The 57,272-nt window shown below is 60.7% G+C and carries 54 protein-coding genes, 1 tRNA gene and 1 pseudogene (1 of these 56 running past the window's edge); 20 read left to right on the plus strand and 36 right to left on the minus strand.

What is annotated here, in order from left to right:
• Positions 1-156 precede the first annotated feature (156 nt).
• Positions 157-630, plus strand: a complete 474-nt coding sequence (locus ACFWAD_RS23320) for an NUDIX domain-containing protein (protein WP_378535693.1) — start codon at positions 157-159, stop codon at positions 628-630.
• Positions 631-647: 17 nt separating this feature from the next.
• Here ACFWAD_RS23320 and ACFWAD_RS23325 read toward each other — a convergent pair whose 3' ends face one another.
• Together ACFWAD_RS23325 and ctaD are read right to left on the minus strand one after the other, a co-directional pair.
• The gene (locus ACFWAD_RS23325; RefSeq protein ID WP_378535695.1) at positions 648-1,469 is read right to left on the minus strand and encodes a universal stress protein; all 822 of its coding nucleotides are present in this window, start codon (positions 1,467-1,469) and stop codon (positions 648-650) included.
• Between the two features lie 221 nt (positions 1,470-1,690).
• On the minus strand, positions 1,691-3,433 hold the full coding sequence (ctaD, locus tag ACFWAD_RS23330; RefSeq protein WP_378535697.1) for a cytochrome c oxidase subunit I: 1,743 nt from the start codon (positions 3,431-3,433) through the stop codon (positions 1,691-1,693).
• 199 nt (positions 3,434-3,632) lie between these two features.
• Here ctaD and ACFWAD_RS23335 point away from each other — a divergent pair, with 199 nt between their 5' ends.
• On the plus strand, positions 3,633-4,013 hold the full coding sequence (locus ACFWAD_RS23335) for a VOC family protein (RefSeq protein WP_378535699.1): 381 nt from the start codon (positions 3,633-3,635) through the stop codon (positions 4,011-4,013).
• A 3-nt stretch (positions 4,014-4,016) separates the two neighbouring features.
• Here ACFWAD_RS23335 and ACFWAD_RS23340 read toward each other — a convergent pair whose 3' ends face one another.
• The 3 genes from ACFWAD_RS23340 to ACFWAD_RS23350 form a co-directional block, all read right to left on the minus strand.
• On the minus strand, positions 4,017-5,693 hold the full coding sequence (locus tag ACFWAD_RS23340) for a GAF domain-containing protein (protein WP_378535701.1): 1,677 nt from the start codon (positions 5,691-5,693) through the stop codon (positions 4,017-4,019).
• Positions 5,694-5,706: 13 nt separating this feature from the next.
• A complete protein-coding gene (locus ACFWAD_RS23345) occupies positions 5,707-6,438 on the minus strand; it encodes a response regulator (RefSeq protein WP_378535703.1) in 732 nt (243 codons plus the stop codon).
• A 234-nt stretch (positions 6,439-6,672) separates the two neighbouring features.
• Positions 6,673-7,017, minus strand: a complete 345-nt coding sequence (locus tag ACFWAD_RS23350) for a hypothetical protein (protein ID WP_378535705.1) — start codon at positions 7,015-7,017, stop codon at positions 6,673-6,675.
• A gap of 238 nt (positions 7,018-7,255) precedes the next feature.
• Between ACFWAD_RS23350 and ACFWAD_RS23355 the strand changes: the two genes are divergently transcribed.
• Positions 7,256-7,477, plus strand: coding sequence for an RGCVC family protein (locus ACFWAD_RS23355; protein WP_378535707.1), 222 nt, complete (start codon positions 7,256-7,258; stop codon positions 7,475-7,477).
• 254 nt (positions 7,478-7,731) lie between these two features.
• Here ACFWAD_RS23355 and ACFWAD_RS23360 read toward each other — a convergent pair whose 3' ends face one another.
• From ACFWAD_RS23360 to ACFWAD_RS23410, 11 genes and pseudogenes are all read right to left on the minus strand, one after another.
• A complete protein-coding gene (locus tag ACFWAD_RS23360) occupies positions 7,732-8,199 on the minus strand; it encodes a DIP1984 family protein (protein WP_378535709.1) in 468 nt (155 codons plus the stop codon).
• Positions 8,200-8,548: 349 nt separating this feature from the next.
• Positions 8,549-9,526: an ABC transporter substrate-binding protein gene (locus ACFWAD_RS23365; protein ID WP_378535711.1), complete on the minus strand. Its 978-nt coding sequence runs from the start codon at positions 9,524-9,526 to the stop codon at positions 8,549-8,551.
• A 59-nt stretch (positions 9,527-9,585) separates the two neighbouring features.
• Entirely contained in the window at positions 9,586-11,196 is a 1,611-nt protein-coding gene (locus ACFWAD_RS23370) for an ABC transporter substrate-binding protein (RefSeq protein ID WP_378535713.1), read from the minus strand.
• 14 nt (positions 11,197-11,210) lie between these two features.
• Positions 11,211-12,515, minus strand: a complete 1,305-nt coding sequence (locus tag ACFWAD_RS23375) for an NtaA/DmoA family FMN-dependent monooxygenase (protein ID WP_378548185.1) — start codon at positions 12,513-12,515, stop codon at positions 11,211-11,213.
• The gene (locus ACFWAD_RS23380; RefSeq protein ID WP_378535717.1) at positions 12,512-13,351 is read right to left on the minus strand and encodes a sulfurtransferase; all 840 of its coding nucleotides are present in this window, start codon (positions 13,349-13,351) and stop codon (positions 12,512-12,514) included. Before ACFWAD_RS23380 ends, ACFWAD_RS23375 begins: the two co-directional genes overlap by 4 nt.
• Before the next feature lie 61 nt (positions 13,352-13,412).
• The gene (locus ACFWAD_RS23385) at positions 13,413-15,380 is read right to left on the minus strand and encodes an acetyl/propionyl/methylcrotonyl-CoA carboxylase subunit alpha (protein ID WP_378548188.1); all 1,968 of its coding nucleotides are present in this window, start codon (positions 15,378-15,380) and stop codon (positions 13,413-13,415) included.
• 5 nt (positions 15,381-15,385) lie between these two features.
• A complete protein-coding gene (locus tag ACFWAD_RS23390; RefSeq protein WP_378548191.1) occupies positions 15,386-16,987 on the minus strand; it encodes a carboxyl transferase domain-containing protein in 1,602 nt (533 codons plus the stop codon).
• A complete protein-coding gene (locus ACFWAD_RS23395) occupies positions 16,974-18,173 on the minus strand; it encodes an MFS transporter (RefSeq protein ID WP_378548194.1) in 1,200 nt (399 codons plus the stop codon). Before ACFWAD_RS23395 ends, ACFWAD_RS23390 begins: the two co-directional genes overlap by 14 nt.
• Positions 18,170-19,333: an aminotransferase class I/II-fold pyridoxal phosphate-dependent enzyme gene (locus ACFWAD_RS23400; RefSeq protein ID WP_378548198.1), complete on the minus strand. Its 1,164-nt coding sequence runs from the start codon at positions 19,331-19,333 to the stop codon at positions 18,170-18,172. The genes ACFWAD_RS23395 and ACFWAD_RS23400 overlap by 4 nt, the downstream gene beginning before the upstream one ends.
• Positions 19,334-20,155: 822 nt before the next feature.
• Positions 20,156-21,406, minus strand: a complete 1,251-nt coding sequence (locus tag ACFWAD_RS23405; RefSeq protein ID WP_378535725.1) for an amidohydrolase — start codon at positions 21,404-21,406, stop codon at positions 20,156-20,158.
• Between the two features lie 97 nt (positions 21,407-21,503).
• Positions 21,504-21,924: pseudogene (locus ACFWAD_RS23410) on the minus strand (hypothetical protein).
• Positions 21,925-22,263: 339 nt separating this feature from the next.
• Here ACFWAD_RS23410 and ACFWAD_RS23415 point away from each other — a divergent pair.
• Complete coding sequence (locus ACFWAD_RS23415; RefSeq protein ID WP_378548201.1) at positions 22,264-23,961, plus strand: 3-ketosteroid-delta-1-dehydrogenase; 1,698 nt, start codon at positions 22,264-22,266, stop codon at positions 23,959-23,961.
• 778 nt (positions 23,962-24,739) lie between these two features.
• Positions 24,740-25,513 carry a peptidoglycan DD-metalloendopeptidase family protein gene (locus ACFWAD_RS23420; RefSeq protein WP_378548204.1) on the plus strand — a complete coding sequence of 258 codons (774 nt, stop codon included), beginning with the start codon at positions 24,740-24,742 and terminating at the stop codon, positions 25,511-25,513.
• Between the two features lie 52 nt (positions 25,514-25,565).
• On the opposite strand, the gene ACFWAD_RS23425 is transcribed toward ACFWAD_RS23420, so the two are convergent.
• On the minus strand, positions 25,566-26,855 hold the full coding sequence (locus ACFWAD_RS23425) for an MFS transporter (RefSeq protein ID WP_378548207.1): 1,290 nt from the start codon (positions 26,853-26,855) through the stop codon (positions 25,566-25,568).
• An 81-nt stretch (positions 26,856-26,936) separates the two neighbouring features.
• Here ACFWAD_RS23425 and ACFWAD_RS23430 point away from each other — a divergent pair, with 81 nt between their 5' ends.
• The 3 genes from ACFWAD_RS23430 (at position 26,937) to ACFWAD_RS23440 (ending at position 28,671) form a co-directional block, all read left to right on the plus strand.
• Entirely contained in the window at positions 26,937-27,386 is a 450-nt protein-coding gene (locus ACFWAD_RS23430; protein WP_378548210.1) for a winged helix-turn-helix transcriptional regulator, read from the plus strand.
• Between the two features lie 22 nt (positions 27,387-27,408).
• Entirely contained in the window at positions 27,409-28,170 is a 762-nt protein-coding gene (locus ACFWAD_RS23435; RefSeq protein WP_378548213.1) for a pentapeptide repeat-containing protein, read from the plus strand.
• 90 nt (positions 28,171-28,260) lie between these two features.
• Positions 28,261-28,671 (plus strand): hypothetical protein, encoded by a 411-nt coding sequence (locus tag ACFWAD_RS23440; protein WP_378548216.1) that lies wholly within the window; start codon positions 28,261-28,263, stop codon positions 28,669-28,671.
• A gap of 14 nt (positions 28,672-28,685) precedes the next feature.
• Here the strand turns inward: ACFWAD_RS23440 and ACFWAD_RS23445 are convergent, their stop codons facing one another.
• From ACFWAD_RS23445 to ACFWAD_RS23475, 7 genes are all read right to left on the minus strand, one after another.
• A complete protein-coding gene (locus ACFWAD_RS23445) occupies positions 28,686-29,150 on the minus strand; it encodes an HtaA domain-containing protein (protein ID WP_378548219.1) in 465 nt (154 codons plus the stop codon).
• Between the two features lie 130 nt (positions 29,151-29,280).
• On the minus strand, positions 29,281-29,913 hold the full coding sequence (locus ACFWAD_RS23450; protein ID WP_378548221.1) for a TetR/AcrR family transcriptional regulator: 633 nt from the start codon (positions 29,911-29,913) through the stop codon (positions 29,281-29,283).
• A 106-nt stretch (positions 29,914-30,019) separates the two neighbouring features.
• Positions 30,020-31,492 (minus strand): MFS transporter, encoded by a 1,473-nt coding sequence (locus ACFWAD_RS23455; protein ID WP_378548224.1) that lies wholly within the window; start codon positions 31,490-31,492, stop codon positions 30,020-30,022.
• A gap of 898 nt (positions 31,493-32,390) precedes the next feature.
• Entirely contained in the window at positions 32,391-32,939 is a 549-nt protein-coding gene (locus tag ACFWAD_RS23460; RefSeq protein ID WP_378548227.1) for a hypothetical protein, read from the minus strand.
• A gap of 53 nt (positions 32,940-32,992) precedes the next feature.
• Entirely contained in the window at positions 32,993-33,877 is an 885-nt protein-coding gene (locus ACFWAD_RS23465; RefSeq protein WP_378548230.1) for an MBL fold metallo-hydrolase, read from the minus strand.
• A 167-nt stretch (positions 33,878-34,044) separates the two neighbouring features.
• Positions 34,045-35,325: a wax ester/triacylglycerol synthase domain-containing protein gene (locus ACFWAD_RS23470; protein WP_378548233.1), complete on the minus strand. Its 1,281-nt coding sequence runs from the start codon at positions 35,323-35,325 to the stop codon at positions 34,045-34,047.
• Between the two features lie 46 nt (positions 35,326-35,371).
• Positions 35,372-37,036 (minus strand): hypothetical protein, encoded by a 1,665-nt coding sequence (locus ACFWAD_RS23475; RefSeq protein ID WP_378548236.1) that lies wholly within the window; start codon positions 37,034-37,036, stop codon positions 35,372-35,374.
• 208 nt (positions 37,037-37,244) lie between these two features.
• Here ACFWAD_RS23475 and ACFWAD_RS23480 point away from each other — a divergent pair, with 208 nt between their 5' ends.
• Together ACFWAD_RS23480 and ACFWAD_RS23485 are read left to right on the plus strand one after the other, a co-directional pair.
• Positions 37,245-37,415 carry a hypothetical protein gene (locus ACFWAD_RS23480; protein ID WP_378548239.1) on the plus strand — a complete coding sequence of 57 codons (171 nt, stop codon included), beginning with the start codon at positions 37,245-37,247 and terminating at the stop codon, positions 37,413-37,415.
• Between the two features lie 269 nt (positions 37,416-37,684).
• Complete coding sequence (locus ACFWAD_RS23485; RefSeq protein ID WP_378548242.1) at positions 37,685-38,176, plus strand: FBP domain-containing protein; 492 nt, start codon at positions 37,685-37,687, stop codon at positions 38,174-38,176.
• A gap of 147 nt (positions 38,177-38,323) precedes the next feature.
• Here the strand turns inward: ACFWAD_RS23485 and ACFWAD_RS23490 are convergent, their stop codons facing one another.
• From ACFWAD_RS23490 to ACFWAD_RS23505, 4 genes are all read right to left on the minus strand, one after another.
• Positions 38,324-39,064 (minus strand): ABC transporter permease, encoded by a 741-nt coding sequence (locus ACFWAD_RS23490; RefSeq protein ID WP_378548245.1) that lies wholly within the window; start codon positions 39,062-39,064, stop codon positions 38,324-38,326.
• Positions 39,061-39,996 carry an ABC transporter ATP-binding protein gene (locus ACFWAD_RS23495; protein ID WP_378548248.1) on the minus strand — a complete coding sequence of 312 codons (936 nt, stop codon included), beginning with the start codon at positions 39,994-39,996 and terminating at the stop codon, positions 39,061-39,063. The genes ACFWAD_RS23490 and ACFWAD_RS23495 overlap by 4 nt, the downstream gene beginning before the upstream one ends.
• On the minus strand, positions 39,996-40,355 hold the full coding sequence (locus ACFWAD_RS23500) for a GntR family transcriptional regulator (protein ID WP_378548251.1): 360 nt from the start codon (positions 40,353-40,355) through the stop codon (positions 39,996-39,998). The genes ACFWAD_RS23495 and ACFWAD_RS23500 overlap by 1 nt, the downstream gene beginning before the upstream one ends.
• Positions 40,356-41,263: 908 nt before the next feature.
• Positions 41,264-42,868: an MFS transporter gene (locus ACFWAD_RS23505; RefSeq protein WP_378548254.1), complete on the minus strand. Its 1,605-nt coding sequence runs from the start codon at positions 42,866-42,868 to the stop codon at positions 41,264-41,266.
• Positions 42,869-43,139: 271 nt separating this feature from the next.
• Between ACFWAD_RS23505 and ACFWAD_RS23510 the strand changes: the two genes are divergently transcribed.
• Positions 43,140-43,538: a hypothetical protein gene (locus ACFWAD_RS23510; protein ID WP_378548257.1), complete on the plus strand. Its 399-nt coding sequence runs from the start codon at positions 43,140-43,142 to the stop codon at positions 43,536-43,538.
• A 174-nt stretch (positions 43,539-43,712) separates the two neighbouring features.
• Here ACFWAD_RS23510 and ACFWAD_RS23515 read toward each other — a convergent pair.
• Positions 43,713-43,786, minus strand: a tRNA-Gly gene (locus tag ACFWAD_RS23515).
• A gap of 304 nt (positions 43,787-44,090) precedes the next feature.
• On the opposite strand from ACFWAD_RS23515, the gene dcd reads away from it, so the two are divergent.
• The 4 genes from dcd to ACFWAD_RS23535 all read left to right on the plus strand — a co-directional run bounded on the left by dcd (position 44,091) and on the right by ACFWAD_RS23535 (position 46,823).
• Complete coding sequence (gene dcd / locus ACFWAD_RS23520) at positions 44,091-44,660, plus strand: dCTP deaminase (protein ID WP_019747488.1); 570 nt, start codon at positions 44,091-44,093, stop codon at positions 44,658-44,660.
• A 26-nt stretch (positions 44,661-44,686) separates the two neighbouring features.
• Complete coding sequence (locus ACFWAD_RS23525) at positions 44,687-44,971, plus strand: hypothetical protein (RefSeq protein WP_378548260.1); 285 nt, start codon at positions 44,687-44,689, stop codon at positions 44,969-44,971.
• Between the two features lie 91 nt (positions 44,972-45,062).
• Positions 45,063-45,269 carry a hypothetical protein gene (locus ACFWAD_RS23530; RefSeq protein ID WP_007726530.1) on the plus strand — a complete coding sequence of 69 codons (207 nt, stop codon included), beginning with the start codon at positions 45,063-45,065 and terminating at the stop codon, positions 45,267-45,269.
• Between the two features lie 30 nt (positions 45,270-45,299).
• Positions 45,300-46,823 carry a hypothetical protein gene (locus ACFWAD_RS23535; RefSeq protein ID WP_378548263.1) on the plus strand — a complete coding sequence of 508 codons (1,524 nt, stop codon included), beginning with the start codon at positions 45,300-45,302 and terminating at the stop codon, positions 46,821-46,823.
• 2 nt (positions 46,824-46,825) lie between these two features.
• Here ACFWAD_RS23535 and ACFWAD_RS23540 read toward each other — a convergent pair whose 3' ends face one another.
• Both ACFWAD_RS23540 and ACFWAD_RS23545 read right to left on the minus strand, forming a co-directional pair.
• Positions 46,826-47,578, minus strand: a complete 753-nt coding sequence (locus ACFWAD_RS23540; RefSeq protein ID WP_378548266.1) for an IclR family transcriptional regulator — start codon at positions 47,576-47,578, stop codon at positions 46,826-46,828.
• Entirely contained in the window at positions 47,578-49,089 is a 1,512-nt protein-coding gene (locus tag ACFWAD_RS23545; protein WP_378548269.1) for an APC family permease, read from the minus strand. The genes ACFWAD_RS23540 and ACFWAD_RS23545 overlap by 1 nt, the downstream gene beginning before the upstream one ends.
• 238 nt (positions 49,090-49,327) lie before the next feature.
• On the opposite strand from ACFWAD_RS23545, the gene ACFWAD_RS23550 reads away from it, so the two are divergent.
• From ACFWAD_RS23550 to ACFWAD_RS23565, 4 genes are all read left to right on the plus strand, one after another.
• Positions 49,328-50,908 carry a flavin monoamine oxidase family protein gene (locus tag ACFWAD_RS23550; protein ID WP_378535861.1) on the plus strand — a complete coding sequence of 527 codons (1,581 nt, stop codon included), beginning with the start codon at positions 49,328-49,330 and terminating at the stop codon, positions 50,906-50,908.
• A gap of 39 nt (positions 50,909-50,947) precedes the next feature.
• Positions 50,948-51,619 carry a Rid family hydrolase gene (locus ACFWAD_RS23555; RefSeq protein WP_378548273.1) on the plus strand — a complete coding sequence of 224 codons (672 nt, stop codon included), beginning with the start codon at positions 50,948-50,950 and terminating at the stop codon, positions 51,617-51,619.
• Entirely contained in the window at positions 51,619-51,789 is a 171-nt protein-coding gene (gene tatA / locus ACFWAD_RS23560) for a Sec-independent protein translocase subunit TatA (RefSeq protein WP_378548276.1), read from the plus strand. The genes ACFWAD_RS23555 and tatA overlap by 1 nt, the downstream gene beginning before the upstream one ends.
• Before the next feature lie 80 nt (positions 51,790-51,869).
• Complete coding sequence (locus ACFWAD_RS23565; protein ID WP_378548279.1) at positions 51,870-52,754, plus strand: DMT family transporter; 885 nt, start codon at positions 51,870-51,872, stop codon at positions 52,752-52,754.
• Here ACFWAD_RS23565 and ACFWAD_RS23570 read toward each other — a convergent pair.
• The 5 genes from ACFWAD_RS23570 to ACFWAD_RS23590 all read right to left on the minus strand — a co-directional run bounded on the left by ACFWAD_RS23570 (position 52,751) and on the right by ACFWAD_RS23590 (position 56,788).
• On the minus strand, positions 52,751-53,365 hold the full coding sequence (locus ACFWAD_RS23570; protein WP_378548282.1) for a class I SAM-dependent DNA methyltransferase: 615 nt from the start codon (positions 53,363-53,365) through the stop codon (positions 52,751-52,753). The two genes, ACFWAD_RS23565 and ACFWAD_RS23570, sit on opposite strands and share 4 nt — an antisense overlap.
• On the minus strand, positions 53,362-54,120 hold the full coding sequence (locus ACFWAD_RS23575; protein ID WP_378548285.1) for a PIG-L deacetylase family protein: 759 nt from the start codon (positions 54,118-54,120) through the stop codon (positions 53,362-53,364). Before ACFWAD_RS23575 ends, ACFWAD_RS23570 begins: the two co-directional genes overlap by 4 nt.
• The gene (locus ACFWAD_RS23580) at positions 54,114-55,052 is read right to left on the minus strand and encodes an acyl-CoA dehydrogenase (RefSeq protein ID WP_378535872.1); all 939 of its coding nucleotides are present in this window, start codon (positions 55,050-55,052) and stop codon (positions 54,114-54,116) included. Before ACFWAD_RS23580 ends, ACFWAD_RS23575 begins: the two co-directional genes overlap by 7 nt.
• Positions 55,049-55,753, minus strand: coding sequence for a glycosyltransferase (locus ACFWAD_RS23585; protein ID WP_378535874.1), 705 nt, complete (start codon positions 55,751-55,753; stop codon positions 55,049-55,051). Before ACFWAD_RS23585 ends, ACFWAD_RS23580 begins: the two co-directional genes overlap by 4 nt.
• A 267-nt stretch (positions 55,754-56,020) precedes the next feature.
• Positions 56,021-56,788 carry an ANTAR domain-containing protein gene (locus ACFWAD_RS23590; RefSeq protein WP_378548288.1) on the minus strand — a complete coding sequence of 256 codons (768 nt, stop codon included), beginning with the start codon at positions 56,786-56,788 and terminating at the stop codon, positions 56,021-56,023.
• A 136-nt stretch (positions 56,789-56,924) separates the two neighbouring features.
• Between ACFWAD_RS23590 and ACFWAD_RS23595 the strand changes: the two genes are divergently transcribed.
• On the plus strand, positions 56,925-57,272 hold the 5' portion of the coding sequence (locus ACFWAD_RS23595; protein ID WP_378548572.1) for a HemK2/MTQ2 family protein methyltransferase. 324 nt of this gene lie beyond the right edge of the window; only the first 348 of its 672 coding nucleotides appear in the window; the start codon lies at positions 56,925-56,927; its stop codon lies off the right edge, out of view.

Genomic DNA, 57,272 nt, shown 5'->3' on the forward strand with positions numbered 1-57,272 from the left:
CTAAGCATCTGTCCGCGGTGGACTCCCCCGCCCCCTGCCCAATGTTTATTACCCTCCCCGGTTTCCACTACACCTTACCCCGACGACGGACCCGGGCCCCCGGCTTGTTTTTCCGGGGGGGGCGCCGTCATTTCACGCGCACGATAGCGTGGTCGTGTGGCCGATCAATTTGCGCTGGTACCAGCGGTGTACGTGATGTTCTGTCGAAGCAACCTGGCACAACGCCCGGAGGTGCTGTTGCAATTGCGCGAGGGCACGGGATTCATGGACGGATACTGGGCTCACGCGGCTGCGGGACACGTCGAACTGGGGGAGTCGGCACTCGACGCTGCCATTCGGGAGGCTGCGGAAGAAATTGGCGTTGAGTTGCTTTCCTCGGAACTGAAACCGCTGACCGTGTTGCATCGCCGTCACGCGGCAGGGATTGAACCAGTGGATCATCGAGTGGACTTCTTCTACGAATGCCGTACGTGGTCGGGTGAACCACGCCGGATGGAGCCGTTGAAATCTGCAGATCTGCGGTGGTGGCCGGTTGACGAACTCCCGGAGAAGCTGGTCGACCACGAGCGTTTCGTGATCGAAGCCCATCACGCCGGTCAGCTCGCACCCATCCAAAGTTACGGTTTCTGACCGAGCGAGGAACAAATTCAGGCTTCGCTCGCAACGATGACCGGGCACTGAGCTTTTCGAATCATCGCACTGCTCGTCGTGCCGAGACCGGCGTCGTCGAACGAGCCTCGACCACGCCGGCCTACGACGAGAAGCCTTGCCTCGGTGGAGAGTTGTTCCAGAATGGCTACCGAAGGGCCGTCGAATTCGATCTGACGGATGGTGACGCCAGGGTAGAGCGAGGCCCAACCTGACAGTTGCCACGTCAGCGGCGTCGGGTGCTGGGGCGCGTGCCCGGATGCGAAGTCTCGACGCAGCTCGGCTTCGGGCGAGGCAGCATGTACGACGATAAGTTCGGTGTTCACTGCGTCGGCTTCCTTGAATGCGATTGCCAAAGCGCTTTCGCTGTAGGCGCTTCCGTCCAAACCGACGACAACCGGCAAGGCTGCCGCAGCGCTGCTTTCACGCGGTGTTCCGACTCTTGCGAACGAACATGTCGGTCCAGGTGCGGCGGGATCGTCCTGTGGTGCGACGATCAAGGCGGCCTCGGACGTCAACGCGGTGAGGATTGCGGTGTTCTCCCCGGAGATCAGATCGGTCCGGATCCGAAGATCTGGCGACACCGACTCGGTGATCTGAATGGCTTCCATGAACAGGCCGGTCGGTGACGCCGAGGTGTTCGGATCGGCGGTGAACGGGGCTACGAAAACTATTCGCATCCAGAGACTGTGGCGATGCGCGAACTCGGCCGCCCACGTGATCACGTCGGGGCGCAGCGGGGATCCGTCGATGCACACGACCACCGCCCCGTCCGCGGACCACTCCGAGGTGATGAGGTCAGTCGATAGTTCGGGCTTCATCGTGAACTCCTCGAGCTGTGTCTTTTGAATGCGAACTAGCTTGCAGGACAGTGCCGAACAGCAATCCTGCGACGACTATCGAGCACGCGGCAGTCGTCAGGGGCAACCACACGAGCGTCGTGACAGCGAACATGAGCACAAGCAACGGGGCGAGAAGATGGCCGGGTTTCGCTCGGCGTTCGTGTTGCTGCTTTTCTGCCCAGGCTCGGTACTTCGTGCCGTCATTCATATTGTTTCACCTTGGTGTTTACCTCGGAAACCGACTTGTGGCCAAGCAGTCCGACGTGCGCCTCGTCGCGCATTCTCTCGACCATGTGGGGGTAGTGCAGTTCGAATGCGGGCCGCTCACTGCGGATTCGGGGGAGTTCGGTGAAGTTGTGTCGCGGTGGCGGGCAGGACGTCGCCCATTCGAGCGAGTTTCCGAACCCCCAGGGATCGTCGACGGTCACAATTCGGCCGTAGCGGTAGCTCTTGAAAACGTTCCAGATGAACGGAATCGTCGAGGCTCCGAGCACAAACGCGCCGATGGTCGAGATCGTGTTGAGAAGAGTGAAATTGTCCGACGGCAGGTAGTCCGCGTACCGCCGAGGCATACCCTGAGCGCCGAGCCAATGCTGGACGAGAAATGTTGCGTGAAAGCCGATCAGGGTCAACCAAAAGTGAATCTTGGCGAGCTTCTCGTCCAACATCCGGCCGGTCATTTTCGGGAACCAGAAATAGATTCCGGCGTATGTCGCGAAGGCGATCGTTCCGAAGAGGACGTAATGGAAGTGTGCGACGACGAAGTACGAGTCGGTGACATGAAAGTCCAAGGGCGGGCTGGCAAGAATCACGCCGGAGAGTCCGCCGAACAAGAATGTGACCAGGAAGCCGACGGAGAACAGCATGGGCGATTCGAAGGTCAACTGCCCCTTCCACATCGTTCCGATCCAGTTGAAGAACTTGACTCCGGTGGGAACTGCGATCAGGAAGGTCATGAACGAGAAGTACGGGAGGAGAACGGCGCCGGTTGCGTACATGTGGTGTGCCCACACCGCGATCGACAGTGCCGCAATTCCCAGCGTTGCGTAGACCAACCCGGTATATCCGAAGATCGGCTTGCGGCTGAAGACGGGGAAGATCTCCGAGACTATGCCGAAGAAGGGCAGCGCCAGAATGTAGACCTCGGGATGGCCGAAGAACCAGAACAGGTGCTGCCACAACATGACTCCACCGGTGGCGGGGTCGAACAGGTGCGCACCCAGATGACGATCCACCCACAGCCCGATCAAGGCGGCAGCGAGCAGCGGAAAAACGAGGAGAATCAGCATGCTGGCGACCAGCGCATTCCACGTGAAGATCGGCATGCGGAACATCGTCATCCCAGGGGCACGCAGGCAGACGATCGTCGACACGATGTTGACTGCGCCGAGAATGGTGCCGACGCCGCCGAGCGTGAGACCGATGATCCACAGGTCGGCGCCCATGCCGGGGGAGTGGAGTTCGCTGGTGAGCGGCACGTAAGCGGTCCAGCCGAAATCTGCCGCACCGCCAGGTGTTACGAATCCGGCGGAGGCGATCAGGCCGCCGAAGAGATAGAGCCAGTAGCTGAATGCGTTGAGTCGCGGGAAACACACATCCGGCGACCCGATCTGCAGTGGCATGAGGTAGTTGGCGAATCCGAAGAAGACCGGGGTCGCGTACAGCAGGAGCATGATCGTTCCGTGCATGGTGAACAACTGGTTGTACTGCTCGTTGGACAGGAATTGCATTCCCGGAACGGTCAATTCCATGCGCATGAGTAGCGCCATCAGTCCGCCGATCAAGAAGAAGGCAAACGATGTCACGATGTACATCAGGCCGATCATCTTGTGATCGGTGGTCCTGAGGATCTCGACCAGTTTCGAACCCTTCGGAGCGGTTCGGGGAATCGCATCGGCGTGCGTATCGACCTCACCTACCGGCCGGGGTGCTAGATCAACCACGACGGCCGCCTACGAGAATCGACGTGACGAAATACCGAGAATGCCTGGGACTGTGGAACATAACGCAATGATCGTGGCGACCGGGAACTCGGACGAGGGGAAAAGGTCCCTAGGATCGGAACAGAGGCATGGCGTAGATCACGTGGTCCGGTACGGTCGAGAGAGTTGTCTTCACAGGCGGAAAGAAAGCGAGATCGTCATGGCGTGTCGCATCAGTGAACTGGTGCTCGGTTGCCGGGAACCCGAGGTGCTGGGCCGGTTCTGGTGCGAGGTCCTGGACTTCGTCGTGCTCGATCGAATGGACGACGGTTCGTTGGAGATCGGCCCACGCGAAGGCTTTGGCGGTCCACAGCCGACGATCATCCTCAGTCGCAGAGACGAACCGGAGAAGGGTAAGCCTCGCCTGCATATTGACGTCAACGCTACCGATCGCGATCAGGAGGCCGAACTCGAACGACTACTGGGTCTCGGTGCGCGCCCGGCTGACATCGGCCAGACAGGGCAGGAGCAGTGGCATGTCCTAGCGGACCCAGAAGGTAATGAGTTTTGTCTGCTGAAGGCTCGACTATCTCCGCTCTGACGCTCAACGATCGTGACTCGGTAACAGGCTCGGCCTTCGGCTCAGCGGAACGCGCCACACCAACTCGGTGACACCGTTCTCGCTGGTGATGTTGCTCGAGCCTCCGCACTGACGAGCGCGGGTCGCAAGGTTGTCGAGACCGTGGATTCTGGTTGCCTGGTCGATACCCACACCGTCGTCGACGATGCTGATGACAAGCTCCTCGGTGGCACGGATGGTGACGTCGATGGCATCGGCATGGGCATGTCGCAGAGCATTGCTCAAGCCTTCGCGCACAACGGCTTCGGCGTGCGGGGCTAGTCGAGCCGGGACGGAACTGTCGATGGTTCCCTCGAAAGTGACGCTGGGAGTGATCGGCGAGTGGCCGGACAGGCCGTTGACGGCGTCGAGGAGTCGCCGCCGTAGGCTTGTGGGAGTGGACATCTCGCTCGTGTGGAGGTCGAAGACTGCGGTGCGAATTTCGCGGACCGTCCGGTCGAGTTGATCGACAGAGGTGTCCAAAACGGTTCGAACGGTGGCCTCGTCGCCTGGACGTTGAAGTACTCCCTGCAAACTCAATCCGGTGGCGAACAACTGTTGAATGACGTGGTCGTGGAGGTCACGCGCGATGCGGTCACGATCTTCGAGCACGTCGATCAGTCTTTCCTTTCGTTGCTGTTCAGCGAATTCGACAGTGACAGAGGCGATGTCTGCCATTGCCGTCAATTGCTCGATCTCCTCTGTTCCCCACGGGCGGTCGCTGCGGCGTGACGCGAAGAGAACGCCGCCGCCGAACGAGGTTCCGGAGAGGGGGAGTGCGATCACAGATTCGTCACCGGAAACATTCAGTGCCGGAACGGGACTGCCCTGTGGTGCAGAGATCGGTCGCCGGCTGCGCGCTGCGTCGTCGATCACGGTCCCGGACAGATTGACGGCAGAGCCGGTCGCGGCGAAAGGCTGGGAATCGGCAATATCTGCGACGTGGACTACTGGCTCTCTGCCCAGGTCGTAGCGAACGACGCACACCAGATTTCCATCCGTGAGATGCCTTGTCGTCCGAACCAGTTCGGCCAGCGTCTCGTCGCGCGATCCGCCACTGAGAAGACGTGCATTGACGGCGGCGACTGCCTTGAGCCAGGCCTCCCGCGTCCGGGATTCCTCGAACAGGCGCGCGTTGTCGATGGCGATGCTCGCAGCGTTTGCCAGTATCTGGAGTACTGCCTCGTCGCGATCGTCGAATGCAGCCCGGTCCGAGCTGTCCGCGAGGTAGATGCTTCCGAACACCTCTCCCCTGACAAAGATCGGAACGCCGAGAAACGTGTCCATCGGTGGGTGATTGGTCGGAAACCCTGCCGAGGACGGATGCGAGGAGATGTGGTCGGTTCGAACCGGGCAGGGTTCCTGAACGACCAGGCCCAGCAGTCCGTGCCCTTCGGGAAGGTGCCCGATCTTGGCAACCTGACCCTGATCCAAACCCGAGTGGATGAATCGCGACAAGCGCCCGTCGGGCGACTTCACGCCGAGCGCTCCGTAGTCCGCTTCGAGGAGATGACGCGCGACGTCGACTATCTGTTGCAGGGTTTCGTCGAGCTGGAGGGTGGATCCGACAGTCAACACGGCGCTCAGCAGTTTGGGAATCGCACTCGGGTTCAGGGCAGCCAGCTCGGCGCTTCCAGCGATATCGCCGAATAGGCTGAGCATGAGAGCGTCGCGGCTACCTGGCATGGTGCGTGCCCGTGGTCGCGGAGAAGGGCGAGCCTGACGGCGTCAGCAGGTGAGTAGTCGCCTGGCCCGAAGGATCCGGGTGAGAAGTGCCTGCGCGAAGCTTTGTTGCCAAGACTGCAGCCTGCGTTCGGCGTTCGAGGCCCAGTTTCTCGAGGATGCGTGAGACGTAGTTCTTGACTGTCTTCTCCGAGAGCTCTGCGTGCGTGCTGATCTCTCGATTGCTCAGTCCCTTGCCGATCAACTCGAAGATCAATAGTTCCTGATCGGTCAACAGGGCCGCCGCAGTACCCGATTCCTGCTCGGATCGGATGCGCCGCACCAAACCGATCACCGCCTGCGTATTCAACAGCGATTTGCCGGTAGCAACCGTACGGATCGCCGAAACGAGGTCATGGCCGCGAATGTTCTTGAGGACGAATCCACGTGCGCCGGCGATCAGGGCGTCGAGGAGGGCATCGTCGTCGGAGTAGGACGTGAGCATCAACGTCGCCGCGTTCGGATAGGTCGACGCCAGTTCTCGGCACAGTTCCACACCGTTGCCGTCGGGAAGCCTGACGTCCATGACAACCACGTCGGGTCGGCATTCGGGTATCCCGACCGAGGCTTCGCGAACACACGACGCCTCGCCCACGACGTTGAATCCCGATACCTGATTCAACAGGTCTGCCAATCCACGACGGACGATCTCGTGGTCGTCGACCAGATAGATGCCGATCGTCACGGTGGTCACCTCTTCCAGCTCACGCCTGTCGTCGATGTTACCGGACGGTAATGTCCCGACAGGATCGGGTTGTCCGACCGATGGCCGACAAAAAACCCGCGTCGAAGGGTGCGAGACCGAGTCTCGATTGCACAGAGCCAAAGGTCCCGACCGTCACGAGATCTGAATCACCCCGATCTCGTGAGGTAGCGGGTGTGCGCTGAATGTGATTGTGCCGGTGTCTGTTCGATCCGCTCAGTCGACGGGAGCGAGTTCGACGGAGACGTAGACACCCTTGCCTTTTCGATGTGCGAGTGCCTCGCCGGGGCGATCGATACCGTCCAGTTGGAGAACGATCGGACCATGTTCCGGATAGAAATTGCGCCACCAACTCTTCTTGTCCGGCATGGCAACCCCGATCGTCACATGGTCGCCTTTTCGTTTGTAGGACACGGGCGCGCTGAAGGTGCGACCGGACTTGCGGCCGACGTAGGTGATGACGGTCATCGAACGGCCGAGTAGTTTGCCTACGATCGGAGCGCCGATCAGCGGTTGGACCACTACGTTCACGGCGGCGGATACACGTTGGAAAGTGTTCACGAGAAGCCCTTTCGCGACGAATGTTGCACGAATTCGAATCCTGCACGGAAATGGTGCGTGCAGTAGTTCTATCCTGCTCGACCGGGATTGTCGCGTGGGCAGAAATTGGTACAAACCGGTGTGCCGAAGCGAGTAGCGTGGGGTACGTCGAGGGTCATTCGAATATGCGCGGTCAAGCCATGTCGTCCTCGACGCCAACCCGGTCTGTGGTCGAACGGCCGAGAACTGGAGCGCCTGTATGGCGTCGAACCCGTCCGATGTGTCGAATGCACGAGGGCAATCCGAGTCGACTGACGCGGATCAGGAAACGCCGTCGATCTGCCCGGCGTGTCAGCACAGTATGGAATCCCACGATCCGCTCGGAGTTCGCTTCTGCGCAGTGACTGCCGACCGCGGTCTCGATCGAAAGTGCATCTGCGCTGCAGATCGCGAGGAGATGCAGCACTATTCGCGCTACTGAGGCGCATCCTGCATCCCAATCGAAGACGCACCGACCTGCAGTCGCCGACAGTGCTGGATGCCCCGAACCCGCCCTCGTCTATCGACGATCAGCACGTGGTGGTGATGTGTGCGTAGTGCACCTTTACCTGTACAACGTGCAGGGCTGCAATGTGTATGTGCGCTGCCCGCCGCGCTCAGAGGTGACCGGATAGACCGCCGGTCGCGGTGTGTGCTCGCTTCGCCGAACGACTACCTGCTCCAACGCTGCCGTGCTTACTCGATCAGATCCACCTCCCAGTTCGTTCGTTGAATCTGTGTATCGACCTCACGAATCTCGCGGGCGAGGTCGTCCGCGATTGCCCGAAGTTCGGTGACGGGAACTGCCGCGACATAGACCAATTCTGATCGGAGTTGACGACCGTAACCTCGCTCTTCGCGCCCGGACGCGGCGTCCGCAGCGGCATTGACTGCAGAGTGTCTCAGGCGCAGCACATCTCGATGGGCGAGTGCATCTGTGACAGTGCCGTTTCCGAGGATTGCCTGCGCATTGGTTCGATTGATCGCGCGCATCAACCGTTCGAGTTCGCTCAGAGTTGACGTCAGCTCTTCGAGAAGGACGGCAGCGTCTTCGGCGGGAATTTCTCCCTCCTGGTGGCGTGCATTGTCGACGATCCGCTCGCGCAAGTGCGCAACCTTGCGAGTGGTGTCACTGCGTAGCGCGAGTGCCTCTGCCAGTTTCATGGATGAAGCTCCTGCTCTGACCTGAATCGGGAACTCCAAGCTAGCACTCGGTTGACCACCTGGGTCGGATTCCATTGTCTTGCTGCGTTCTTCCCAGTTCAGCATTCGAATCATCTTGGAGACAGCTGGTACTGCGTGTCCGCTGGGGCTGCCACACCGAACTCGTAAGCAATGGGCTTCACCCCAACAAATTAAGGGTGTGGCGATGTTCGATGAAGCGATGAAGTCGGTGGAGCACGCTGCGCACGGTCTCGGGTCGACGGAGCGGGCGAGGCATACGATGGTCCGCCGTCGATCTCGCGGTTCAGGCGAGATAGTCGCCCCGAGACGAGTTTGAGCGCGCCTTTCCCTATTTGTTCGTCTTCGGGAGGCCAGGCGGATTGACCAGTGATTTGTCCACTGCTTCGTTGGTGATCTTCCAGCGCTCGAGGACCTGAGCGTACGTGCCGTTTTCGATCAGATGATCGATTGCCTCACTGATCGGCTGAACCAATCCGTTGTCCTTCTTTACCAATACACCGATCTGGCCCAACGCAGCCTCTCCAGCGCCGGAGAACTGACCGATCACTTCGTTCTCACCGGTCTGGGCGGCGTGGAACTGGGATGACGGGTTCGGGCCGAAGTATGCGTCGATTCGACCCGACGAGAGGGGAAGGTAGTAGTCAGTGGTCTTCTGGTACACGGTGATTTCAGCGGGAGCCAGACCGGCCGCCACGTTGTCCTCGTTCCACTTCACCAGCAACGCTTCCTGATTGGTGGCGGCGCCGACACCGACCTTCAGCCCGGCGATGTCCCGCGGCTTGTCGAGCGAGATGTTCTTGTCTTTCCTGACCTCGAAAGCGAGAGTGTCGAGGCGGTACGTCGCGAAATCGTACTTCTCCTTGCGTTCCTCGGTGACCGTCACGTTCGAGACGAATGCATCAGCATCTCCCGAATCGATCCGCACCGAATTCTGCGCCCAATCCGCAACCTGAAGATCGATTTTCAGCCCGAGCACCTCGGCAATCAAGTACGCGAAGTCGGTCTCGGAACCGATGACTGTCTTGTCGTCGTCGGCGTAGAAGCGTAAGGGAGGGGCGGTTCCGGCATTGCCGGTGATGCGGATCGTGCCGCGGTCTCGGAACTCCTGAGGGACCTTAGCTGCGATCGAATCAACCTTCTCGGTGGTGATTCGGTTCTGCTCGGACGACAAGTTTATGCCGGATGTTGTTGCACCGGAGTGCTGCTCAGTCGATTGTTCATCTGGGCTTCCGCAAGCGGCACCCAGGAGGGCAACTGTGGCCAGGGTAGCGATCAACAGCGTCGCGGAGCGAGGGCGGGTGAACATGAGGTTCCTTCCACAAAGAGGTTTTGTCGAAACAGGCTGATGTGTTGACGAAGTGCGAGCTAGCTCTTCCAGGTATCCACGAAGTCCACCGAGTAGAGATCGGCCTGGATACGCAAGTCGTGAACTGCGGGAGTCGTCGCGAAGATCAACGAGGAGGCGTGCAACGGGATCGCCAATGCCTGATCGGCAATCAACTCCTGAATCTCTTTCAACACGCCGTTCCTCGCATCTACGTCTACGGTTCGAGATTGTTTGATCAGCAACGTATTCAGCTCAGGCGTCGAGGCGATGCCTTTGGTCGAGCCGAGAGTGGGGCTGAACACCAGCAGTACGTCACCGTCTGCACGCAAACTCTGGAAGTAGATCGATTCCCATGTGCCATCGGTTCGTGCAGTGTTGTCCTCGGCAGTCGAGCGAGGTTGCAAGTTCACCGCGACGCCGATGTCACGCAGCTGAGACTGGATCAGTTCGAACTGCGATTGTGGGAGGTGGTTGCGGTACGCCAACTCCACGGTCAACTTCTCACCGCCCTTCGTGCGAAGTCCGTCACCGCCGACTGTCCATCCACTGGCTTCCAGTAGCGACTTCGCACCCTCCGGGTCATACGTGTAGTCGGACGAGAGATCGGTGTACCCAGGCGCTTTCACCGACAGGATGCTTCGTGCAATCTCGTCACTGGGCGTGTAAGTGGTGTCGATGATCTGTTGGGTATCGATGCCCTTCACCAACGCACGCCGCACGTTCAGGTCCGCGAGCACTGGCGCAAACGTGGGGTTGAGCAAGAGCGAATCGTTGATGCCGGCAGCTATTGACGGAATGACAGTGAGTCCGGAGGCCTGTGTGCGATCGACGTCTGTGCTCGGAATGTCGATCGCGGCGTCCAGTTGCCCTGACGTCAAGCCACCGATCCGCACCGAGGACTCGGGGACGACCAAAAAGGTGATCGAATCCAGATATGCCTCTCCCTTGTTCTTGTTGAGTGAAGATCCCCAGCGATAGCCGTCGCGTCGAGCGAGAACGACCTTCGCATTGGTCTCCAGTTCCTTCTGCACGAACGGCCCCGAGGCGATAACGCCCTGCGCGCAGCGTTCTTCGGGCGTCTTCTTCAAGGATTCCGGAGCGATGATGGCGAGTGTGTCGGAGCGTGCGGCTTGAAGGAAACCCGCTGACGGTTCCGAGAAATTGAGTGCGACAGTGGAAGCGTCGAGTACCTCCGCTCCAGTGAAGTTTGCAAGATGTGACTTCGCAGTGGTCGCGAAGCCACTGTCTCCCAGTCTCTTCTGGCTTTCGAAGTTGTCCGCGACAACCTGCGCATCCAGACGCTCGCCGTTGCTGAAGGTCACGCCGTCCTGGAGAGCGAAGACGAATCGTCGACCGTCGTTCTGGACCTCCCAGGACGTCGCCAACCAAGGCACGATCTCCCCGGTGTCCAGGTTCTGGTCGACGAGTTTGTCGTACAGGGGATGGAACGCAGTAGCGGTCTGACCGTTCAACGTCTTGTCGATGCACGGTGGAAAAGTATTGATCGCAAAGGTCAGATCGCCCCCGGAAGTGGGTTCGGAGTCGGCGCTCGCAGCTGGTGTTGCAGTGCTGCAACCCGTCGCAACTGCAAGCGTCGACGCCAGGATGGCGACTCGGATCTGTATGGATGAAAACCGCGACGTCGTCATGGAGCGAGTTCCGTTCATCGTGTGGAAGTGCGAGTGGAATCGAAGATGTGGGACCGCAGGGTCGTGCCGGTGTATTCGCGCCGGAACACGCCCCGGTTTTGCAGCAGTGGCACAACAGAACTGGTGAAGTCGTCGAGCCCTCTGGGGAAGTGGGTCGCGGTGAGGATGAAACCGTCGGCCGCTCCTGATTCGAAGAGGTGTGTCAACTCGTCGGATACCTCCTGCGGCGAGCCGACAATTTCGGGAGTGAGATCATTGCGCGCGAACAACTCTGCGGTTTCGGCGATGGTGAGATTTCGGGATTCGATCAGGCGTGCCAATCGACGTGAGGGGCCCTTACCGCGGTTGAGGACCTCGGCAATCGGAGTGGTCGGATCGAACTGCGACAAGTCGAGCCCTGCGGAGTGGGAGACCCACTCGATTGCTGCATCCGGATGGATAAGGGATCGCAGATACTCCTGCCGTTCCTTCGCGATGCTCGACGTCTCGCCGACTATCGGTTGCACAGCGGCGACGAGGCGGACCGAATCAGGGTCGCGTCCGGCCTCTTCCGCGTAGCCGCGAATTGCCTTGCGCTTCGCTCGAAGATCTTCCTCCAACGGGTCGATCGCAAAGACCAGATCTGCCCACCGCCCACCGAACTCGCGCCCTCGGGCGGATTCACCTGCCTGCATGAAGACCGGCCGGCCTTGCGGTGATTGCGGCAGGGTGAGTGGCCCCTGTACCGACAGGTACTTGCCCTTGTAATCGGCGGCATGAATCTTGCTCGTATCTGCGTAGATTCCGCTGTCGCGATCAGCCAGTACCGCATCTTCTTCCCACGACGACCAAAGTGCGGTGGTTGCTTCGAGGACCTCGTCTCCGCGTTCGTACAGCTCCTCTCGGGGCAGTCGGTCGACCTCGGGGAAGTTGTCGTTCGCGGGGCCAGGTGCCGTCATGACGATGTTCCATGCTGCGCGTCCGCCGCTGAGTATGTCGAGGCTGCCGAGGGTCCTCGCCAAGTTGTACGGACTGTTGAAACTAGCCGAAAGCGTCACGCCGAGACCAATTCGTTTCGTCGCGCCGGCCACGACCGCAGCAAGTTGCGTCGGATCATGTTGAAAGCCGGTCAGCAGACCGTATTTGGTGTGGCCGTCGACATAGTGCACGCGCTCAGGTATCAGTATCAGATCGAATTTTGCTCGTTCGGCCGCCTGTGCGTATCGCTCGTACAACTGCCTGTCCTCGAAGGAATTCTCCGAGTAGGAATGTCGCCACATTCCGGCACTGTGCATGCTCGGGAACACCATGTAGGCGCCGAGGATCATCTGTCGTGTCATCGCTTCTCTGGATTCCTTGATGTGTGATGGATGCGAGTGGAGACGGGTCGTTCAGGGTCGGCGCTCCACCCCGACCACGATGCGATGTAGACCGCGGAGCTGATGCCGATCGCGGCCAGCGCCAGTGCATTGTGCGAAGCGGCAACGCCGCCGCCGCAATAGGACACGACGGGTGTACTACTCTCGATCCCGAACTGACGGAAGTGCTCTCGCAGCTCGGCGTCGGGAAGCAGGAAGCCGCTTTCGTCCAGTACATCGAGAGCAGGTGCTGATACTGCTCCGGAAATATGGCCTTGAAAGTGGAAACTGCTCGGACTGCGAGAATCGAGCAAGATGCCGGTCGTCGCTGCGCGCGCGGCATCGTCTGCGTCGGCCGGCGATACTTCTACCGAACGAGTCGGCGCGTTGGCTATCGGCATGTCCGCGTTTGTCTGCTGCTCGATCGCAGCCGTCCACGCCGCCATTCCGCCGTCCAGATAGCGCACCGACCTTCCCGCCCAGTGCAAAGTGAACCACGCACGCGCGGCCAGCAGCGGGCCGTCGGGACTGTAGACGACGATGTCTGCGTCGGCAGCTATGTGTCGATCTGCGAGAGTCTTCGTGAGGATGTCGAGATCAGGCAAGGGGCGATCTCCGCGGGTTCCACCACCTTCGCCTTGAAAGTCTCTGATCGACAGAGTGACATGATTTGGTGAACTCACGATCTCGGATGCACTCGTTGTCTGTTCGCGCACAACTGTGATGACGACCGGTGCCTGGCCCAACCGAATCAATCTGAAAAGTTCGTGGGCGGATACGATCACCGAGTCTCGCTCGCCGCCCTCTGTCGAAGTCATGAAAGATACTTTCCAGCAGTTGTTTTCGCGACGGTAGTCACACGATCGCGGTAATCCTTGGTCACGGCGCAACCGCTGCCAGCACTTGCCCGGCATCAATGACGTCTCCTACCGTCACACTCACCGCCGAGACTGTCCCAGGAGAGGACGCGCGGAGGGCAGTCTCCATCTTCATGGCTTCGACGACCGCAACGACATCACCTTCCGATACCCGTGTTCCAGTCTGGAGTACAGCCAGTACAGTTCCCGGCATCTTCGAAGTGATCTCTCCGTCCCCGGATTCGGAATCCTTTGCTGTATAGATCTTCTCGCTCACCGGAACGGTCCAACCGCCGACGCATACCCACGCGCCGGTGCCGACTCCGAGACGTCCAGCGGTGGTTGCCAATCCGTCGGCGACCAGACTGAGGGTCATTTTTTCGGTTCCGCCCCTGACGAGCACGGAAATGTTCCGGCCGTCGGCGTCCACAATCCACTGGTCGCGTCGTTGTGAGATGACCGTTGTCGTTACGACTCGGCCGTCAGCTACTAGTTCGCGTCCGATCGGATCGGATCCCGCTTTGCGCAATGCTGCTCGATGTAGTCCGTGAGCGCCGGTCCAGGACGACGTAGTGACCGGCAACTGTTCCTCGACCGAAGTCCATACCAATGCAACAGCCGCGGCGGTGGCCTGGAGTTGCTCCGAATCCGGGACCAATCGAGTGAGGTGCTCGTCGACGAAGGAAGTGTGAATGTCATCCGTCCGCACAGCCGTTGTCGCCAAGAGTAATCGGAGGAAGCCTATGTTCGAGGCTCCGCCGAAGTAACTCGCATGGGCCAAAGCTCGGTCCAACGACTCCAGCGCCGCTGACCGTGTCAGCCCCCGCGCTATCACCTTTGCGATCATCGGATCGTAGAACGGCGGAATGGCGCCGACGCCCTCGAAAGCACTGTCGACGCGGACCTTCGACGGCCAGGAGACCTTCACGGAATGTGAAGGTGCGGGCCGAAACCCGTTGGACGGATCCTCGGCGTAGATTCTCGCTTGCACCGCGAAGCCTCGCAGTGCGATGTCGCGCTGCTGTAGAGGCAAGCGCGCGCCGAGGGCGATGTCAAGTTGCAGTTCGACGAGATCGACGCCCGTCACTTCTTCGGTGACCGTATGTTCGACCTGCAGGCGCGTGTTGACTTCGAGGAAGTAGTAGCGGTTTTCGGCGTCGACCAAGAATTCCACGGTCGCCGCGTTCACGTAACCGACGCCTGCGAGAAGACGGAGAGCGTCGTGCTGCATGGAACCCAGGACTGATTCGGGCACGGAAGTAGCCGGTGCCTGCTCGATGATCTTCTGATTTCTACGCTGAAGTGAGCATTCGCGGGTGAAGAAGTGAACTCCCGTGCCGTAGGAATCGAACAACACCTGCACCTCGACGTGACGCGGACGCTCCACCAGTGTCTCGATCATGAGGTCGCCGCGACCGAAGTTCCTTTTGTTCAACCCGATTGCGGAGGTGATGACCTCACGGGCATCATCACCCGGATGCAGGCGGACCATCCCCTTGCCTCCTCCACCGAACACCGGTTTCAGCAGCACCGGAACGTCGAGAGACTGAACATGACCGACGATGATGTCGGGATCGGCACTTGCCTCACCCCACGCATTGAGCGTCGGAATGCCGGCATCTGCGGCAGCCTTCTTCGCCCTCGCCTTGTCGCCGAGCATTGCGATGGATTCAGCGGCCGGACCGACGAATGTCAACCCTGCAGCGACGACTGCGGTAGCAAAATCGGAGTCTTCGGAAAGGAATCCGTAGCCCGGGTGCACGGCATCGCACCCGGCGCCGAGGGCGGCCGCAATGATTTGATCCGAATTGGTATAGGACTCAGACGGAAGGTCTCCGTCCAGGATTACCGTGTGATCGGCAAGGCGATGCCACTGTGCGTGTGAATCGACGGGGGAGGAGATCGTCACTACCGACATGCCCAGGCGGCGGGCTGTTCGCGCGATGCGTGTGACGATTTCACCTCGATTGGCGATGAGAAGTCGAGTCATTGTGCTCACATCCTGAATACGCCGAAGCGCGTTGTTCCGTGATTGCGGGGAAGCATGGACAGTGCGAGCGAAACCCAGGATCGCGTGTCGACCGGGTCGACGATCGCGTCCACCCACAGCCTGGACGCAACGTAAACCGATTCCCCTTGCCGGTCGTAACCTTCACGGATCGGCCGCTTGATTTCCTCTATTTCCTCTTCTGTGAGCGGAGTTCCGCGTGTGCGCGCAGATTCGATCTTCATCAAGGCCATCACCGATGCTGCTTGTTCCGCACCAACTACGGTTGTCTTGGCGTTCGGCCACACGGCCATGAAGTCAGGGCCTATCGAGCGTCCGCACATTGCGAGGTTTCCCGCCCCGTAGCTTCCACCGATGACGATGCTGAGCTTGGGAACTCTCGCGCAGGCAACGGCGTTGACCAGTTTCGCTCCATGCTTGGCGATACCTTCCGCTTCGTACTGCTTCCCGACCATGAATCCGTTGACGTTGTGCAGGAACAACAGTGGGATATCTCGCTGTGAACACAGCTCGACGAAGTTGGCGGCTTTGAGGGAGTCCTCCGAAAAGAGCACTCCGTCGTTCATGACGACTCCGACGGTGTACCCCTCGATGTGGCCTGTGCCGCAGACGATGGTTCGGCCGTAATTTGCTCGGTACTCGACCAATTCGCTCGCGTCGAGTAGGTGGGCCAGAACGTCGCGCGCGACGATAGGTGTTTTGGAAGAAGCCGGGATCACCGTGTCGAGCGCCTCGGGGGAGTGGAGAGGCGGTCGCGGAGATCGTGACGGTGCCCGTACTTCCCGTCGATCACCTCGGGCGACGATGTCGGCGATCATTGTCAGTGCCTCGATGTCGTCGTTGGCGATGTGATCGACGACGCCGCTGATCACCCCGTGCACGTCGGCACCGCCGAGTTCCTGCGGTTCGACGTCGACACCGGTAGCAGCCTTGACCAACTGAGGACCACCGAGATAGACAGTGCCGGTGCCTCGGACGATGACGGTCTCGTCGCACATCGCCGGGATGTACGCACCTCCTGCGGTGCAAGAGCCCATGACGGCTGCGATCTGAACGATTCCGTCTGCCGACATTTCGGCGATGTTCTTGAACATCTCGCCGAAATGGTGCTCGTCGGGGAATATCTCATCCTGCATGGGGAGGAAAACACCTCCCGAGTCGACGAGATAGACACACGGCAGCCTCAGTCGACGGGCGACAGCTTGCAATCGCAGTTGCTTCTTGACGGTCAGCGGGTAGTAGGTGCCGCCTTTGACAGTGGCGTCGTTCGCGAAGATGGCGCAGAGTGAGCCGCGGATGAGACCTACTCCCGTGACCAGACCGGCCGACGGGAGTTGCTCGTCGTACACCTCGAATCCGGCCAGTTGGCCGATCTCGAAGAATGGGGACTGCACGTCGAGAAGAGCGTCGATGCGTTCGCGAGCGGGCAATTTGCCGCGAGCACGGTGCTTGGCGACGGACCGCTCGGGTGCTCCGTGAACGGACAAGTGTTGCGCGCCCGCGACTCGCTCACGAATCGTCTTGTATGCCAACAAGTTTTGCTCCCGGGTTCCGGGGTCGAGTTGTGCGGTGCGTTCAATGACGGGCATGGGACGTACCTACTGTCGGTTCGGAGGAAGCTGTACGGAGGGAGAAGACGAGCGCTGTCGCCGCTGCGGTGATGAGTGCGATGATTGCCGACCACACGCGTTCATCGGACACGAGAGGTCCGACGACGGAGGCGATGCCGGCAATCCCCTGCTGCACGAGGCCGCAGTAAGCGACGGCGATGGCTCCACCTTCCGCAAAATGTGTCACTGCTGATGCAGCCGAGTTCGGGAAGAGCAGCGATTGCCCGAATGTCAATGCGACGTAACCGATCAGGAAGACGACGAGCAACGGAATGGAACCAAGCGGGGGATACCAGCAGAGCATGAGGACGAGACCCGCAACCAGCATGCATAACGCACCTCTGCGCATCAGCTTTTCCGAACCAACGGCCGTGGCCCTGCGGTTGACGTACAATGCGCCGCCGAAGTAGGCGGCTCCGTAGAGGATTCCGAAGGCGCCGAACGCCCACGGTTGCAAATTGAATCGATCGCTGAACAGGAAGGGACTCGATTGCTGAACCAGGACGATCGCGCCGAAACCCAAACCTCCCGCAATGGCCGGTTTGTAGAACTTGGGTGTCAGCACTATGGCATTCCACCGAACGACGCGTTCGTTGTTGTCGCGGACCGTGGTGTTCTCGGTATTCACCGCCACTGCAGCCAGTGCTACGCCGAACGCCCCGAGGACTCCGAATCCGGCGCGCCACGAGGTGAACGACGCGAGTGCGCCGCCGATCAGTTGGCCACCGCCCAGCGCCACCACAAATGCCATCGACAACAGTGACAATCGACTGGCCAGCTCCGAACCGGTGAACCTGTCCTTCACCATCATTCGCACGACGATGGCCGCGCCTCCGGCCCCGATGCCTTGCACGATCCGGCCGATCAGTAGAACGGCGGCGCTCTGGACCAAGGCGAGAGCAACGCAGGCGATCACGAACAGGGCCAAGCTGGACAGCAGTGCGGTCCTACGTCCGAGGCGATCGGCCAACCGCCCCCACACGACCACCGGTAGTGCTGCACTGATCACGAACAAAGTCACCGACCACTTGACGACGGAATCCGCGATGCCCAAATCCGCGGCGATCTTCGGCAGTGAAGGGAGATAGATGGTCGTCGCCATCTGTGCTGTCAACACGACGGCACAAGCCAGCGGTGTCACTGCGACAGTGCGGCCTTCGCTCATTCGGTGACACTTCGTAGGACGTCGGCGAAACGCTCGATCGTTGCCGAAGGCAAGTCCGCGCGAAGCATCAATCTCAGCCCGGCTTTGCCTCGACCGATGACCGGAAAGAAGACAGCCGAGGTGTAGAAACCGCGTTTCAGCAGTTCCTTTGCTGCAGCGATGGTTCTCTCTTCCTCGTGGAGTGTGACGAACCGGATCGGGAGGCCATCGCCCGATGCCGGCGTGTCGACGAGTAAATCGAACTGTTCCACAACCGCTTGCAGTCGCCGTTGGCGCTTGTCGACCTCTCCGCTGTGGTGAAGTTCCACGGACGCTGCGATAGCGCCCAGCCCGGCTACGTTCACACGTTGTGACCACGTGAGTGGGCCGCCGTAGCGAAGTGCTAGATCACGATTTCGGCTGCCACTGGTGCGGCTGAGTGCGATCGCGCCGCCGGAAGCGCCGAATCCCTTGTTCAGCGATGTCAGCAAGAATGTTCGATCATTCAAGCTGCCAATGAGATCCAGTACTGCACCACGGCCGTTGTGTCCGAGGACCGAGGTGCTGTGCGCCTCGTCGAGAACGAGGATCAGTCCGTATTTGGCCTGTAATGCGAACAGTTCGTTCAGCGGTGCCTTTCCACCGGTGCTGTAGACGGTGTCCGCCACGTATGCCACCTGAGAATTTGTGCGGCAGAGACTTTCGAGTTCATCGACGTCGTCGTGCCGAATGGTCACGATCGTCGTTTCGTCGGCGACGCTCGCCTTCATTGCATTCAGGCAGAAGTGTGCGTTCTTGTCGAACACCATGAGGGGAGGTTCGCCGCCGGTGAGCAATCCGGATGCGACGAGGGGGAGCAGACTCCACGCCGCGTTGGCCGCGGACCCGAGCGTGAGAACATGCGCGTCCAACAGTTCGCTCAGTGCGGCCTCGGTGTCGTCGAGGAGACGGGAGTGAACCCTCATCCGTGAGATGGAACTGTTCAACGTTCGTTCGCGCTCGAGAGCGGCGATTGCACCCGACCGAATCCGATCGTCGGTGTCGAGACCCAGGTACGAGTAGGTGGAGAAATTCTCGAATTCGTACCCTTCGGTCGTCCGGTGTTCGAAGCCTGCGACGCGGTCGGCGGTGATATCTGCCAGGCCCTCGCCGACTGCGCGATCCCAGAATGGGTTGCTCAAATCGGCAGCACGCCTGAGGTTCGAGTACAGGTTCCTATCTTTCAAGCTCTCGGCAACCGTCATTTTCGCGGCTGATCCCTTCACTGGATTCGATAGCGGAATTAATGCGTTGATGCACGAAGGAGCATCACGTCAGTGGGCATCGCTAATTGAGAACGAAAGACAATTCGATGTCAAGCATTGCCAATTGAAATGCCGCGAAAAGTGAAGAGAACCCTGCGGTTTGGAATTAGTTGAATCTAGGACTTTTGCAGTTCTTCCAGTTCAAGGCCGGTGATGAATTATCACGATTTCCCGTGGTAAATCGGAAAATGCCGTGAGTCACACGCTGATCAGTGTTTACCGGCGATGATCGAGGAATATTATGATCCGGGTGCGTCAAAGGGTTGGCCTGGATGTGATAAGGCTTCGGCCTGATAGTTTCCGTCAATACTTCGGGGTGTTTTGTAGTCAGGCGTGGCCTATCTGGTATTGAATTTCTTCGAGGTAAATAGTGTGAAACTCGAAGACGGAGATGGGTAAAGCTTGTCAAGTTCTTTACTTGCGGCTATTGATGGTGTGCGGTTGAACCGGCAATGATTCAGCTTCGTCGGAACCACTTACCGCTCAGAATCATCAGTATCCGGTCTGTCCGCCTATGACGACGAAGACGATCCAGAGAAACTGCGCCAAGAAAGCTCGAGATCGACTGTCATTGCTCGGGTATGCGCCTACTTCGAATCCTGCACGTCCATCGATCGGTCTGCTGCAGCGTCATGCAATGTCAAACTGCCTCGCTCCCTTGAATTCTCATGGAGGGAGCCCAGTGGAGACGCTATGACGTCAGGGAATTGGTAGCCACGTCCTGGCCGCGACCACCAAGGCGTTCACGCCGATTGTCAGGGTCGGCTCGATCACGGGAGCGTAGTGCGGCGAATGGTTCGACGGCACGGTTCGCAGGGCTGGATCGGTCATGTCACCTGTCGTGAACAGGGAAGGGTCGGTGCCGCCGAGCAACCAGTACGACAGCGGCGCACCGGCGCTGGTCGCGAGAATGCCGACATCCTCGCTCCCTGCTCCTGCGCCAGGGTCGAGAATCTTGTTGTTTCCCAGCCATTCGGCAAAGGCATCGAGTGTCTTGTCCAGCGCTGCCGGATCATTGACGACGATAGGAAAGTGCTCTGTCTCGGTGATAGTCGGTGGGGTGGGTGCGCCGGCAGTGGCCGCCTCGCCCCGGACGATGCGGTCGACGCTGTCGAGGATTCGTTGCCGCACACCGGCGTCGTAGCTACGGATGTTGAGTTGGAGTTCCGCTTCGCCGGGAATGACGTTGGCGGCATCTCCAGCATGAATGGAGCCGACGGTGAGGACCGCCGTCGCGGTGCTCGGCACTTCGCGTGAAATGACAGTTTGCAGGCGGAGCACGGTTTCGGCTGCCATGACCACGGGATCGACGGAGTTCTCCGGCATCGATCCGTGCGCGCCTTTTCCGACCAGTCGCACACGCAACGAGTCCGATCCCGCGTACGAAGGCCCAGCATGCCCGGCGATGGTGCCTGCCGGTAGTGGAGCCACGTGTTGTCCGAGGACGATGTCGGGCTTCGGGAATCGCTCGAACAGTCCGTCGTCGACCATGGCCTGCGCACCTGCGCCAAGTTCTTCGGCCGGTTGGAAGACGAGGACGAGAGTGCCGGACCAGGTCGTCGTGTCCTGAGAAAGAATTCGGGCTGCACCGAGTAGACAGGTTGTGTGCAGGTCATGGCCGCACGCGTGACTGACCGAGACGGACTTCCCCTGATCGTCGGTGGTCGTCACCGTGCTGGCGTAGTCCAAGCCGGTTTCTTCTCGAACCGGGAGGGCGTCCATGTCCGCACGCAGTAGCGCAGTAGGTCCCGCTCCGTTCTTCAGGACGGCGACGACTCCGGTCGAGCCGACCCCGGTTGTGATGTCGAATCCCAATGCTGCCAAATGTTTTTCGACGATCTTGGATGTTCTATCCTCGTGAAACCCCAGCTCCGGGTGGCTGTGGAGGTCCTTGTAGACGTCGATCAGGTTTGGATCCACGGCGACGGTTTCGTGCACAGTCGAGGTCATGAGCGTCCTCTCGGTAGCGTCTTTTCAGGCTAACCGTGATGACGTGTCGGCAAACACGACCTAGGTCCCATCGCGCCCGTGATTCGGAGTTCGGGTGCTACGGCACGTAGAACGATGCGACGGCCTGGGGTGATCGTTCCGGTGACGGACAGGACGGCGACAGCGACTTGGCCGGTTCCGGTCTGAACGATCGCCTCTGCCGGGAATCCGTGCAGGCCGTCCGAGAGTCGGGCGGAACCGGAGGCCCCGGTCGAGAGGTTCAGCCAGCGCACTTCGGACGAGAGCAGGCATCCCCACCGGTCTTCCTTGCCGCCGGTGATCGTCACCGTGCCTGGTTGGTCGCCGACCACAGCTACGCAGCGGACTGCGGGCGCGTCGAAGCTGCCGTTCGGGTTGCCGAACGGCGCAGGGTTGACCTGGAATGGAATGGTCACCGCTGCAGATGCGAGCGCTACCGGCGTCAGAGCCGAAACGATCGCGACAGATGCGCAGACGCTCAGTCGGCGAACGAGATTCATCACGAGAGACCTCCAATGTCCAGGTTGTTCATTCCCCGACGCACAGCTCGGTTCTTCGTGTGCCCGGAACTCGTCCAGCAATGTCGTTTGCAGTGGCCACTTTCCAACACTGTCGTGATCGAAGGGACAGCCTCACCATATCCGCTCGAATCGGAGAATTCAGAGATTGGCGATGATGCGATCGACGGGACCCTGCGGTGAGCGCCGCAATGGGCCAACCGTGACCGGTGTTGGTGAGTCAACCCGCTTGTAGTGTCCCGCTGAATGGGCATCCGGACCCTACTGCGTCTCGACTGCCCTAGCGTTTGCGTCGATAAACCACGTGAAGGGATTCGTTCAATGGCTAAGAATCAGGCACCCCCCGCGACTCGAGCCCATGACATCGCTGTCGACCTGCTTGTGATCGGGTCCGGTACCGGCATGGCTGCGGCCCTCACCGCGAACGAGCTCGGCTTGTCCACGCTGATCGTGGAGAAGACGCAGTACGTTGGCGGTTCGACGGCGCGGTCCGGTGGGGCGTTTTGGATGCCTGCCAACGCGGTACTGGCGGAAGCCGGTGCGGGCGACACCGTTGCGCGCGCGAAGACCTATGTGCATGCGGCGGTTGGTGATACGGCACCCGCCGCACGTGGTGACGCGTTCGTCGACAACAGTGCCGCCACGGTCGACATGCTCAGTCGCACGACGCCCATGAAGTTTTTCTGGGCCAAGGAATACTCCGATTACCACCCCGAACTGCCGGGCGGCAGCGCGGCCGGCCGCACTTGCGAGTGCCAGCCGTTCGACGCGTCGGTACTGGGCACCGAACGCGCTCGCCTGCGCCCCGGCCTGATGGAAGCCGGGCTTCCGATGCCGGTCACTGGCGCGGACTACAAATGGATGAACCTGATGGTGAAGAAGCCGACCAAGGCTTTTCCGCGCATCATCCGCCGCTTGGCGCAGGGCGTTTACGGTAAGTACGTCCTCAAGCGTGAATACATCGCCGGCGGTCAGGCGCTCGCAGCGGGCCTGTTCGCCGGTGTGGTGCAAGCAGGTATCCCGGTGTGGACGGAAACGTCGTTGGTTCGGCTCGTCACCGAGGGCGACCGCGTGACCGGTGCGATCGTCGTGCAAGACGGTCGCGAGGTGACGGTGACGGCTCGCCGCGGTGTCGTTCTGGCCGCCGGCGGGTTCGACCACAACATGGAATGGCGTCACAAGTACCAGTCGGAGAGCCTCGGAGAGCACGAGAGCCTGGGCGCAGAGGGCAACATCGGCGAGGCGATCGAGGCTGCCCAGGAGTTGGGCGCGGGTATCGGCTCGATGGATCAGTCGTGGTGGTTCCCCGCAGTGGCGAGCATCAAGGGACGACCGCCAATGGTGATGCTCGCGGAGCGTGCGCTGCCTGGCTCGTTCATCGTCGACCACACCGGTCGTCGATTCGTCAACGAGGCAACCGACTACATGACGTTCGGTCAGCGCGTGCTCGAAAGGGAGAAGGCGGGCGACCCTGCCGAGTCCATGTGGTTCGTTTTCGACCAGGAGTACCGCAACAGTTATGTGTTCGCAGGCGGCATCTTCCCGCGTCAGCCCCTTCCACCAGCGTTCTTCGAGTCCGGTATCGCGCACAAGGCGAGCAGTCCGGCCGAGCTTGCCCGCAAGGTCGGACTTCCCGAGGATGCTTTTGCCGAGTCCTTCGAGAAGTTCAACGAGGCCGCAGCTGCCGGTAGCGATGCGGAATTCGGTCGCGGCGGAAGTGCATACGATCGGTACTACGGCGACCCGACAGTGTCCCCGAACCCGAACCTGAGGAAGCTCGACACGAGTGCCCTCTACGCGGTGAAGATGACGCTCAGCGACCTCGGCACCTGCGGTGGCGTGGAGGCCGACGATCGAGCGCGCGTGCTTCGTGAGGACGGCAGCGTCATCGACGGCCTGTACGCGATCGGCAATACCGCGGCCAACGCATTCGGACACTCTTACCCGGGCGCTGGCGCGACGATCGGCCAGGGCTTGGTTTACGGATACATCGCCGCGCATCACGCAGCAGAGCGGTAGCTCTACCGAACAACAGATCTACCCGAACGGGAGATCAGCGCACGTTCCGATACCGGGACATGCACTGGTCTCCCGTTCGACGTTCAGGTGACGTCGAGGCGGGTGCAATTTCGACCGGTCGGGTCGACCTGGCAAAAACAGGTATGTATCCAGGTAATTCAACCGTCGTGTGGAGCACCATGAAGCGACAGCGTATGGGGTGATTCTCATCCGCAACGCAAGGATCCGCATGTTCCACCCCAATCTCGACCGCCCGTGCAGACACCCGCCCTGTCGATCTGCAACCGAAATTCCTTCGGTTCGGCGTGGCGACATTCGTGGCCCACGATCAAGGATCGGTTCCCGCCCTGCCGCGAGTTGGCTCGGGATTTTGACAGTGCTTTCACCAGTACTGACGGAATAGTCTCCGGACCTGCTCTCCGTCCACCCGCGTGACAAGTCCGCGGGGCACAGGATGAACGCACCACAGTGTGGTCCGTGATGCGAGCTAGCGCGCTCAGGTGTTCGCTGTTGTGGCCGTTTCCGTGCCACAGACCATGCCGTCGAAGATTCACGAGCTCGTCGGATTCTCGACATTTCGATCAGTACCCATGCGTCCCGCTGTCGCAAGAGTTGCCGCTCTGGTTATCACCGCGGCGCATTCCGAAAAATTCACTCCAACGGAGTCGGTGCTGTCTGCCGTACCGCTCAGCACGTACCGAGTGCTGCCCGCAGGTAGAGCGTTGCACCTGCTCCGATCACATCAGTCAAGGAAAAAATGAGTAAGCACAGAAAACCCATGCGTTCCAACACGAAACGATTCATCGCTGCTACTGCGGGCGTGAGTGCTCTTGTGGGTGCCGGAGCGGTCGTCAATGCAGGTATCGCCGGTGCGCAAGGTTGGTCGGCGAGTTGTAACTGGGAGTGGCCGGTAGATGGGGCGCTGTCACAGGGCTTCCATGCAGGACATGACGGCGTCGACTTCGCCGTAAACGTAGGCACCGTACTCCACGCACCGACGTCGGGCACTATTTCGGTTGCAGGACCGAACGATCCGGGTGGATACGGAACATACATCCAGTTGGAAGCGGACTCGGGCGCGCAGATTCAGATGGGTCACCTCTCCGAAACATGGGTCGGTGTGGGGCAGCATGTCGAGGTAGGCGATCAGATCGGGGCAACGGGCAACACCGGCAGTTCCACCGGGCCACACTTGCATCTGCGGATTCACAATGGCGGCGCCGTCGATCCCATGGCCTTCCTGAGTTCGGTCGGCGCGTGCGACACCGGCTCGAGCATTGTTCCTGCACCTGCACCTGCACCCGAGCCCGAAGTGGTACCCGAATCCGTGCCGGATCCGGTAGTCGAGTCTGCAACATTCGAATCTTCACCGGCAGAGAGCATTCCGGAGTCTGCGTCTCAGACGTCGGGTGAAGCGGTGATCGTCGCGGCCGGTGATACGTTGTTCGGCCTCGGCGCCGAAAGGGGGCTCACCTGGCAACAGGTTTGGGACATGAACCCACAGATCGTCAATCCCGATCAGATCTTCGTGGGCGACGTAATCGCTCTGTAAGAGTGGAGGATTCGATGCTGAGTGAGGGTAGACGACTGGTATTCGATCACGTTCAGTAGTTGCGTTCATTCTGAATCCCAGTTGGTGCGTGAGGACTCTGCAGCCGGGCCGTGTTGCGGCCCGGCTGTTTTCGTGCCCGCGATGTGCGCGTCAGGTCGACGATCCAGACGATCAATGCAGCGGCAGCGTACCCGCCCCCGACGGCGCTCGAAGCACCCCAACCCGCGGCATGGAAGACCATGGTGGTGGAAATCGCTCCGATTGCGCTGCCCAGCGAATAGAACACCATGTAGCTGCCGATGATGCGGCCGGCCGATTCCGGTGCATGGGCGACTATGAGATTCTGACTTGTGACGTGTACAGCCTGGACGGCGAAGTCCAATGCAATCACGCCGATCGCGAGCAGAACAAGAGAGTGCGTAGCCTGCGCGCTCAGCACCCACGAGAGTACGAGAACGATCAGGGACAAGCCGGTGACGCGTTGCGACTTGCCTTCGTCTGCCCATCGGCCGGCGCTGATTGCACCCAGTGCGCCGACAAGTCCGGCTATGCCGAACAGCCCGATCTGTGTTGTGGACAATCGCCACGGTTCCTCGCTCAGTGGCAGGGTCATACCGCTCCACAATGCACCGAAGGACGCAAAGAGGAACAGGGTGATCAGCGCCCGGGTTCGGAATACTCGGTTCGTAGTTGTCAACGTCACGACTGACCCGACTGCCCGCGCGTAACTGCCCTTCTTCCGTCGTGGGCACACGTCTTTCGGCAACATCGCCAAAGCGACCGCGGCGATCAGAAGAGAGATGACGGCAGACCCCGAATAGACCGCCCGCCAGCCGGCCAGATCGGCAACCAGTCCCGCCACGGTGCGGGCGAGGATGATGCCCACCACGACGCCACTGGTGATGACGCCGATGTTTGCGCCCCGCTCCTCCGGGTGGCTGATAGCTGCGGCGTAGGCAACTATGACTTGGACGACGACTGAGAATGCGCCTGCGACGGTGATGCCGATCAACAGTTGAAGACTCGTGGTGGAAAATGCGACAAGCATCATTCCCGTTGCGGCAGAGCCTATCTGGAGTGCGATCAGATTCCTGCGGTCCACCAGGTCGCTCAGTGGCACCAGCACGATCAGCCCTGCGAGGTAGCCGAGTTGGGCGAGTGCAACGACTAGTCCGAGACCGGCTGCTGGAAGTGACAGGTCCGCCCCGATTTGGCCGAGAAGTGGCTGTGCGTAGTAAATGTTTGCTACCGAGACCCCGCAGAGGACAGCCAAAAGGATGCGCAGTCTGCGAGGCATCCCGTGCCTGGTCGGCGCGGCCTCGTGCGCGGCATGATTGACCACTTTCACTCCATTTGGTTGCGTTTTGATACCATTTGAAGGCTATGTCATGTCGGTTTCAAAACGCAACCAAAGAGGAATTCGATGGCTGATCGCATGCAGTGGACGGACTCTCACTGCCCGGTGGCTAGAGCAGCCGACATCATCGGGGACCGCTGGTCGCTGCTGATCGTGCGGGATGCCTTCGACGGGGCGCGCAGATTCAGTCAGTTTCAGCGCAACCTCGGCATCGCGAAGAACATTCTGACCGACAGGCTGCGGAGCCTTGTCGAACAGGAAATCCTGGAGGTTCGAGCAAACGAACAGGGGACCAGGAACGAGTACGTCTTGACCGCACGTGGCGCGGATCTGTTCACCGTGATCGTGAGTTTGCGTCAGTGGGGCGAGCGCCACGCGTTCGACGACGGTGAACCATTTTCGACGTTGGTCGACGACACGACGGGAGATCCTGTGCCGACACTGCGATTAGCCAATGCACAGGAAATCGAACTTGATGTGGCAAATACGCACGTACGGAAGGTCGATCTCGATTGATACTTCATTCAGCGGGACCGCTGTGAAGCGATCCGACATCAGTGTTCTGCGCCGCCGTTGGTCAGACGAGGATGTCGAGAAATTACGGGCAGAGTTGCTTGATCAGTCGCGGATCGTCAAGCCACCTCACGCGCTCACCTCGCCATGGACGGAGACTGCCGACGGGTTGGTGGATTTGCGTGGCCTGACGGCAGGTAGCGGTGGTATCGACATCAGATTCCTCACTCTGGAACGCATCGACCTGAGCTTCGTCAAGGGTGCACTGTCAGTCTTCGAGTCCAAACTATTCGACTGCCGTTTCGATTTCGCCATGTTGACCGGTCAGCCGCGCATCAATCGCAGATTCGAGCGGTGCAGTTTCCGCGGTGCCACGCTCTCCCGTCTGGCTCTGGGGCCGCAGATCGTCGATTGCGATTTCACCGGAGCGAAAGCACTGCGGCTCAGGTCAGTGCCCAATACTGTGTTCGAGCGCTGCATATTCGACGGCGCGGACCTGACCGGTGCGCAGTTCTCGGACACGTCTTTCGTAGATTGCACCTTCGGCGCCGCGCGATTCTCCCCATCCTCGAGCTTCCTGCGGTGCTCCTTCACCCGCACCGTCGTCGAGTTCTCCACCGCGCGGGTGTCGCGAACGACGAGCGACGGGCTCGAGGTGCCGGACCAGTGGGCGGGTGAAGCAGATGCGACCGTCGCGTTGGAGCAGTATGCCGCGGGCTACGCCCAAACAATTGACGCGGGAGAAGAGGGTGGAATGGGTCTCGATCCCGAAACTCAGGATCGATAGTTCGAGTTGGAATCGGGGGAGCGTCGTCAGGTGAATTCGGCGAGCGCTTGCTCGAAGGCCAGGTCACAGATATGTCCTAGTGTTTCGACCATGGATACTCGCAGGATCTCGTTCAGAACGGTGTTCGGTGGGCCCTCGATACCGCCAGACTTCATCGAGGAGTTGGTTCGGCTTCGGAACCGAATGAGAAGTGTGGAGTTCCAGTACGACTTCGACCTGTTCGTCGTCGTTGGTGGAGACATCACCGTGGTGACCGACCCGACCGGCCTTCGGGTTCCGCGCGTGTTTCTGGGGCGACGTACGACAACGGCGCAGATTCAGATGAACAGTGCCGACGTGATGAATGCTTCCGACCCGCGTGCATTCCTGTTCCAGACAATCCATTCGACCATGGTGGAATTGATCAGCCGAATCGCCGACCGCGACAACGACTTCGACGCGGTCGACGAACTGCGGAAGATCGAGTTCCTGGTCCTGGACGGTATCGGTGAGCCGCAGTGACCATCCGCATTCTGTCAGCGTGGGCTAACTCCGATTGTCAATGGCGAAAGCTTTGTTCCTGAAGGATAATTGGCGCCGAAGACCATCGAGCCTGCGGCAGTCACCCGAACCTGGGCGCGCACGGCTGATTCCGAACTCTCGACGCTGTCGAGGGTCGCAATCACGATGCGTTCCGACCCGTCAAGGGTCGTCCTGACGCTCAATTGCCCCTGCGCCTCGGTCAGGAGAACCTCGGGATCGGCGATCACGATATTCAGGAGTCCGTCGTGCGCCCGGAGGCGGACCTCGCCGCTGTACTGGGCGATCCGAGTCCCATCGGGTTCATGACGATCTGCGAGGAATGGCCAGATCAGTTCGTCATTCTCCTCGACTACGGCAGACACATATGTAATCTCGCCAAGTGCTCGAACGTATTGCAGCAATGACTCTTTCACTGACCATCTCAGTGGTGTGACGTTTCTGTGCTTTGGTGTTTCCACAGTCTACTCAATTCTTTGTACCGGCCATGCGGGTCGGCAACGATCGGATCTCAACGCTAACCGGAGATTGGACCAAGCGGGGCTGACATGGTCAGCTCCCGGTTCGGTCGAGTTTTTTTACAACTCGAGATTATGTTTCAGTAGAGCTGCTGTTGTACTTGATGCCGCCGAGAACGAGGTCGACCACTGATTCGATGTATTTAGCGGCGCCGGATTCGAATTCTTTGAGTTTCGACATCGGGGTCATCAAAAAATGGTGCTCAATTGTTCCTGCCACGGCATCAAGTATCAAGGCTGGCGATGTGCCTTTCGCGATCTCGCCGCGTTCGATTGCGCGAAAGACAATTTCACGACCACCAATGATGCGTTCATTGCGAAATTCGGCTATTTCACCCTCAAATAATTCTGGGTATATCTTTGCATCAATCATCGCTCGCATTCGTGCTGAGCCGTGCTCGCCGAGCAGACTTTCTACCGTTACTTGGCCAACAAAAACCAGATCTCCACGAAGGGTTCCGGTATCGAAGTCAGCGACGGTAATTTTGCTGGATCGCAACGCAGCAGTCATTATCTGTTCTTTTGTTTGCCATCGTCGATACAGGGCTGCTTTTCCAACCTTGGCGTGTCGCGCAATTAGGTCGAGATTCAATCTTGCCCACCCAAGATCCCCGTACAATTCCAGCGTCGCGGACAGAATACGTGCTTCTATGTTCGGATCGCTTGGTCGCCCACGGCCAGAGGGTTGCGGGATGGCACGTGACATGGGGCACATCATGCCACGTGCCATCCCGGACTTCTCTATGGGCATCAAAGTTGGTTCCGGCCAAAGTCGATGCGGCAGCGAAGTGTTGCCGGCTTCCTTGCTCGTATTAAGATGCTTCTCGGGCCGGAATGTCGATCAATTGCTCCGTCGGTTCGGGCTGGTGGGCTTTTCCGCCCAGTTTGTTGAGAAATGGGACCAGCACAAAGATGAGAACGCTCACTCCGATGCAGGCGGACCAGATCGTGAGGAACGCAGTCTCACTGGGTATTTTAGATCCGCTGATCACCATGCCGGACATGATCGCAGCGCACATCGCTCCAGCGGCTGCCCCGGCCACCGTTCGAGAGGTGTTGTATAGAGCGCCCGCGATTCCGGAGTCTTCCGGACGTGCGCGAGAAATGACAAGGGCGGGAAGGAGTGCAACGAACAATCCGATTCCGATACCGCCGATCACGCCCATCGAAATGAAGCCCGTCAGACTGTGTCGAAATACGATCAACCCACCAAACCAAATGGAAATCAGAACGGCGGACATCTGCAGCACCGTTCGAGCCCCGATCCGTTGTGCGAGGCTGTCGGCGAGGGACGACGAAATCATGAGGGCGATGGGTACTGGGGTTATCGCGAGCCCAATGCCCATTGAGTCGAGCCCAAATCCGTACCCGACGATCTCGGGTTTGGATGCAAAATACAGTGTAGAAACAGTTGCGGCTCCGTAGAACTGCAGTCCGAATAATGCTGTCAATCCTAGAAGGAATCCGACTCCTCCCTTCGTCAACAAGTTCAAGTCGACCAGCGGGCTACTGATTCTCTTCTCCATTGCAACGAAGGCGACAAGTAATGCCAATCCGCCGCCTATTGCCATCAGGGTTGTCGGAGAAGTCCACCCCAGCTTGCTTCCATTGCTTATCCCGACGAGGACGGCCGCGAGGCCGGTGCCCAGCAGTGCAGCGCCCGTCCAGTCGATGGACCCTGTTGCACGAGTGGTGGTTTCGGGTACGAACATGGCAATGGTGGCAAGGCTTGCCAGTGTGAGTGCTGCAGGCACGAGGAGGCCAAGGGTCAGGTCGGCATGAGCTCCGAGGACTCCGACCAAGAGGGTTCCTGCGGCTCCTCCGGCGCCCAAGCAGCCTACAAGTATTCCGATTGCGCGTCCCGAACTGGCGCCCGCTCGTTCTCGGAGAATTGCGAACTCGAGAGGAAGCAGAGCCCCGAGCGTTCCCTGGATGATTCTGCCCAGCAAGAAGATTCCGAACGATGGTGCTACCACTGTAATGATCGTTCCGATTGTCACGGTGCCAAGCACGAATAGAACCATGCGCCGGTGGCCGTATCGGTCACCCAGTTTGGCCAGTATGGGTACGCAGATTACGGTCGAGAGTAGGTATGAAGCCATTACCCAGTTGAGTTGTGCGGGGTTGACGTCGAGCCTCTGCCCAATTTGCGGGATGAGCGGTATGTACCACGACTGCAGCATTCCGCTGGTGACTTCGGAAAATGCGAGGAATCCAACGGCTGCGAATCCTCCGACTTGGCGTGCGGACGGCCCTAGTTTCGACTGAACATTCGGTTCGGTCACCGGCGCCCCTCGGAGGTATATGCATTTCGGGTTGGGTTGCTAGGCATCAGTTCTCGCGTCCTTCTTGTCGGAAATCGGAAGTAGGTAGAATTAGAGACGACTATCGTCCGCTGAACAGTATTGAGTGGGCAACGGATGTGTCAAGGCTCACAATGTTGTTACCGGGAGGTAGTCAATGCAGTTGGTCGAACGGCAGAATCCTGACGGCCGGACATGCGTTCACTTCGCCGGGATTACGGCAGGGTGAGGGTGTTCCACGAGTTCGTGTCACGGATCATCTGTCGGTCGTGAGTGGACACCACAACGGCAGCATCAGTCGCGTCGAGAGTCGGATGGAGGGAAACGACACTACCGCGCCGGCGGACACGACTCGGTCGGAGGCCAATTTGTCTGTGTACGAACGGAAATGCTCTCCAACCTTGCGCTGCTGGGGGAGGGGAGAATTGTGAACAAGAGTCAAGACGGAAGAGGCGTTGGTTCGGGTTGTGGCGCTGATTTGTGGGCTGTTCTCGAATCGAACGACGCCTCGGATCAGTCTCGACGCCTGTCAGAAGTCATCTTCTGCAATCGCTTTCATGTGGGCATTGACACGAGGCGACCTCGACGGCCACACAATTGAGGGGACCGACGAGGCCGGTAACCGTCGTAACATCACTGACGTTTACATTTCTACCGTACGTGTCACGATTGGCCGGCGTCGGATAGCTTCGTCCTGATTGTGTGAGTGTTTCGTCCTGCTTCGCCCATTTCGGACGATTCTTCGTCTCGCGCCGATTGGTGCCCCGGCGTCGGTGTCGAGGATTTCGAGTTCTGAGGGGCGGGGACCTCGTAGATGTAGAGCCAGTGTCTCGAGTGGCAGCGGGTGAGGGAGGGGTCAATCCCTGTCGGCACCGCTGTCTCAGATGTTACTGAGGTCGGAGATCACCTGATCCAGCGCGCCGGTACGGCCCGGTGTGACTACTTTCTGGAATATCGTCAGCACGCATTCGTCGAGGGCATCGGTCAGCGACACAGTTTTCCGAGTGACGTTGTTTCGGTTGGACCAGCGCCCGCGGGCCATATGTGCGAGAGCGATTCCGTCGCGCAGGGCCGTCGCTCTCCGGCTCGAGGAATGCGTGAAGATGTACGTCCGACCGGAGATGTCGACCTCACATCGCTTGTTCTTTCTGCGCATGGCCCCGCGCTTCTGATCAGTCACGGTTCCGATCGTTCCGTCGGCCAAGTGAAGTGTTGCGGGGTGACCTTTGCGGAACGTGAGTACATCTCGGTCTCGATCGGCAACCGACGATTTCGGCTTCCGTCTACCGGGAGTTCGATCGCCCTCGTCCGGGTGCGTGGGAGACAGTTTGCCGTACAGACTTCCCGCTGGATCGAAAATGGCTACGGCAGAGCCATCTTCGGCAAGCTTGACGAACCATCCGGCTTCCGTGGAACTGTCCCAATTCATGTCGACGATTATCCTACGAGTGATCGTTGAACGGCGCGCTGCCTGCTCGAACGTCAGAGGGCACGCCGGAACACCTTGTCTTCGTCTGTGGTGACGGCGCCGGACGCGATGAGTCGTTCGAGGTGCAGCTGTGCTGTTCGTCGTTCTACGGCGTCGACATAAGGGGCCGTGACGTGGGGGCGGTAGACGAGTCGATGGGCGACGATGTCTTCCAGGCGTTTTGGTTCACTGAGGAATCGAACGAGACGTTCTTCACGGCTGAGCAGTTTCTCACGGTAGGCGGTCAACCGGCGACGGAACTCGTCGCTGCCCTCGACCACGCCTTTCTGGTGGAAAGTTCCGTACCAGCGTGCGTCGATCGTTGCGACGTGGTCGATGGAGTCGAGGAAGTCGTTGACGCTGCTACCCAGATCGCCGTACATCGGGCCGAAGGAGGTGAGGTCGATGTCGGCGACGTAGAAGAAGCCGTCGGGTTCGACGAGTACACCGCAGTGTCCGCGGGTATGCCCTGGCAAATGAATGACCGTCGCCGTGCGGTCACCGAGCTCGAAGATGTGGCCGTCCGCGATCCCCGCCACGTTCTCGTGCGTCGGAGGTATGCCGTACTGCGTTGCTATCGATTGTCGGACCTCTGCTCGTTCGTCTGCGCGGAGGCCGTAGTTGTCGAGCAATGTTTCGAGTGATGCGACCGAGGGCGCGTCGAGGTGGTGTGCGAACGTCGGCACGTCGAAATGATGGAGGCCGGCGATGTGATCCTCGTGGCCGTGGCTGATGAACGCCAGGTCTGCACCTACGGGATCTCGGTCGAGGGAGAGTGAGGGGTCGATGACGAGAGTGCTTTCGGATCCGTGCACCACCACGGTGTTTCCGTAGGGGACGGCACCACCGTTCTCTGGAACCAATACCGACACCTTGCCGAATTCTGCAGGTGTGAACATCTTTCGCCTCCCTCGTGACGATCGTGTCGTGATGACACCGGCTTGCCGGCTCGTCTCACTCGAGTTGTAGTCGAGACCTCTCGACAGTATCCGTCGTCCAAGCGGCGGGGTAAATCGGATAGCGGCTCGATGGCATTGCGATCCACGAAATCCTCGGTTAGATCCAGTCAGGTTGCGGCGCTGGCTATTTCGTTGAGAGTCCGTTCGACGGCTTGCGCGATCCTGTGTGCAGGAGGGAGATGCTCGGCATCTGTCTGGATTCCGATCCAAAATCTGTCGTTGTAGGACGCTGCGGTGAATCCGACTCGAACATTGCCGGCCAACGGGCCCAACGGCCAGAGTTCGACGAGCGCTGCCCCGTCGAGCGTGAGCGGGCCACGCGGTCCGTGGACATTGGACACCACTGCACCGATCATGTGCTGGCGCTTCGCGAGCCTGTCGAAAATGAGGGCCATACGTGGTGACCGAAATGTTGTTCCCGCTGCGCGTGCGGACGGCTTTGCCGCAGCGGTTTGCTTCGCGACGATCGCGACGGCGCGTTCTCGGTCGGTTTCGCGAAGTGGGAGGTCGATGATCATGAATCCGACGGCATTGCGTGCGTCACCGATCGCGCTGACTGCGACGGGGACCGACACCGCGATCGACTTGGGAATGTGTTCACCGCAATCTTCGAGGATGTATCGCAGTCCGGCGCCCGCGGCAACGAGATAGGCATCGTTCAATGTGCCTCCCGCTTTTTGCGCACCACGCTCGATCAACGAGGTGCCGACGTTGACGGACGAGATCGATCTCGTGGGGCCAATGGTGCCGAGGAGCGCCCGCGACCGGATCGGCCGGTGTAGGAACGTCCCCATTCGAAATCGGAGAAGGTCCCGGGGGCTGGCTTTCTTCTGATCGCGGAGTTCGAGAGTCGGACGGATCTTCGTCCTTGGCGAGGTGCCCGTGCTTGGTTGCGTTGTCGATGGAGCCGAGGTGAAGAGTCGTTCGAAAAGCTCGCTGGCTCTGGCACCGTCGAGTACCGCGTGATGGACTCGGATGACGATGCCGCACTGCCCCGGTCGAGCTGCGGGAACCACTGCGATGTGCCACAGGGGGCGGGAGGGGTCGAGGGGCAGCATCACGAGTCGACTGCAGATCGCTTCGAAGTCGGGTTCGGTAGGACCGCGTTCGTCCAATGAGACATGGAGGTCGAAGTCGATGTCGTTATCAGTCCACCACCATGACCCGTTCCGCATGATCGGTCGCTGCCGCAGTAATGGCTCCTGCGCGATGTGAGCGGCGAGGGTGCGGTGAAGATGCGCAAGATCCGGTCGACCGTCTCGATCGACGAAGCCACCCGGAGAAAGCAGTCCGGCAATCGTGACGAGGTACGGCTGGACGTGCACACTGAGCTGGAAGCTAGCAGCGTCGACGGGGGATATCGGCACGTCGCGTGTGGTTTCGACCATCTGCTGAGCCTAATCGAGTCGACAGGGAGGACGGCGCTGGTTTCGGCTAGCGGATCACCAAGTCATGGTCGGTGGCACTGAGGGTGATCGCGGCAATATGGTTTCCGCGCATCCAGTCCCGTACGAACGCGTCCAGCGCGGGGTTCGATGCCCGATCCGCGTACGCGTCCGACGGGATCTCGATGGCCCCGACGAGGTGGCGCGGATCGGAGTCGAGGCCGGACGCGCGGGGAGTCATCCGTAGCCCGTCGGCGGTGTGCAGGACGACCGGAAGGACTGTGCCATCCGGTGCAGTCACGGCCGCGGTCCGGGTAGTGGCGATCGGGTCGAAGTGGTCCACGTCCAGTCGGTATCCAGAGGGCTGTGCGTGCTGGCCGATCGCGTCGAGCAGACGCGGGTCCACCACAGAATATGGAAACCCGATGTCGATCAGAGTCTGACCGTCGATGGCACCGTCGCGGGCGGGCAGAGTCGTGGACAAGTGCCAGGGGGCGGCGGGGGCCAGGGTATGTGTCGAACGGTCTGTCGGTGAGTTCTCGATCAGCGCGCCGACGAGAGGCGCGCCAGTCGGTGTGAACTCCCAGGCGCCGTCGACGAGATCCTTGTGCCAGAAACCGGATTCGGTACCGCGGCGGCCCCCGACGCGCAACTCCCGCCGATTCGGGCCAGGGCCGAGAGAGTGCACACTGATCGCGGATGTGACTTCACCGGGAATCTTGGGTTGGTGTACCCAGTCCGGCGCCGGCAGTTGGATCGCGGCGGTACTGCGGTCGAGGGTTTCGGCGACGAGGTTAGGTGCGCTGGGCTTGCCCGACTGGTCATCCCAGCTGTAGCGGAAGAAGATCGAGTCAGAACCCGAAGAGTCGAAATCAAATGTGCGGGTGTACATGTCGCCGTACTTGTTCATCACGAAGGTGGTCGACCCGGCCGCCGACAAGGACTCGGCCTGGAACCGTCCGCCGAGCGGACCGCCGATCTCGTAGCTGTCGTCGTTGGGCAGCCACGGGTCCGCGTAGGTTATTCGGCTGCCGTCCCCGGTCAACGTGGGGATCATCGTCATCTTGGCGAGTCCGACGAAGTGAATCCGTCCTGCGACGTCGGTGAAAGTTTGGTTGTCCCACGGCGACGAGACGCTCAGTGCCCACCCGTTCGGGCGGTCTCCGGGGAGTTGTCGGCCGGGACCGCTCCACAGAGGTGCACCCCATGCCGAGGTCCAGTTCCACACCAGCGGATCCTGGGATGCGTTGTCCATCGTATAGATCCAGCCGTTGTCGTCGACCGCGACGAGTTCGTCGTCATCCAGTGATATCCCGACCAGTCGGCCACGCAGGCACTCCGGCATCGGCACGAAACGCCACGGTTCAGCCGTTGATGCGCCTGGCTCTCGGGGCCGAGTGAGTAAGTCGTGGTCGACGAGCGCGAAGTCCCAGAAACGATTGAATTGGTTAGTTGGCGTGCGGATCTCGACCGAGTTGGGGGCGGTTGAACTGGTGAATGTCGGTAGGTTTGCCAACCCGACTCGACCTCCACCGGAGGGCGCACCTGGTGGCAGTTGGGCGGTTCCGAATGGTATGCAACTGGCCGGTCCGGGTTCGGTGGGCGCGGCGGCGGCGAGGGGAGTGGACCACAGCAGGGCGGCGGAGAAGAGGATGCCGACGCTCAGTAGTCGCGATCGGCGCGGTTGCGAAACTCCACTGTCGGTGTCGTTCACCGTCTGATTGTCGCACGATTCGCATTATTTGCTCGAATTATGAGGATTGTCCATGTTTGTCGATTGGCGCAGAGTGCCGATCGGTATGCTCGGAATTCTGTTGATGATTGGAGAGATTGTCCTGCAATCGCTTTCGTAGAAATTGCCAGCCCACTCCGCGGGTTTGTCGTTCAGATGAGGCTCGCCATCACCTGCAGATACGGTGGTGATGAGAAGGCCGAAGTCATTGGGTGAATGGTTGGATCCCCTCCTCGTCAGCGCTGCGACTCTGCTCATCTTGATCGTGGTCGCGCTGGTGTGGATGATGCCTCCGGCAACTTTCCTCGACAAAGAGCGGAGAGTTCGAGACCATCGCGATTGGTCTCCTGGAGCAGCCTGAATCGACCGTAGAAGGGCTCGAGATCGGCCGGTTCGATATCAGTCGTGCCCATGTCGTACGGCCCGCTGATAAATCGAGTGGCTTGTAAAGCAGACCTGTAGCTACCATCGCGGTGTGGATACGTACACGGTGAAGCCCTATGGGCGTGAGGGGGTTGTCGGCGTCGTCTTCGCCGGCAACAGATAGCGCAATTCAGCCCCGACAGCACTTGGTGCTGGTCGGGCTATGAGATGTACCCACCTCCACCGAGCCACGATTGGCATACACCCATGATCATTTTGACCGATACATCTATTCGCTCCAGCCTCGTCAACGCGAGTCGTAAGGAGAAGTCCGATCTCACCCTGCCGGACCGCTTCGACACCATCGACTTCGACACTATCGATTTCCTGGGCTGGCGAGATCCGAAAATGGGCCGACGCGCCTACGCTATCGTCCCGACACTCGACGGGGAGACCATCGGAGTCTTGCTCGTTCAAGCGGAGGCCACTCCGCGGTCGCGCACCCAGTGTTCCTGGTGCCGAGACACACGACTTCCCAACGAGGTCGTCTTCTACGGCGCCAAGTTGGCCGGGCCTGCTGGTCGACGCGGCAGCACAGTCGGAACACTGATCTGCCGAGACTTCCAGTGCTCGGCCAATGTTCGCAACGACCCCCCGCTCCCCTATGCCGGCTACGATGCCGCGGCTGCGCGCCAGGATCGGAAAGATGAACTGGTGCTGCGGGCTTCGAGTTTTGTCGAGCGGGTTGCTCGGCAGTAGAGCGGACCAAATCGGGGACGAGATAGCACCCTGTTGCGACGCTCGTCCCCTTCCCGGCTCAGGGAGGGGGACGAGCTGCCTAGACGGTTTTGATCCGAGGAGCATTCCCAGACGGCGCGACATGTGGCGTCGCACATGATTACGCGGTCACGGCGTTGCGCGACGCAACGTCGCCCAGGCTCCGGCGATGCACGCGATGGCAAGGGCCAAGGGGAGTAGTGCTATTGGGACCACTCGGGGAGTATCGACAAACCACGAACCGATCGCCGGCCACCAACCAGCCCACGTGACAAGGATCGCTGACAAGCCGAGCAAGCCGAAAAGCCCGGTGAGGGAGGCGAGTAGACCGGTGGTTCTCCACCGCTGGTAGATAGCACCTGTCAGCATTGCGATCGAACTGGTCAGCAGCAGCGTCGCGAACAGTGCGAGCAACTGTACGGCGGTGTTGTCGGTGAAATAGCGTGCGATGCCGAACATGCGCATGTGCACACCCCAGCCGTTGGTGGCGGACTCCACCACGGACAGCAGTTGCAGCGCGATTGCGAAGACTGCGGACTGTGCCAGCGTCATTACCGTGGTGGCAGTGAAGAACTCGCGGCGAGTCACGCTCAGTCCGAGCGCGAACGGGAACGTCTGGGTCATCGACTGGAGGTAGAACGCCAAGACGAAACCGTATACGGAGAACACGCTGCCGGTGAACCCCTCACCCTCGTCGTTCCGGACGATCGCGTAGATGGTGAAGCTGATCAGGAACGATATCAACAGGATGCCCACCGGCCAGGCGATCAGCAACGGCCACGCGACCGTGTGCAGTTGTAGGACGGAACCGATCCTGGACCGGGTGGGTGCCTTCGGGACCGTCCGTGGCGATGTCGTTGCGTTGCTCATACGGTGATCTCCTTGCGCTGAGTCGTGGTCGCGATGACAAGTTCCTGTAAGGACGCCGGTTCCACTGCGACACCCGCCTCCCGAAGTCGGTTTCGGTCGGTGTCTGTCAGATGGGCCTGCAACGTGATTCGGCTGTGGGCGCCCAGCGTCTCCCGGTGCAGGACCGTGCCGGACGTGGCAACAGCATCCACCGCGTCCAAGGGGCCGGTTACCACTACTGCGCGGCTTCGCAGTTTGTCCGCATCCTCGTCGACGACAATCCGGCCGGCGTCGACGACGATCACGTGCTCGAGCAGATTCGCTACCTCGTCGATCAGGTGAGTCGAAAGCACTACAGTGCGAGGATGTTCGGCGTAGTCGGCCAGTAGGCGGTCGTAGAACAGTTGGCGCGCAACGGCATCGAGACCGAGATATGGCTCGTCGAAAAGCGTCAGGGGTGCGCGGGAGGCAAGTCCGATGATTACCCCCAACGCCGACCGCATGCCGCGTGAAAGCTTCTTCACCTTGCGGCACAGGGGAAGTTGGAAGTCCTCGAGCAGTGTCTCGGCGAACGCGTGGTCCCAATTCGGGAGAAGATGGCCGGCGGCGACGAGTACGTGCTTGACCTTGAGGTCTTCGGGGTACGTCTGGCTTTCCTTGACGAAGCACACGTTCGCCAGTACGTCGGCATTCTCGAACGGGGCAGCCCCGAATACGTTGACGTCGCCGCTGGTGTGCAGGTCCTGCCCGGTCAGTATCTGCATGATCGTCGTCTTGCCTGCGCCGTTGCGGCCGAGCAGGCCGTAGATCTTGTTGCGGCTGATCTCGAACGAGACGTCCGCGAGCGCGTCGACGTCTCCGTACTTTCTGTCCACGGAGCGCATCGAGGCGATGAGTTCAGTTTCGTCGAAACGCCTGACGTGGGGCTCGGTCGTTGTCGTGCTTGCGTTCATCAGTCCGCCTTCCTGTCGTCCAGCATGGATTTGAGTTCGTCGAGGGAAATCTGGAGGCGGTCGGCCTCCGCGACCAGCGGCTCGATGTACTGGCGCGCGAACGCTTCTCGGCGTCTGAACCTGAGTGCGTCGCGGGCGCCGACAGTGACAAACATTCCGATTCCCCGTTTCTTGTAGAGAATCCCCTCGCCCACGAGTTGATTGAGGCCCTTGGCTGCGGTGGCCGGATTGATCCGGTGGAAGGCCGCCAGTTCGTTCGTCGACGGCACCTGCCCGTCCTCGGGCAGCGAGCCGTCGACGATCGAGCTCTCGATCTGCTCGGCGATCTGCTGGAACAGTGGTCGTCCGTCGTCGATCACGATGATCGACGCTCGGTGTTCACTGGTTCATTACTCATGTAATGAACCATAGAACGTCGTGGGGCATGTTGGCAATGACCGCGGGGCGATGCACCACAAGCTTTGAACTTCTGCGGAACAGTGGAACCGCCCGTTGTCGGTGGTCGACCACGGGACGGGCACCTTCGGGTGGCCGTCTCCTATTTGGAGGGAGTCGATCCCTTGGCAACGGAGAACAGTTCATTGATCGAATCGCTGAGTTCGGCAGTTGCCGCCCCAATGAATTCGGCTACTGCATCGAAGACGGCAACTATGTCGTGGGGGCATTCCGCATGGACGCTATAGATGGGGAGTTCACTACGCGTTGGCGCAAACACCCGTCATCATCGGCAACCCGCCACCCAACGTGAAGTAGGCGAAACCAGAAGCCTCGGCTTCCGATCGTAACCCGCAGTCGTAGAACAGAAGCCGGACCGCACGCCGCGGTCGGGCTGTTTTTCGTCACCCCAAAGACGGAGTCGTATCCACCGCAAGTAGGGACTTAGCGCCCCGTTTTGGTGTTTCTGTACTGATTCGCAATCCCGATACGTACGCTTCCGGCCAGGGAATCGGACACTCGACCAGCAGGGGTATCTATGCCGAATGTGACCGTGAAATTCGGGGGTTCAGACCCGGAAACAGCAGACCTTGCACGCCGGGCACTGCAACCAGTGCTCGACAGCATCTACCGCACATACCGCAGGAAACCGCTCCCATTCGTCGAAGCCGCACTGAAACGCGCAGGCCGAGGAAGCTTCTCACAAGCAGGAATTGAACGATTCGCCAATTACATTTCAAGAGGAGACCGACCGATCCTCACCAAATAGTGGCCAAGGGTTTCATTCGGCGGCAGCTGATTTGAGAGCTTTCGGCTCCGGAGATGTCGAGTGTCAGAGCACATCCGGCTCGTCGCCGGAAGCCGTTGACGGGGTTTCCGGGATCCGGATCATCCGAAACGAATTGAACACCCCGACGAGGCCGGCGAGGAGGGGAATGAGAAGCGCGACCTGAAGCGCGAGAGGTCTTGTGTCGGTGTTGATGCGGATGATTTCGTTCTGAATTTCCGGAGGCTGGTTGACGAGTAGTTGTTCGAGCTGGGTGTTGCTCATGACTTCGGCATCGTCTTCGAGTACTTGCGCCACCTGCTGCTGCTCTGTTTGGGGGAGCACGCTGCTCGATTGCGCCATGGTGGTGAAAGTGATCGAGAGTGTCGCCAACATGATGGCGCCGGCGAATGCCAACCCGAATGACAATCCGAAGGACCCGGCCGCGGAATTGACGCCGGCAGCTTCGCTGATCCGCTGCTCCTCGATCGGGGCGAGTGTGTAGTTGTTGAGTTGAGAGACCAACAATCCCAACCCTGATCCCGCGATCAGCAGGGGGATTATCAGGCCCCAGCCGAACTCTGCCCGTGGCACGATCGGGATCAACGCCACGATTCCGATCGTGAGCAGTACGAAACCCCACCTGATGATTTTGCTCGGGCGCCGATCACCCGCCTTCTTCGCCGCAAGTAACGCCACTGCGAACATACTCAGGGAGAGGGGCGCGAGAGACAAACCTGCTTGCATGGCGTTGTACTCGAGCACCATTTGCAGGTAGATCGGCAGCGCGATCATCGTGCCACCCAGGGCTATTTGTTGGAGCATCTGTCCGGAGATGCCCAGCCGGAAGATCTTGGAGCGGAACAATTCCGGATCCAGCAGTGTCGGCCCTCCTCGACGTTTGCGCCGCACGAGCCAGTACGCCAACCCTGCCAGTGCAATCGCCCCGATCGCCAGGAGCGCACCAACGGCTTCACCGCCTTCCTGCCAGACCAGGATTCCCAACACGATCCCGCCCATACCCAGCACGGACAGGACCGCACCCACCAGATCGATGCCGGTAGGGCCCGTGTACGGCACATCGCGGACCAGCTTGATGCCGGAGAGGACGACCGCGATGACGACGACCTCGAGCACGAAACCGACGCGCCACGAGAGATAGGTGGTGATGAATCCTCCGAGTAGCGGTCCGACGGCGGCGGCAATCGCTGCCGCTGCTCCGACCAAGGCGTAGACCTTCTTCTGCTCTGCTCCTTCGAAGTTGCCGTGGATGAGGGATTGCATTGCGGGCAGCAGGAGTGAGGCGCCGATCCCGCCGAGCACTGCCCAGAAGATGACGATTGCGGTCAAGGACTGCGCAAACGCCATTGCCGAGGCACCGATGGCGTAGCCCAGGAGGCCCAGCACATACGCCCGTTTACGCCCGATGAGATCGCCGACTTTGCCGCCGATCAGAATGAATGCCGCGGATACCAGTGCTTCGAGTGCGATCGCCGCCTGGACGCCGCTCACTGTCGTGTGGAGGTCGCGGACGACGGAGGAGATCGAGACATTCATCAGTGATGTGTCGACGACGAGAACGAACATCGCCATCGCGAGCAGGAGGGCGAGCAGGCGTGGCGGACCGGCTGCCTGCTCGGCGGTGCTGTCGGTTGTCGGTTCCTCAGTCATGACGGATTAGCTGCCTCCGTAGTTAAGACACTCTCCCCGCAGAGTTCCACCTCGCGACGAGTCCCAATCTGCGCTCGCCCGTGGATGCCTGCGGTATCAGAGCGAACGTGCGGAGCGCCTGTGAACGACCCGACATCGCCGTGGTCGAGGGCCACATGAGGCTGTCGACTTCGCGCCCCGCGATTGAGGACCGAGCAGCGGGTATCCACCCGTCGTGACCCTAGGGCAGGGGCACCCGACCGATTCGCACGTGAGACCTCGAGGGGCGGCTATGTCCGAGAAAATTCTGGTCCAGCAAAGTGTGGCAAAGGGAGCGACGATGGGCGGTGCGGTACTTCTCGTCACTGTCGGCGTGCTCGAGTTCTTACAAGGTGTCTCCGCGATAGCGAAGGACGAAGTGTTCGTCGTAGGTCCCGATTACTCCTACCAATTCAATCTCACTGCGTGGGGGTGGATCCATCTTGTACTAGGTGTCGTCGTCGCGGTGGTCGGCGCCAGTTTGTTCACGGGGTCGATTTGGTCCCGGGTGGGCGCTTTGGTGATCTGCGGTGTGTCGGTTCTCGTCAATTTCTTGTGGTTGCCCTACTACCCGTGGTGGGCGACGATAATCATCGCGCTCAATGTTTTCGTGATCTGGGCGGTCACGACCTGGAATCGCGAGATCATCTGAGGCGCAACGCCGTGTGCACCTCGTTTGTATGTACACGTGTTCGAGAGTTCGAAGTGCTCGGAGAAGATCCGTCGAAACCGGCCTTACGACGGCTGATCAACCAGAAATCGCCTATCGGAAGGAACTACGGATCGAATAGGTGAACTCAACAGTGCTTGATGGGCGAGAACCCTGTGGAGCCGATGACGGGAATCGAACCCGCGTATTCAGCTTGGGAAGCTGATGTTCTACCATTGAACTACATCGGCGTCGCAGCCGACCGGGCGTGTTTCACCGCCGACCAACGTGCGTTCCGAACATTATCAGACGAGCTTTCACACAGCGTGTCCCCGGCCGTCATTGATCAGATGGCGTGTGTCGAAGTCGGCGCGATTGGTGGATGGTTTGTCCACAAGTTCTGCGCGGGAAAGCCTTTCGGCATGGACAGCTCGAGGTATGTGGGTCAGGGGCACTGCGGGGGAGTCCCGAACTCACCCATCGCGCTTCGTCGCCGCAATGTGATCGCCGCCGGCGATGGGTCGGCACTGCCCGCAGAACCGGTAGCCTCTACCTGTGCTGCTCTCCGATCGTGACATCCGTGCCGAAATCTCCGTTGGACGTCTGGGTATCGACCCTTTCGACGATTCCATGGTGCAACCGTCGAGCGTCGACGTGCGCCTGGACGGTCTGTTTCGGGTCTTCAACAACACGCGGTATACGCACATCGACCCGGCACTTCGCCAGGACGAGTTGACCAGCCTGGTCGAACCGGCAGAGGGCGAGCCGTTTGTACTTCATCCCGGCGAGTTCGTTCTCGGTTCGACTCTCGAAGTGTGCTCACTGCCGAACGACCTCGCCGGTCGCCTCGAAGGTAAGTCGAGCCTCGGGCGCCTCGGCCTTTTGACGCACTCGACCGCCGGTTTCATCGACCCGGGATTCAGCGGCCACATCACACTGGAGCTGTCCAACGTCGCAAACCTGCCGATCACGCTCTGGCCGGGAATGAAGATCGGACAGCTCTGCCTGCTCAAGCTCTCGAGCGCTGCGGAGTTCCCGTACGGAAGCTCCGAGGCCGGATCCAAGTACCAGGGCCAGCGCGGCCCGACACCGTCGAAGGCGTACCTGAACTTCAACCGCAGCTGAACGAACGAACTTCGGGGGGGAGTCGAATGATCGGACTTTTCTACGGTCTGGTTTTCATGAACTTGTTGTTCGTGACCAGCACCGTGTGTTTGATGAAGCCGTCGAAAATCAGTGTTGTTGCGACCGCCTGTGCAGGGGTGGCGTGGTTGTTCTTCAATGGACCGCTGGAAGGCCAGGTCTTGTGGTCGTTGAACAGAGAACACGGTCTGACGGTCTCGGATCTGATGTCGCTTGTTGCCTTCGGCATCGCCGTCCGGGGATGGAATCAGGTTCGCAAAGTCCGTGAAACCGTCGACGCAGATCGTTTCTGACCTGCGCGCTCACCTGGATTGACCGCCACGATTCGGACAGATGTTTCGACCTGGAGCACAACAGTCGTCGAATCGGGCACAATTACTGGTTATGTGGTGGATTGTCGGTGGCGTACTACTCGTATGGGTCGTGTGTTCCATTCCGATTGCCATCCTGGTGGGGCGGGGTATCGCGCGTCGGGACCGCGCAGAATTCGACGGGCGAAATCAACAGTGGGCCGACGAGGTTGTCAGGTCGATCGAGAAGCAATCGGAGCAGGACAATGCCGATCGGCGTAAGCCACCACTGATCAGCTGACCAGCTGGACTTTTCCGGAGGTGAGTGGGCATGGAACTTCCATCCGATACTCCCGACGACGTCGTGGCCGCGGCCGCCGGCGGACCAAGGGTTCCGCAGTTCGATCCCACAGTGGGGATTCCGGTAGTTCCACCTGGGGGAGATGCTCCCCACCGGTTGGTGGTCATCGGCGATTCGCTGTCGCAGGGATTCCAGAGCGGGGCGATCTTCAATACCGATCTGTCGTATCCGGCGATCATTGCTCACCAGCTGGGCCGGCTCGACGAGTTCCGCTTTCCCCGTTACGGCGGCCCGGGCGGGCTTCCGCTCAACATCGAACTGTTGCTCCGCACCCTCGAGGAGCGCTTCGGCCCACGGCTCGACCTCTGGGAGGTTCCGCTCGCACTCTTCGCTGCGCGTGCGTTCATGGACCAGGTGGAGGACTACTGGGAACGCGGACCGGGCAGCGAAGCGCCGACGTTCTCGGCAATCAACCACAACCTCTCGGTGTACGGGTGGGATCTTCGTGACGCTCTGACCAAGACGGCGCAGGACTGTGAGGACGCTCTTCACCAGCCGCACGACGATTTGATCAGCCAGATCGTCGAGAACAACGGTGAGCGCGCCGCACTGCGAGTTCTGCCGCGAGGCTCCGACGCCGAGAAACGAATGACCGCGTTCGACGCAGCAGCGGAGTTGGGTAAGGAAGGCATCGAAACTCTGATCGTCTTCCTCGGTGCCAACAACGCGCTCCGCGCCGTCACCGAACTCCGAGTCGAGTGGAGCGGCAACAACTTCCGTGATCCGGACGGCAAGCGCGACTACACGGTGTGGCAGCCTGAGCACTTCGCGTCGGAGTATGCCGAGGTACTCGCTGCGATTCGAAAGATCAACGCGCAGCACGTCATCCTCTGCACCGTCCCACACGTGACCATCGCACCGATCGCCCACGGGCTCGGTGGGAAGATCGAAATCGGATCCCGCTATTTCCCGTATTACGCGCGACCATGGGTGCGCGATACCGACTTCGACCCACAACGCGATCAACACATCACCGGCGCGCAGGCATGGGCCGTCGACACCGCAATCGACATGTACAACGACGGAATCGAGCAGGCCGTCGCGAACGCCCGTCGGGTGGGGAAGGACTGGTACCTCTGTGATATTGCCGGGTTGCTCGAGCGCGTGGCCTCACGGCGCTACGTCACCGACGTCAATGCGCGGCCGTCATGGTGGACGCCGTACCCCCTCCCCAAGGCGCTGACCGACCTGCAACCCGTGCCGGACTCGCTGTTCCTCTCCGCCGACGGTCACGGTGGCCGCGCTTCGGGTGGACTCTTCTCGCTCGACGGCGTTCATCCCACGACAGTCGCGTACGGGGTGATGGCGCAAGAACTGGCGAACATCATGGTCACGGCCGGAGTCCAGTTCGACCGTGCTCAGGTCGATTTCGACCGTCTCGTCCGACGCGACACCTTGGTGCGCACTCCGCCACAGAATCTCGATTCCACACTCGGCGTCATCGGGTGGGCGGACGAGCATCTCGGCTTCGCCAAACGTGTCTTCGGCCTCTGAATTCAGCTTGCCTTCGACATCGTCGGTGCAACGATGCGTTCCGCGTAATCCCGCAAGAGCGCCACAAGTTCTGCGTCGTCCACGGAAAGTCTGCCGGTCGGACCTATCGCAGCCAAGGCGCCGACGACACACCTTTCCGCGTCGTGGATCGGGACGGCGACGGCGGAGCGTCCGACACGAATCTCGTCCACCTCACGGGCGGGCTCACCGCGCCGGATCCGCGAGAGCTCGAGTTCCAACGCGTCGCCGTCGGTGATGGTGTGTGCGGTGACCTTTCGCAGTGGGGTCTCGGCCAACTCTGGACGGTTGGCGAGGAGCAGCTTTCCGATTGCCGACGCGTGAACGGCGGTGACCAGTGTCCGTTCACCGCTGAGTTCGTGGTCGGGATCGCGATCGACGAGCCGAATTCTGTTTTCTGCAAACGACGCGAGATAGACGCCGAACCGCAGCTGTTCGCGGAGTTCTTCGAGGAGCACCGAATTGTCGACAGGTGTGGGTTCGGCGGCAGCTCCGGCTAATTCGCGGGTGCGTCGACCTAGTGCGAATCCGGAGAGATCGGCGATCCGGACCAGGTAGCCGTCGGCGACAAGAATGTTGAGTAACCGGTATGCAGTGGCGGGTGGAATATCGGCCAGAGCGGCAATGTCTTTGGCGGTGGCACCCGATCCGAGCCGGGCCGCCGCTTCGAGCAGGGCAAGGGCGCGCTGAACGGCTCGGGGTTCGTGCCCGCCGAGGTCGCGTGGTCGACCCACCATCAGCGGACGCCGGCAGTCGGCTCGCCCACCAGCACGATGTTTCCGGCTGCGTCGGTGGCGAACACCCCAGCTCCTGGTAGCACGTCCTCGGTTTCGGGACTGTCGAAGGCTCCGACGTGCAGCAGGCTTTTGGGGCTTCGGCGTCGCAGGTAGAACTGCCAGAGCGTGCCCGAGGTCAAGATGACCAGTACGGCGATCGGTGCAACGTACGCGTGGTCGATCGTGTTGGCGTAAACCAGGTATCCGAGAACTACCGCGCCGGCGCCACTTCCACACGACGCGGCCGCGAGAACGCCGGGGGTGTGCTCACCGATCCGTGTCAGGAAGACAACGGAAGCGATCGCCACCAGTGCATAGGCCACGATGACGGCGCCGCGAACAGTCAGTCGAACGTCGTCGAAGATTTCTCCTCGCCCGAGTACGGCAAAGGTTCCGCCGCCCAGCAGGACAGTGCAGACCACGGCGGTCAATGCGAAGTAGGGCGTGCGGAAGGCACTGTGAACCGAGGCGAACCGGCGGGGGAGTAAGCGCTCGACACCGAACGAATAGACCAGGCGTGACGCAGCATTGGACGACGCCATCGACGACGCCAGCCACGAGCAACCCAGACCGACGTTGAGGGCGATCACGACACCGGGGCTCACTCCCGTCGCCGTTCCGTGGAGATAGGCGTTGACGAGGGTGTCACTGCGCCCGGACCAAGCGGCCCAGCCGGCGAAGATGAAGAGCGATCCACAGATGATCGGAGTGAGAAGGACTGTGCGGGTGATGGTTACCAGCGGACGACGGGCCTCGGGGCCGAAGAAGGCCGCGCTCTCGAATCCGGCGAGAGCAAACACGGCAGCCAGAGCGGTGAGCAGTAGTCCGTGGCCGGAGGTGGGCGGAACGATCTGCGCTTGTTGACTTCCGGAACCGCCCAGGATCATGAGCCCGACGATGAACAGAAGGGAACAGCTTTCGACGACGAGGATCGCGAGCGCGGCGAATTTGACGCTTCGCACGAGGGCACCGAGAATCAGCAAGGCTATCCCCAGATAGAGCGCGATGACGTGAAAAGTCTTGTCCACGTGCACACCCGCGAAGCCGAGCAACGCGATTGCCGCCTGCCCGCCGTGATAGAGCGTCATGACCGCGCTGCCGACGTATTTGACCAGCATTGCGATGCCGGTGGTCAATGCTGCCCGGGTGCCGAGGCCACGAAATACGAAGCTGTGCAGTCCGCCCGACGCTGCCATTCGGCGGGTGAACTGCGAAACACAGAAAGCTATGAGCGTCACCAGCACGGTGGCGGCGATGATGGTGATCATCCCGCTCAACAACCGGCCGTGCGTCAGCATGGTGACGGGCAGAACGACCATCGACACAGCGGGAGCAGTGGTCGCCACCGACTGGGCCAGCACCTCGGCACCGGAGAGTTGCCGACGACCCAACGCGCGCAGCGGCGATCGCGCCGGGGGCTGCTTCTCGCGCGTGGTGAACGACCGCGCGATGGCTTCGGTGAGAGCGGACATGTCGCGTCACGCTAGTCCGGTTCTGTAACGCCGATATTGCGGACATGCTTCCGCTGATCGCACTCGGGTGAGAGAGCAAGATGCGAACGCTCGCACGTTTCTCACTCGGTCCCCACCGACTGTTTCCTGCGCGTCAAGTTCCGGACCCAACGCTCCTGAAGTCTGTGTTCAACACCAACCACCCGGGTCACCGGGAGCACACTGGGGAGCTCGAATGCCATACACACGTAGATCTTTCATGCGCAGCCTGGGAATCACCGGCGGCGCGGGCCTGGCGCTCGGTGCTATGTCGTCCATCGGCCTGGCGCCGGCAGTGGCGTCGACGCCGAGACGATTCCAGGCACCCGCCGCGGGTGACCTGATCGGAAAGGTCAAGGGAAATCACTCTGTCGTGATCCTCGGCGGCGGACCCGCCGGGCTGTGCTCGGCCTACGAACTGCAGAAGGCCGGATACAAGGTCACTGTCCTCGAAGCGCGCAACCGCCCGGGTGGTCGGGTGTGGTCGATCCGCAACGGCACCGAAGAAACCGACCTGAACGGCGAGACACAGACCTGTACGTTCTCGGAGGGGCACTTCTACAACCTCGGTGCGACGCGTATTCCGCAGAATCACAACACCATCGATTACTGCCGCGAACTGGGCGTCGAATTGCAGATGTTCGGAAATCAGAATGCGAACACCTTCGTCAACTACTCCGGCAACAAGCCGCTCGCGAATCAGTCGATCACCTACCGAGCAGCCAAAGCCGACACATACGGATACATGTCCGAGCTACTGCAGAAGGCCACCAATCAGGGTGCCCTCGACCAGGTTCTGAGCAAGGAAGACAAGGAGGCGCTCTCGTCGTTCCTCACCGACTTCGGTGATCTCTCCAGCGACGGCCGCTACGTCGGTTCCTCGCGTCGCGGGCACTCTGCAGAACCGGGGGCCGGCCTCAACTTCGGAACCGAGATCGAACCCTTCGGGATGAGCGATGTGATCCAGGGCGGCATCGGGCGCGCATTCTCCTTCGAGTTCGGTTACGACCAGGCCATGACGATGATGACCCCCGTGGGCGGTATGGACCGGATCTACTACAAGTTCCAGGACGCGATCGGCATGGACAACATCGAGTTCGGCGCCGAGGTCAGCGGCATGAGGAACGTGCCGGAAGGCGTCACCGTCGATTACGTCGTCGACGGCAAAGCCAAGTCGATCACCGCCGACTACGCGATCTGCACGATCCCACCGCACTTGATCAAGCGGCTGAACAACAACCTGCCCTCAGACATCCTGCTCGCGTTGGATGCCGCCAAGCCGTCGTCGTCGGGCAAGCTCGGTATCGAGTACTCGCGTCGGTGGTGGGAGACCGAGGACCGCATCTACGGCGGCGCCTCCAATACCGACCGCGATATCTCCCAGATCATGTTCCCCTACGACCACTACAACTCCGACCGCGGCGTCGTCGTCGCGTACTACAGCTCGGGTAAGCGTCAACAGGCTTTCGAATCGCTGACCCACCGTCAACGGCTCGCCAAGGCCATCGCCGAAGGCGCAGAGATTCACGGCGACAAATACACTCGCGACATCTCGTCGTCCTTCTCCGGAAGCTGGCGGCGCACCAAGTATTCGGAATCCGCCTGGGCATCGTGGGCCGGCGCAGGAGATTCCCACGGCGGCATGGCAACTCCCGAGTACACCAAGCTGCTCGATCCCGTCGACCGGATCTACTTCGCCGGCGATCACCTCTCCAACGCCATCGCCTGGCAGCACGGGGCCTTCACGTCCGCGCAGGACGTCGTCACTCATCTTCATCAGCGTGTTGCGCAAACCGCCTGACGTGCTTTGTTTTCCATCCCTTTCTCTGGAGGTCAGATCATGAAATCTCGCAGCACCAAGATCCTTGCGGCCGCATTTGCCGCCACCGCGCTGCTGGGCACTGCCACAGCCTGTTCATCCGATGAAGCGGACGCCGAGACCACATCGAGTTCGTTCGTCTCCAAGTCGGTCATCGAAGCGGGGCAGGCCAACCCGATGATCGCTCAGGGCGTCGCAATCGGCGGCGACACCGCGATCTACAAGACCAGTGGCATCGGCCCCTCGGCAGGCAACAAGGCGTCGCCGGAAGGATCCCCCGAGTCGTACATCGACGGCCAGTTCTCCGGCGGAGTTCTGCCCACCGGGGTGACCGTCACCGAGGCTCAGGGCATCAACGTCCTCAAGAAGATCCGCGACAATCTCGAAGCGCAGGGGTTGAGTCTCGAGGACGTCGTCACGATGCGCGTCTTCCTCGACAACGCACCGGGGTCGGACAAGGCCGACTACACCGGATGGAATCGCGCGTACCGCCAGTTCTTCGCCAATACCAATCTCGACACGGGCGACACGGAGTTGGTGCCTATGGGCACTGCCGAACCGATCGCCCCGATCGAGCGAAACAGCGCCCGGCCGACCCGCTTCGCCCTGGAGGTTGCGGGACTGCCGGTGGCCGGTTGGCTCGTCGAGGTAGAGATCGACGCGGTGTACCCCGAGGGCAAGGAACCCGCCTGATGGGCGCGCTCAGCCCAACCCACTGGGCGATCGTCGCAGTAGTACTCGTAGTGCTGTTCGGTTCGAAGAAGCTGCCAGACGCCGCCCGCGGCCTCGGTCGGTCGATGCGGATCCTCAAGACCGAAGTCGGTGAACTGCATTCGGATACGGACCTTGCGCTGGAGAAGTGAGACTGACCCCTGTGCGCGGTTGAGGAGTCCTCACACTCCTCAACCGCGCACAGGTGGGGGTGCTGTGCAAAAGTGAAAGCGTGTCCCACACTCTGCTTGCCGCGATCTTCGCCGTCGGTGCGGCGCTCTGCATCGCCGTTGGCACCGTTGTGCGCCAGCGCACGGCCGCTGTTGTCCCGGACGATTCGATCGGGGCACTCGGACCCATCACGACGCTCGTCCACAGCCCGGTCTGGTGGCTCGGCACCGTGGTCGGAATCGCGGGATATGCGCTGCAAGCGTCGGCCCTCGGCCTCGGATCGTTGCTCCTTGTTCAGCCGCTCCTCGTGCTCTCACTGCTGTTCGCACTACCGCTGGGCGCCCGGTTCAGTGGACGCCGTATCAGCGCTCGCGAGTGGTTGTGGGCCGCGGCACTCACCACATCTGTTGCAGTCTTGGTGATTGTGGGAGATCCGCGGCCGGGTGAGCCCCGAGCCGAAACACACCACTGGATCGTGATCTCCGCGATCGGATTGCCGTTCATCGCGCTCTGCCTGTTCGGGGCACATCGTCGAACAGGCTCCGCCCGCGCCCTCCTACTCGGTCTTGCCGGCGGGACGCTCTTCGGCGTAGCAGCGGTATTGACCAAGGGCGTCGTTCATCTCGTGAACCTCGGACCTCACGCGATCCTGACGTCTTTCGAGTTCTACGCACTGATCGTCGTTGCCGCCGTCGCGACGTCTTTGCAGCAGTCGGCTTTTCAGGCGGGGGACCTCCAGGCTTCGCTGCCGGCCACCACGATTATGGAACCGGTCGTGGCGTCGCTGCTCGGATTCGTGGTGCTCGGTGAATATCTCGATGCGGATCGAAAGGTCGCCGCCGTGCTCGTCCTCGCGCTCGCGGCCATGGCTGCGGCGACCATTGCCCTGGCGCGAGGGGCCGCGAACGACGACGCGAACGCAACCCCTCGTACGCCGGTCGGCTAGATCAGACCTTCGGAACGAGCCACCGACGGTGGTGACGGCGGACCCTTCACGAAGACGTCGATCAGCACGTCCTCGTCCTGGTACGACGCGAACTGTGCCAACCCCGGCGTCTGGCGCACAGCCGAATGAACGGCGTCACCGTTCTGCGGATACTCCGGTACGACGTGACGCCAGTGGGCGCACAGCAGAGTGCCGCCAGGCTCGAGATGCTCGACGACCTGCAGCATGGCGTCGACGAGCTTGTCGAAGGTCAGGTAGTAGCCGACCTCGCTGATGACGACGAGGTCGAAGGTCTCGCTGGGCCAGTCGTCACCCAAAGCCCAGAGGCGGAATTCGGCGTCGCGACCGGCAAGCCGCGCACGAGCACCGTCGAGTGCGGCCGGGACGATGTCGGTCGCGAGAACGCTGTCGCAGCGCTCGGCCAACTTCTCGGTGAGAACTCCGATCGAGCACCCAGGTTCGAACGCGCGCCGGTATCGGGGTTTCGGGAGCATCGCGATACTGAGCGCGTATTTTCGCTGCTCGTACCAACGGGTTTCGAAATCCCATGGATCGGATTGTGCGGCATACATCTTGGCGAAGTAATCCGCGGGAAGTTCACGATCGGTCATACGAACACCGTTTCGTACGGGCGCAGTAAGCGTTCCATCACGTGTCGGGGGAGTATGGGTGCATCCGCAGGGTGATCGGAGAGCGGTGCGATCTGTGATGTGAACTCTTGGGCAGCAGCAGATTTTGCGGCCTGAACATCAGACGGCAAGGTCACTCTTCTGACTCGTTCCCACGGGACTGCCGCATGATCCGGCGCGGCCCAATGCCAAGCCCAGATGGGATACTCGATCAACCGTGATCCCGTGTCCTCGCAAGCCTTCGCCGCTGCGTCCCCGGTGGCTTCATGGTCCGGATGGCCGTCCCCACGCCACGTCGATGCGCACCAGGTATCCGCCGATGAATCACCGAGAATCGAGCTGAGGCGGTCGGTCAACTCCTGCCGGTTCTCGCCAATCCTCCCGTCCGGGATACTCAGTCGAACGGGCGTAGGAATTCCGAGTACACGCGCTGCCTGATCCGACTCGGACCGTCGAAGTCGTTCCATCTCGGGCTGAGACACAGTCGGTGAATCGGGATGTGAAGCTCCGCCGTCGGTGACGGACACCACTTGAACCTCGATTCCGGAAAGTGCTGCCAGAAGGGCGGTTCCACCCAGCCCCAGTACTTCGTCGTCGGGATGGGGAGCGACGACGATCAATCGTGAGCACCCGGTGAGATCCAGTTCCGGAAAACTGCGTCCCCACTCCCGCCACATCGATTCGGGGGTACCGCCGTCGTCGACAGGCTTCTGTGCGAACAGTTTCGAGTTCACCACGGCCGTTTCCCCTTGGCCGCGATCCGGCCGAGTTCGGCGAGATCCTTCTCGGCGTGGCTCTGCCGCAAATAGACGGTGAGGTCGGCTACCCGCGCGGCATGTTCGGCGTCCATGCAGAGCGGTGCGGCTCCGAGAGCGCGTCCGACCCGATCGAGGGTTTCCGTCGCGGCACGCTCCACGATTGCGCGAACGCGTAGGGCCCGTTGCATGGCTTCGGCATTCTGGTCAGCGGGATCGGCGTCGATCTCCGCTGCCGCGACTGCGAGAGCGTTGCGCGCCGCGGCCAACGCTGCGTCGACTGCGCCGAGATGTGCGAGGACGTACGGATCTTCGGTGCTTGCGGCCTTGTCGTACAACGGATCTGCGACTCCGCAGGCGCCGCCGTACCAGCATGCAGCCACACCTATCGCCCCGTGCCAGAACCCCGGCCGGCTCAGATAGTCGCCTGCCGTTCCGACCGGTATGGCCGGAACCATGTCGAAGTCGACTGCGCTGGAGTCGCTTTCGGCCATACCGACGGCCTTCCACGAATCGGGAACCGGATGCACTCCAGGTAGTCCGAGTTCAACCGCGAAGAGAGAGGGGACTCCCTCGACCAAGGCGGTGATCAGTGCATGCGTGCAGGTGTTGGCGCCAGAACACCACAACTTGCGACCGGTGAGTGTCCAGATCCCCACGTGCTCAGACGCATTCACCACCGGTGTGGGTGGCTCGGCTGCCCACACGCCCCACAGCTGTCCCGGTTCGGGATCGGGGCCGTCGAGTTCGGTGAGTATCGCGACGGCGTCGGTGTGAGCCTCAGCCATCCGGCCGAGAACCACGTTCTCCCGTGTGAGCTCTGCGAGGGAGGTCCACCGTGCGGCCGTTGCGCCGCCGCCGGGCAGTGGCAAATACAGTCCGCCTGCATCCAAGAGTGTGTGTAGTCGTTTCATCGTGCCAGCTCCGCTTCTTCGTTATCGGCGGTCGTACCACCCAGGTTACGGATATGTCCGGCAAAGCCGCCCGGAGTTCGGCCGTCGAGACGCGCAGACGTGGTGACCGCAATGTCTTCTGCCCACGCGATACACGCGCCCGCCGCGCTCAATCGTCGGACGAGATCGACGTCCTCGTCCTCCTCGAGATCGGAGAATCCTCCGACGCTCCAGTACATGTCAGCGCGAACACCGAGGTTGGCGCCGTGGATGTGACCGTGTCGACCATATGGATGTGCGTGGTACATACGTTCGTATCGTTCGCGGACGGACTGCGGCTGACCCTCCCAATCTGCGATGCGAACGGTTCCCGCAACCACGTCCGCGGTACGCGCATATTCCAATTGGCGCGCAATCCAGGTGGGTCCGACCACCGAATCGGCATCGGTGGTGGTGAACCACGCTGAAGGACCCAAATCTCGGCCGAACTCGGAGAAGCCCGTCGCTCGTGAGCGCCCGACGTTCTGGTGCTCGACGCGGAGCACATCCACGCCTTCGGGGATGACCCCCGCGGTTCCGTCCGAACAGTTGTCGAGGACGGCGACAACTCGGACGGGGACAACGCAAGCCGACGCCGCTGTTGCGAGTGCACGAAGGCAATTGGGAAGGTCTTCGGCTTCGTTGTGGGCGGGAACTACGACAAGAACCTGGTCGATTGGCACAGCGACGATCCTTTCCTCACCCTGGTACGGTCGGGTTTTCTTTCGTCCCGGTTCTCAACAGATAACCACATTTCAGACGAGTGCCGCCGCTCGACCGCCAGCAGTCGCGCAGGTCGAAACCTGTTTCGGTGAAACATCTCTGGATACGTTTGGGAGCTGAACCTTCGGGGTACAAAACGGGGTTTTGCGACTGTGTCTTTGAGCGCAAAACGGGGTTTTGCGACTGTGTCTTCTGGTGCAAAACGGGGTTTTGCGACCGAAGAATCTTCAGAACCTGCGGTGGCGCACCGAATCGATGAGCATCCGGGCAACGTCGTGGAGCTTGACGTTGGTGTGCTGTGATTGCTGCACGAGTCGACTGAATGCTTCCTCGGCGCCGACACCGTGGACGGCGATCAGGACGCCCTTGGCCTGCTCGATCTCGGCCCGAGACTCCATGGCGCAGCGCAATTGTTCGATGTGCTCGTGTGCCTGACGCCAGCGTCGTGAATCCGCGATCGCCGCGCCCGCACCGGCGGTGAACAATTTCATCAACTCTTCGTCGAAGGCCTTGAACTCGGTCGATGCGAATCCGTAGACGTTGAAAGCGCCGAGAAGTTCGGCGCTCCCCTCGCCCATGGTGATCGGCACGGACAGATAGGACCGGACGCCTTGTTCGCGGGCCTCGACGGTGAATTCCGGCCATTCGGCTTCGTGATCACCCACCTTTGCCCGGACCGACGAGACTGAGCGTGCGGCGTCCACACACGGTCCACGATCGGCGGAGTGCTGGGCGTGGTCGATCGCGGAGAGATAGTCCGCGGTAGATGCAGCAGTTCGCGGGCCATCGGCCGACAACACGGTCACGCTGACTGCGTCGGCGTCCGGCAGTGCCTTGACCGCCGTCTCGGCCAGACGTTGGAGCATGGAGTCGAGGTGCTCGTCCGTGTTCAGATTGGACCGGAGTCCGGCAATCGCTTCGGCGAGAGTGTCGAGTGAATCTGCTGCGGAAGCAAACGCCGCGGCCCCTTGTGGAGTGTCCGCATTGCCTGTCATGACTCAGGTCTACTCCGCAAACTGCGGCGATGTAACCGTTCCAGGCTGCCGATGCTCCAATATTGCATGAAATTCGGGGTTCCGGGGTAGCCGCACGCAGCGATGCGCGATGTCGCCTGAAAAAGAGGAGCCGATGATGATCCTGCGTTTACCCGGTGTGTATCCACCGCAACATGACACGTCGTTACTCGCGGATGCACTGCTGTTCGAGCACCTCACTGCTCGCAGTCGCGTGCTGGATTTGTGCACCGGGACCGGCGCCCTCGCCGTCGCGGCATCTACGGCAGGTGCAGGCCACGTCGTCGCGGTCGACATATCTCGCCGAGCGTGCGCCAATGCTCGTCTCAACGGAATCCTCAACGGCACCTTGATCGATTCCCGTCGTGGCGATCTCACCGAGGCCGTGCACGGCGAACACTTCGATCTGGTGATCTCCAACCCTCCGTACGTCCCTGCACTTGCAGATGACCTCCCTACCACTGGA

The organism is Rhodococcus sp. NPDC059969 (genome assembly GCF_042738325.1).
In the GTDB taxonomy this organism is placed as follows: domain Bacteria; phylum Actinomycetota; class Actinomycetes; order Mycobacteriales; family Mycobacteriaceae; genus Rhodococcus_F.

Bases quoted from the DNA above. Each gene is read 5' to 3' on its own strand.
- ACFWAD_RS23325 (WP_378535695.1), bottom strand. From the start codon at position 1,469: ATGAAGCCCGAACTATCGACTGACCTCATCACCTCGGAGTGGTCCGCG.
- ACFWAD_RS23335 (WP_378535699.1), top strand. From the start codon at position 3,633: ATGGCGTGTCGCATCAGTGAACTGGTGCTCGGTTGCCGGGAACCCGAG.
- ACFWAD_RS23340 (WP_378535701.1), bottom strand. From the start codon at position 5,693: ATGCTCAGCCTATTCGGCGATATCGCTGGAAGCGCCGAGCTGGCTGCC.
- ACFWAD_RS23355 (WP_378535707.1), top strand. From the start codon at position 7,256: ATGGCGTCGAACCCGTCCGATGTGTCGAATGCACGAGGGCAATCCGAG.
- ACFWAD_RS23360 (WP_378535709.1), bottom strand. From the start codon at position 8,199: ATGAAACTGGCAGAGGCACTCGCGCTACGCAGTGACACCACTCGCAAG.
- ACFWAD_RS23365 (WP_378535711.1), bottom strand. From the start codon at position 9,526: ATGTTCACCCGCCCTCGCTCCGCGACGCTGTTGATCGCTACCCTGGCC.
- ACFWAD_RS23370 (WP_378535713.1), bottom strand. From the start codon at position 11,196: ATGACGACGTCGCGGTTTTCATCCATACAGATCCGAGTCGCCATCCTG.
- ACFWAD_RS23375 (WP_378548185.1), bottom strand. From the start codon at position 12,515: ATGACACGACAGATGATCCTCGGCGCCTACATGGTGTTCCCGAGCATG.
- ACFWAD_RS23380 (WP_378535717.1), bottom strand. From the start codon at position 13,351: ATGACTTCGACAGAGGGCGGCGAGCGAGACTCGGTGATCGTATCCGCC.
- ACFWAD_RS23385 (WP_378548188.1), bottom strand. From the start codon at position 15,380: ATGACTCGACTTCTCATCGCCAATCGAGGTGAAATCGTCACACGCATC.
- ACFWAD_RS23390 (WP_378548191.1), bottom strand. From the start codon at position 16,987: ATGCCCGTCATTGAACGCACCGCACAACTCGACCCCGGAACCCGGGAG.
- ACFWAD_RS23395 (WP_378548194.1), bottom strand. From the start codon at position 18,173: ATGAGCGAAGGCCGCACTGTCGCAGTGACACCGCTGGCTTGTGCCGTC.
- ACFWAD_RS23405 (WP_378535725.1), bottom strand. From the start codon at position 21,406: ATGACCTCGACTGTGCACGAAACCGTCGCCGTGGATCCAAACCTGATC.
- ACFWAD_RS23415 (WP_378548201.1), top strand. From the start codon at position 22,264: ATGGCTAAGAATCAGGCACCCCCCGCGACTCGAGCCCATGACATCGCT.
- ACFWAD_RS23420 (WP_378548204.1), top strand. From the start codon at position 24,740: ATGCGTTCCAACACGAAACGATTCATCGCTGCTACTGCGGGCGTGAGT.
- ACFWAD_RS23430 (WP_378548210.1), top strand. From the start codon at position 26,937: ATGGCTGATCGCATGCAGTGGACGGACTCTCACTGCCCGGTGGCTAGA.
- ACFWAD_RS23440 (WP_378548216.1), top strand. From the start codon at position 28,261: ATGGATACTCGCAGGATCTCGTTCAGAACGGTGTTCGGTGGGCCCTCG.
- ACFWAD_RS23450 (WP_378548221.1), bottom strand. From the start codon at position 29,913: ATGTCACGTGCCATCCCGCAACCCTCTGGCCGTGGGCGACCAAGCGAT.
- ACFWAD_RS23460 (WP_378548227.1), bottom strand. From the start codon at position 32,939: ATGAATTGGGACAGTTCCACGGAAGCCGGATGGTTCGTCAAGCTTGCC.
- ACFWAD_RS23465 (WP_378548230.1), bottom strand. From the start codon at position 33,877: ATGTTCACACCTGCAGAATTCGGCAAGGTGTCGGTATTGGTTCCAGAG.
- ACFWAD_RS23470 (WP_378548233.1), bottom strand. From the start codon at position 35,325: ATGGTCGAAACCACACGCGACGTGCCGATATCCCCCGTCGACGCTGCT.
- ACFWAD_RS23480 (WP_378548239.1), top strand. From the start codon at position 37,245: ATGAGAAGGCCGAAGTCATTGGGTGAATGGTTGGATCCCCTCCTCGTC.
- ACFWAD_RS23485 (WP_378548242.1), top strand. From the start codon at position 37,685: ATGATCATTTTGACCGATACATCTATTCGCTCCAGCCTCGTCAACGCG.
- ACFWAD_RS23490 (WP_378548245.1), bottom strand. From the start codon at position 39,064: ATGAGCAACGCAACGACATCGCCACGGACGGTCCCGAAGGCACCCACC.
- ACFWAD_RS23495 (WP_378548248.1), bottom strand. From the start codon at position 39,996: ATGAACGCAAGCACGACAACGACCGAGCCCCACGTCAGGCGTTTCGAC.
- ACFWAD_RS23505 (WP_378548254.1), bottom strand. From the start codon at position 42,868: ATGACTGAGGAACCGACAACCGACAGCACCGCCGAGCAGGCAGCCGGT.
- ACFWAD_RS23510 (WP_378548257.1), top strand. From the start codon at position 43,140: ATGTCCGAGAAAATTCTGGTCCAGCAAAGTGTGGCAAAGGGAGCGACG.
- ACFWAD_RS23525 (WP_378548260.1), top strand. From the start codon at position 44,687: ATGATCGGACTTTTCTACGGTCTGGTTTTCATGAACTTGTTGTTCGTG.
- ACFWAD_RS23530 (WP_007726530.1), top strand. From the start codon at position 45,063: ATGTGGTGGATTGTCGGTGGCGTACTACTCGTATGGGTCGTGTGTTCC.
- ACFWAD_RS23535 (WP_378548263.1), top strand. From the start codon at position 45,300: ATGGAACTTCCATCCGATACTCCCGACGACGTCGTGGCCGCGGCCGCC.
- ACFWAD_RS23540 (WP_378548266.1), bottom strand. From the start codon at position 47,578: ATGGTGGGTCGACCACGCGACCTCGGCGGGCACGAACCCCGAGCCGTT.
- ACFWAD_RS23545 (WP_378548269.1), bottom strand. From the start codon at position 49,089: ATGTCCGCTCTCACCGAAGCCATCGCGCGGTCGTTCACCACGCGCGAG.
- ACFWAD_RS23550 (WP_378535861.1), top strand. From the start codon at position 49,328: ATGCGCAGCCTGGGAATCACCGGCGGCGCGGGCCTGGCGCTCGGTGCT.
- ACFWAD_RS23555 (WP_378548273.1), top strand. From the start codon at position 50,948: ATGAAATCTCGCAGCACCAAGATCCTTGCGGCCGCATTTGCCGCCACC.
- tatA (WP_378548276.1), top strand. From the start codon at position 51,619: ATGGGCGCGCTCAGCCCAACCCACTGGGCGATCGTCGCAGTAGTACTC.
- ACFWAD_RS23570 (WP_378548282.1), bottom strand. From the start codon at position 53,365: ATGACCGATCGTGAACTTCCCGCGGATTACTTCGCCAAGATGTATGCC.
- ACFWAD_RS23580 (WP_378535872.1), bottom strand. From the start codon at position 55,052: ATGAAACGACTACACACACTCTTGGATGCAGGCGGACTGTATTTGCCA.
- ACFWAD_RS23590 (WP_378548288.1), bottom strand. From the start codon at position 56,788: ATGACAGGCAATGCGGACACTCCACAAGGGGCCGCGGCGTTTGCTTCC.